This window comes from Aliibacillus thermotolerans, assembly GCF_027853235.1.
In the GTDB taxonomy this organism is placed as follows: Bacteria; Bacillota; Bacilli; order Bacillales; family Marinococcaceae; genus Aliibacillus; species Aliibacillus thermotolerans.
Genome location: NZ_WKJG01000023.1, coordinates 1 through 55,829 on the forward strand (window position 1 = coordinate 1; position 55,829 = coordinate 55,829).

Here is a 55,829-nt window from a genome sequence, read left to right on the forward strand (position 1 = left end):
CTCCGAAACGTCGGACATCTAGGGCAGGGACTGCCCGAAGTAACGCTCAAGGAGACGAAAGAGTGCTTTCGTCGAGGAGTTGAGAAGCTCCCACTTCAAGCGTTAGCTAAGTGGCGAGTAGTTCACATGATCATGCTTTCTCTTCCCCTACTTTTAACCAATTTTCAAACATTAGCTCATCTAGACTTTTAAATGTATATCCTTGTCGACGACATTCATCAATCACCCTTCCAAGTGCTTCTGCATTATCTTTAGACACAGAATGAAGGAGCAACACAGCCCCCGGATGAATCCGTTCCATAATCCGATTGTAAGCGTAATCTGCTCCTTTTTGCTTGTTCGTCTCCCAATCGTTATACGCAAAAGACCAAAAGACATTGACGTATCCTAATTCTTCTGTTTTTTGAAGAGAACGCTCATTAAAAGTCCCCCTCGGTGGCCGCAAATAATGCATATCCGTTTCCCCTGTTAATTGCGTGAACTTCTCTTTTACTTTTTCCAGTTCTTCTTTCAATTCTTCATCGGATATTTCAGGGAGACTCGGATGATTCCATGAATGATTGCCTACGATATGTCCTTCTTCCACCATTCTTTTCACTAACCCAGGTGCAGAGTTTAAATAATGGCCGGTGACAAAAAAAGCTGCTGGAACATCTTTTTCTTTTAATACATCTAAGACGTCTTTCGTATAACCATTTTCATATCCGTTATCGAAAGTTAAATAAAGTGTTTTATGAGAAGTGTCTCCGATATAAAATCCACTGTAGCGATCCAGCAAGTCTTTATATTCTTTTTCTGTGTCTGCCGGTTCATGATTGTTATTTGGTTTAAAACTCCAATGGTACACTTCCTTTGCGAATCCCACCTGTGTAGAAAATAATAAGCACATCGCTAAGCAGCCTGAAATGAGTGTTTTCATAATGTCCTCCAACTTTTTTCATTATTATTTCCCGCCTTCTCTTTCCTATGCATCCAACGTTCATCGTAACTAATCAGAGGAACAAGAAAATTTTTAACATTTAATAACTACGAAAGTCGGTTTATTTCATAGGGAAGAAGATTTATAATGTACACTCGGTGCTTTATTTTAAAGAAAGGAGGAAAAAGGATGGGAAACAATAAGTCTGGGTTTGTGCAACGTGCCTTAGATTTCATCGAAAGAGTAGGGAACAAACTTCCTCATCCGGTTACCTTATTTGCTATTCTCGCTGGTTTAGTTGTTATCGTTTCTGCTATTTTAGCCAATTTGGGGATTGAAGCCACAAATCCTGCAGACGATGAAGAAATCATCACTGTGAAAAATTTACTTTCAAGTGAAGGCATCGAGTACATGTTTACAAGCCTCGTGGATAACTTTATTAATTTTGCTCCGCTTGGCGTTGTATTGGCGACCATGATTGGAATCGGACTTGCCGAACGAAGTGGTTTTATTAGTGTCTTGCTTCGTGGATTTGTTCTATGGGTTCCAAAACGGTTTTTAACGGCAGGACTCGTATTTGCAGGGATTATGTCTAGCGTTGCCTCAGACGCTGGGTACGTCGTCTTGCCACCTCTTGGAGCGATGCTTTTTGCTGCATTAGGACGACATCCTCTTGCTGGACTTGCTGCTGCCTTTGCCGGTGTTTCCGCAGGGTTTAGTGCCAATTTATTGCTATCTGCGACAGATCCAATGTTAGGTGGACTCACAATCGAAGCCGCCACAACGATTGATCCAGTCTATGCAGAAACAATGAACCATGCAATGAACTATTATTTCATCATCGTCTCTACGTTTTTGTTAACGATCGTTGGAACTTTTGTCAGCGAAAAAATTGTAGAACCGAGACTTGGATCCTATGAAGGACAGACGACGGAAAAATTAGAAAAGTTATCACCATTAGAGAGAAAAGGAATTATTTGGTCATTTGTTTCTATTGTAATCACAAGTATATTGTTAGCGCTTTTAATCGTACCTGAGAACGCTCCGTTGCGGGGAGAAGACGGCGCAATTATTCAATCGCCATTTATGAGCTCCCTCGTCGTTGTTATTCTCATTCTTTTCTTTGTGCCAGGTTTAGTATACGGCATTGTCACAAAATCAATTAAAAATGATAAAGACGTTGCCAACCAGCTGTCTGACACGATGGCTTCCATGGGAATGTTTATCGTACTCGCATTTACAGCGGGACAATTCGTTGCTTTCTTCAATGAAACAAACATGGGACTACTTTTAGGTGTTTATGGAGCAGAGTTTTTAGAATCCATTCACTTGACTGGAATCCCGCTCATTATTGCATTTATTCTTTTAACCGCTTTTGTGAACCTGTTTATAGGAAGTGCATCAGCAAAATGGGCAATCATGGCTCCTATTTTCGTTCCGATGATGATGTTACAAGGTTATTCACCGGAATTAACCCAAATGGCGTATCGTGTTGCTGACTCCAGCACAAACATCATTACCCCACTAATGACATACTTTGCAATTATTATTGCATTCGCTCAAAAGTATGACAAAAAAATGGGGATTGGTTCACTGATTGCAGTGATGCTACCATATTCTATTATTTTCCTTGTTGTATGGTCTTTGTTACTCATCGTTTGGATGTGGCTCGGAATCGACCTTGGACCAGGATCACCAATTTTATATGACAAATAAAGAAAAAAGGAAAAACTGTCCAAAAAGTCATCCATAGTAACTTTTTGGACAGTTTTTTTGAAAAAAAGCTGAATAGATGTGGATCCAGCGCTTATAGCACCGTTTCATTACAAATCAACTTCTGGTAACAACCCATGGCCAAACCATGGCACTATTTTAACATCAAACTGTTATTGGAAACGATCCATGCCCGACGCATGATGCCTTTTCAGCATAAAAATGATTATGGAAGCAAGCTTCGTCGCATACTTCATTGTGAAAGCAAGCCATACATGGCTCATGGCACCACTTCAACGCCAAATAGCTATGGAAACACGCCCATGGTAACTCATAGCGCTACTTTAGCCTAACACTCCTTGTCAAATCGATGCCAAAATATCAAAAAGACATCGATTCGGTGTCATCACTTGTGTGAAACAACACTTTGAAGCAATGCATCTTTCTATTTGTTGGTTTTATCTCGTTATTTTATTAAATGATCAATCCGATTGATATAAGGAATGATTAATTGTCCATCTCGCCAACTTAGCTTAGTTACCCCGGTATTATCTAATTGAAACGGGCGACGTAATTCTCCCCATTTTTCTCCTGCTAACACATACATGAAAAAAATAGTGATAAAGCCTCCATGAGAAATAGCCGCAATGGTATCCCCTGATTTCAAGCTTTTGAATAATGCCATAAGTTGTCGGCACCGCTCTGTTAATTGTTCATCTGTTTCTGTCCCAGGAAGTCCTGAACGGAGTAAACTTCTTCGAACGAGGTGTGGGTATGCTTCATATATTTCTCGTCTCGTTTTCCCTTGAAGGGGCCCTAAGTAGATTTCCCTCAAAAGTGAAGTTATTTCCACTGAAACTTGTTGAAAGCGTTCTAACGCAAGAGCCGTTGACATCGCTCGAGATAAATCACTCGAGAAAATATAGTCCAATGGTTGCTCGGAAAATGCTTTTCCTAGAGATTCCGCTTGTTGCTCTCCTTTTTTCGTTAACGGATAATCTTTACATCCTTGTAAAACCCCTAATCGGTTCCCCTCTGATTCTCCATGTCTAATCAAATATACATCTATATCTTCCATTCATCTCTGTCCACCTTTATTCTTTCACCGTTTCTTTATTTTTTTGTCCATAATGAAATAAATCAATCTTTCGCCACTTCCCAAATCGGTAATAAGCGAAAGAAAATAAACTACTGATCACAAAGCTCACACCGATTCCGACCGCGATTCCATTTTCTCCTAACCATGTGGAAAAGCCCCAAGAGAGCGGAAAACGTAACACCCAGAAAGACAAGGTGTTTAACACGAGCACTTGCACCATCGCCCCTGACGCACGAACGATACCATTTAAAACAAAATTAATCCCTAAAAAAGGATAGAAAAAAGCAACAATTCGTAAATACGTAGCACCAAAGTTCACCGTAGCTGGATCTGAGACGAACATTCTTATAAGCAATTCAGATAAGAGAAATACAATAAGCGCAATCGTTAAAGTGACGGTTAAAATAAGAAAGAGACCACTTTTGGCAATATCAGTGACGCGGTGCCATTTGCCGGCACCAATGTTTTGTCCTGCCATACTAGTAATGGCGGAACCGAGAGTAGTTGCAGGTAGCATAATGAGACTGTCTAACCGCTGTGCTGCCCCGTACCCAGCGATTACATTTTCACCAAAAGAAGTCACGACTGTCATGATTGCCAGCATTCCCCCTGATATGACCATCATCGAAAAACCAGACGGAAGTCCGAGTCGAAAAATGCGGGTAAATTCTTCCCATGGAGGGGGTGTCGGTACAGTAAAAGGCAATCCTTTGGCGCGAATAGAATAGATGAGTCCAAATAAAAAAGCTGCTCCTTGAGAAACAACCGTTGCCACTGCAGCTCCTGCTACATCCATTTGAAACCCAGCAATAAATAATGGATCTAATATGATGTTCAACCCGACCGCAAGAGAAATAAAACGAAGGGGGGTTCGACTATCTCCCACCGCTCTTAAAACAGTCCCAATAAAGTTGTAACCAAACAAAAAGAGAATTCCGATGAAGTTAATTTTTAAATACGTCGCTGCCATGGGAAGAATACTTTCAGGCGTTCCCATCCAACGCAAAATGGTGTTGGACATGAAAAATCCAAGTATTCCTAACATAATCGCAAGTATCCCGAGGACAAATACAAAGGCATTTAAAGAAATACGTAATCCTTCGCTATCCTTTGCCCCCATTCGTTGCGAGAGCACCGTTAACGTAGCACCATTAATACCAATGATAAATGACAACACTGTAAAAATAATTGTAGAAGAAATAGATACAGCTCCAAGGGCTTGTGCACCTAATAAGTTCCCTACCCACAAACTATCTACAATTTGATATGAACTTTGCAGAAGGTTTCCTAAAAAGATAGGAGAAGAGAAAAGAATCATCTTTTTCATGATACTGCCTTCTGTGAAATCCATTTGTCTATCAGTCTTGCCCATCTAGTTAACTCTCCTCTTCTCTTCCGTACGTCATAAACGTAATTCAAAAGTTTCTATGATATCAATGCTATCTTTCACCGATTGTATCATGGAACAATTTTTTCTCGTGATGCGCATATTTTTTTCCATTTGTTCTTCGGTAACATTTTCTGCTTCCACGGTAAAATGCAAATGTATCTTTTGTACTTCGTTTGCCCCTACACCACTTCTTGTCACATTGGCTTTTATATGTATATCATTCACCTTTTGACGTCGTTTTTCCATGATTTTACGAAGGACTCCCCCGCTGCAAACCGCAATAGATGAAACTAATAATTGGTACGGACGAAAACCGTATGCTTCTTCACTCGAAATGTCCAACGTTCCGTACGTTGTAGTTGTAGAAAAACCATTCTCTTTCATATGAAATTCCATGTCAATCGCTCCTCTTTTATTTTCATCTATCGTTTTCATCATATCAAATATGTATAGGTAAAATCTTTCTTTTTGACTTCCTATGAACACAAAAAGATAAGAGGATGCCCTAGTAGGACATCCCATCATTTATCTTACTTCTTTATCGTATACCACATTTAATACTTCGTGTGAAGGTTTAGAAATCAAATTTTTCGGTATCGTATCCATTATTTTCGAGCCAAGATGTTTTTCAATATCGCGCAAATATTCTTTTGATCCAACTAAGTAAAGACCACTTAAATGGCGGTTCTTTATCTCTTTATCAATGAGGGGTGCAAGCTTTTTATACCAACGAATTCGATTTTCATCAAACCGTCGTTCTACTTCATCCACTTGCGTAGTGCCTGAAGCCGTCCTTTCTGGCGGAGCATTTCCTTTGTATTCTCGCCAATCCTCTGATTCCGCTTCCCAATTATATCGTTTTTCTTCTCGAATTTCCCCTAATGCTGCGTCAATAAAAAGCACTTCACTTTTTTGCATCAACACAATTCCAGTAGCCGGGTACGTCTTTTGAATCTGTTCTAACTGATCAGTAACAGGTTCTTTTTCCCAATGAAAAGAAGTCTCTACAGGAGCTTGGACAATTTTTTCCACAAGAACGTCTCCTGAAGCGGTCGCGATATAAATATAGCTTTTTTGAAAGTTTCTTTGTTGATCTGTAATCGCTTGATTCACTTGATCCGCTAAGGACTTAAACGCTTTCAATTCTTCTTTGCTTCCGCTTTTTTCAATGTATTCCTTCAACCGCTTTAACCCATTCTTCAATCTAATTTTCCATTCTTGTCCTTGTTGACCCCTATCTCCTGCATCTGTGTTCAAATAAATCGTTAAGATTCCTGTCTCATCATAGTGACTTTTTAATGCATTCACTTGTTCCATTAAAGACATGCTAGACTACCCCCTCTACATAATCTATACTTACTTTTCCTCACGGAGGAAAGTGATAAACGTTTTTAATTAACGCGAAGAGGAGTCACTAGAAATTCTTTTTACAGAAGTTCCCTCCAACGGAATCACATCACGATCTTCCTTCTTTAAATCTTTTAATTCTGCGGCTGTTTGTTTTGTCATCTCTTTAATAGAAAGAGTGGTATCTTTCAATTGACGAGTTTTTTCCGTGATGATTTGAAGATCATTATTGGCCGACTGCAATAACGCTGATATTTCATTGGAAGTATTTTTTAATTGCGCCATAATTTCTTCGCGATTATCTGCAACAAACTGTCCTGCTTCCTTTAGTGTACTACTTGCATCTTTCGTATATGAAATAATTTTCTCTCGCGTTTTTTTGTTTAAAAATAATGCCGCAACCGAAGCACCGCCAATCATCATACCAACAATTAATCCTGTACTATTTTTTGTTTCATTCGTCACGCGACAGCAGCTCCTTTCGTTTCTTTTTACTTTCATTATACAGTAAGTGTCATACCCTATCCTAGTCGATTTCATGCATGAACAAGATGGTTGCTCAAATTGTAAGAGAATTTTATTTTTCGAAAAATAGTAACAATTACAGATGCCATAGGTAGGAAGGTATATGGTATACTGTAAGTAACGGTGGAGAGAATATTCATCATAGAAAGAAAGGGATGAAAAATGAGAAAAATTTTACGCATGCGCTACACCATGGATGAATTAATTGACGAAAACAAAAAAGAACTATTAAATAATCCGCAAGCGATGAAGCGGATTGAAGAAAGACTAGATGAGAAAAAAGCAAATGAAGTGCACGTTCGTACGTTTAAAAAAGATGATACAAAAAAAATCGGATAACGATATCTCAATATGTAGAGTTGTTTTAGGCGTGGCCTCAAACAACTCTTTTTATTTTCGTTGAAGATATTTCAAAATGAGAGAATAGACAATGTTTCTTTGTGGAGGACGTTCATTCAGTAAATGATGCGTACCATCATCAATAAGTATGCGATCAGAATATGGAAATAAAACACCGTAACTTTTCAAATTATAGTCCACATCTACCGTATAATCTTCTGTTCCTTGAATAATTTGAATCGGTTTCTCTGTAGGAGTTTTATTCATTAATTGACTCTCCCAGTCAATGAGTGCTTGTACCCACTCAAAAGAAATTTCCTTTCCTTGAAGGGGATCTTGTTTTAAGGTTTGCATAAAAGAAGCTTCTTTTTTATTTGTTCGGAACCTTCGTGGGATTTCATCAATAAAAGGAGATAGAAACATGGTTGAGACTTTACTAACCCACCATTGATTAAATCGAAGAAGTGGAGCAATAAGGCTTACTTTATCTACTTGTTTCAATTTGTTTTCCAGTATTGCTTCGGCAATAATAGCACCGCCAGTACTATGACCAACCGCATGCAGTTGAGATATATTTCTTCTGGATACTTCATTCATGACCTGTCGTAATGCTTCTTGATATTCTGCAAAAGTTTGTACTTGAAAGCGTGGTCCACCGGAAAAACCATGGCCAGGCAAGTCAAAGGTAATGATTTGAAACCCTTTTTCAAAGAGAAATCTCATAAACGAAGCATTTGTTGCGGTATGGTCAAAAAAGCCATGCAGCAATAAGACCGTTCCACGCTGATTTTCCGGAGTAAATATTTGCGTGAACAATGACTCCTCTTTATACGGAAGCCACATCCATTCATAATTTCCTTCGCTCACCGGAAGTTTGTATACTTTCGCATATGCTTGTATGATATTTTCACTCATCTTTATCCACCAGCCGTCCAAAAAAGGACTGCCATATTTGACAGTCCTATCTTTCCTCGTTTTTATTGCAAGCGTGGGTCTTTGAGAAGTCGGTCCATTTCTTCCATATGGTTTGTTTCATCAGCGATTAAGTCTTCTAACTTCACTTGTAATTCAATCAGACCAAGCTCTTCCGCTTGCTTCACCCGCTTTTTATAGCGTTCAATCGTCTCTTTTTCTGCTTGGCGGGAATTCTCTAACATTTCTTTTACGTTATCGGTCTGTTTTACTTCTGCTGGAGTAATGGTTGGTTCTCCACCGAGTGTTTTAATTTTCTCTGCCAGGTATAACGCATGTCCTAATTCATCTGTTGTCTCTTCTTCAAAAAAAGGTTTTAATACTTGACGGTACATTCCTGTAACGACCGCTGCATAGTTTGTGTACATAATCACTGAAGCATATTCGTTTGCTAAGTCTTCATTTAAACCATCAATAAGCTCTTTCATTTTTGCATCCATTTCAACAGCCTCCTCCATTATTCAACTAGTTCGACATGTATGATTTTACCACACACTTAGGATAGTACCCTTGTAGAGAGAAAAATAAACTTGTTTTCCTTTTTTATTCAAATAATTTTTTGTACTCGCCATACCCTTCTTTTTCAAGATCTTCTTTTGGGATAAATTTTAGTGCTGCGGAATTAATGCAGTATCTTAACCCGGTTGGAGGTGGACCATCCGGAAAGACATGTCCCAAATGGGAATCCGCTTTTTCGCTCCGTATTTCAATTCTTGTCATTCCAAAACTTTCATCCAATTTCTCTATCAGTTTCGTTTCAGGGAGAGGCTTGGTGAAACTTGGCCAACCACAATTGGATTCAAATTTATCTTTTGAACTAAACAACGGCTCTCCCGACACGATATCCACATAAATACCGTCATCCTTTAAGTCCCAATATTCATTTTGAAAAGGGGGTTCAGTGCCATTTTTTTGTGTCACTTCAAATTGAATCGGTGTTAATCGTTTTTTTAAATCTTCTTTCTTTTTCATCATTCATCCCCCCAATGCCGTTTAATAAAATCAGCCCGCCCTGAACCTTGGCGATATAATAAGTAATGAGTGCGATTCTTTTTATGATAATCTTGGTGATATTCTTCTGCTGGATAAAACGGTTTTGCTGGTAGTATCTTAGTGACAATCGGACGATCGAAAGGACCTTCTTTTTCCAACTGTTCTTTCGAAGCAATTGCTTGTTGTTTTTGTTCCTCATTATGATAAAAAATTGCTGTCTGATACGATTCTCCGCGGTCATGAAATTGTCCGCCATCATCCGTCGGGTCAATTTGTCTCCAAAACGTATTTAATAACTCATCATACGTTACTTTTTCGGGATCATATTCAATTTGCACCGCTTCTACATGTCCAGTCGTGTTAGAACAAACTTCTTCGTATGTTGGATTTTCTTTATGACCTCCAGTGTAACCAGATGTTATTTTTTTCACTCCTTCATATTGCTCAAACGGACCTACCATGCACCAAAAGCAACCACCTGCAAAAGTAGCCAATGCTACATGTTCCGCCATCCATTCACCTCCGATATGCATCATATGTTTTATTGTACCAAATCAAAACCATCCGACCAACTTTGAAAGGTCGGATGGTCATCTTCTGTTTAAGCTAATTGTTTTAGCGCTTCCCTTTGAAAAGCCGGCAAATCATCTGGCGTGCGACTCGTAACGAGATGATGACATACAACCACTTCTTCGTCATGCACATTCGCTTTTGCATATTCTAAATCAACCATAATCGATTTATAACCGGTTACATGTCTTCCTTCTAATGCTTTCGCAGTAATGAGAAGTTGAGGTCCATGACAAATTGCAAATACCGGTTGATCACGGTCAATAAATGTTTTTGCAAACTGAACAAAACGATCATCAGCTCGTAATTGATCCGGAGAAAAACCTCCAGGAATAAACAAAGCATCAAATTGATCCGGTTGAACATCGTCAATGGCTGCATCTACTGTTACCTTTTTTCCATGTTTTCCTTCAATGACTTTTCCTTTTTCTTTTTCAATGACGATTAATTCGTGTCCTTCTTTCTCAAATGCCTCTTTCGGGCGATTAAATTCCGAGTCTTCAAACAAGTCGGTCATTAATACTGCTATTTTCTTTGCCATTTCTCTCATTCACTCCTTGTGGAAAGATATCACTCTCATTTTTCCACATCATCTCGCAAGCAAAACATATTATTTCCGGTTATAATCTGCTTTAATTTCTCCCCATTCTTTTGTATTCCATTTTAACAGTGGATTGTTCCATTCATTGGACTGTAACCATTTTTCTGCTCGATCAACGAGAGACCAAATTTCTTCCGTTTTCTCATTGCGCTGTAAAGTTGATTGCGCTTTTTTTCTTTGCACCCATTTAATGGCTGTATCGGAGTCGGAATAGACCGGAATGGAACTATGGCGTTCTTTTAAATAAGCAAGCGCATGAACAATCGCTAAAAATTCTCCTAAATTATTCGTTCCCATGTCTACCCCGGGGTGAGAAAACAATATTTTTCCTGTTTTCGTATCTACTCCTCTATACTCAACAAATCCTGGATTTCCATGAGATCCTGCATCTACCGAGACACTATTTTCAATATAAGAGGAAGTTCCCGTACGTTTCGGAGAAGAGGAAGTCGATGATTTTGAGAAAAAAGCTTCTTCCGCTTCCTGTTTAGAAGAATAAGAGCGAAAAGAAGCTCCCGAATACCCTTTGACTTGTTTTTCACAATCTGCCCAAGAGTCGAATACTCCCGTTTTTCTTCCTTTCCAAACGACATAATATTTTTTCTTTGCCATAACTTTTCCTTCTTTCCTACCATTTTCGACGTCGTTGCTTCAAATACACGACATTGCTTCCTTTTTGGACTCGATACGGTTGGATGTACATTCGAAAGAGGGGTGCCGCCACGGCATAGGTAATTAAAATAAACGGTAAAGGATAAACATATGCATACAAAGACATGGTCCACCAGCCTTTTTCGTTTAGCACATTCAAAATCATTCCATGGAAAATAATAGAACTCGTTCCGCACATCATAATCATCCAAATAATATTGACAAAATGAAAAACCCGTAAAGGCTCCTTATTATTCGCTTCCTTTTCTATCATCCACTGTAAAGTGAGTGCAGCTATCATCGTAATAAACGTCACAACAGCAGGTAACATTAGGATGAAAATAAACTCCTTTAAGCTCATTTCCTCCCCCTCCTGCCTTCATTATAGCTCAATTTCCTTTACGTGAAAATTGACTCCTTGCCTGAACATAGAAAAGAGGCTGTCTAATAAGTCCTGAAAAATAAATCGAGCGTTCCTTTCAACAATTATTTAGCGCTAAAACAGTGCCCTACATCGTGCATGGCTTGCTTTTACAATGGTGTTTGGATTGAAAGGGTGCCATGATCCATTCATAGCTTGTTTCCACAATTTATTTTTGAATGAAACGGTGCCATCAGCGATTCATGGCTTGCTTCCATTAGCTATTTTTATATGAAACGATAGCATGACCCATCTATGGGTTGCTTCCACAAGCAATACTTTGATGAAACGTCGGCATGACTATCCATGGCTTACTTCCATCAACAATTTGGTGTTGGAAACATGCCTATTCGGCCAAGAGGCGTTTCCAGAAGCAATTTTTGATGAAGCGATAACAAAAAAATGTCCAAAAAGTCACCAATCATGACTTTTTGGACAACTCCTTTCCTTCCATCCATATTTTATTGTTAAAAAGAGAAAACGTTATCTCGCATTCTCCATATCATCTTCTAATTCATCCTCAGTCGATGGATCTTCTGTTGTTGGATCTTCTTCTGTAGGCTCTTCATCCATCGCAGGATCTTCTTCCATTGCAGGATCCTCTTCTGTCGCCGGGTCGTTTTCTAATGCTGGATCATCTTGGATCCCTGAATCGTCAGCCGGCTCTTGCAACCCTGGATCTTCTTGCATTGGCTGCTCATCCATAGGTTCCTCTGCATCTCCACATGCGGCTAACACACTAATTGAAAGGATCCCTGATAAAGCTGCATACACTAATTTTTTACTCACTTTCATTCCTCCTAAAATGGTTTGGTTTTTATGTTTCATTTCACCTTATCCTTTCTAAAACCTTTTAAAACGAAAAAATGTGCTTTTACAAACTTTCACAAAACCATTTGAAAACTATGTAAGAAAAATAAAAAAGCTTCTTCATTTTTCTCATAAAATGAAAGAAGCTTTACTATTATGTTACAAAATCATTGCTGCAATTAAACCAAAAAGAAATAATGGAATATTATAGTGTAAAAATGTCGGTACGCATGTGTCCCAAATGTGATGATGTTTTCCATCTGCATTTAAACCCGATGTTGGGCCCAACGTGGAGTCACTTGCCGGTGATCCTGCATCTCCCATCGCAGCTGCAGTACCTACGATTGCAATAGTTGCTAAAGGAGAAAAGCCGATGCTCATACAAAATGGAACAAATAAGGCTGCTAAAATTGGCACTGTACCGAAAGATGTACCAATTCCCATCGTAACAATTAAACCGACTAGTAACATCACAGCCGCCGTTCCTACCGATGCTTCCGGAGCAATTGCTATCGCCCGGCTCACCATGTCATTTACCGCTCCCGTTTCCGTTAAGACCGTCGCAAAACCTGAGGCAATTAACATGACAAAGGCGATCATTCCCATTAATTGTACCCCTTCATTTACTACTCGATCACCATTTCGAAATGGTACAATTCGAAAGAAAAACATAAGAAAAATCCCGCTAAGCGCTCCGAGTATCAATGACTCTGTTATTAATTGAATGCCCAAGGCTACTACAATCGCAAACAGAGTAAAAACATGATGCCTTGTAAAAGTATTTCCTGAAGACTCTTTCTCTGTCTCAATCGTGACAAGAGAAGAGGTACTTTCAATGTGACGGGGCTTCCGATAAGAAATAAAGACCGCAATAAAAAGTCCCACAATCATTCCTAATCCGGGAATCAACATTCCTTTCCAAATATCTCCTACTTCTACACTCAAACCACTAGCTACCAGCTCTTGCGTAATGGTGTTATGAAAAATATAACCAAATCCGATCGGAAGCATGACATACGGGGCTTTGAGTCCAAAAGTTAACGCGGAAGCAACTGCTCTTCTATCAATTTTCATCTCATCAAAGAGCTTTAACAAAGGAGGAATTAATATAGGAATAAAAGCAATATGTACAGGTACTGCATTTTGAGAAAGACATGCAACAAACGCAATCGTCAAAATAAGAAACCCTCGTTTTCCTTTTAACACTTTCACAAGGGAGCTTACTAGTACATTTGTAATTCCCGAATAACCTATCATAATAGCAAACACACCGAGGAGAATATAGCTTAATGCCGTCTCCGCTTGTCCACCCATTCCAGAGATTAATAGTTCTAATGAATCAACGAGCGAAAGACCGGAAAGTACTCCACCGGTGAGACCAGCAATCAAGATAGCAAACACGACGTTAATTTTTAATAAACTAAGAACAATCATTACAAGAACAGAACATATTACAGCAACCATACGATAATCTCCTTTACTATTTTAGCCATGCACCAAACTAAAGTATAATTGCCTCCTCCTTGCATTGCAAGAAGAGATTTTGAATGGTATATGAGATAATGGAATGAGTGAAAATGTGCCTAAAGGAGGAAGATGTTATGAAATTCATTGACAACGAAGGAATCACGGATCCACGCATCAATTTAGCTATCGAAGAGTACGCACTAAACCATATGGACCTTGATAAAGAAAACACGTACTTATTGTTTTATGTAAATGAACCTTCCATTATCATTGGAAAAAACCAAAACACCATTGAAGAAATTAACGTAGACTATGTGGAAGAAAATAATATTCATGTCGTCCGACGTCTATCCGGAGGCGGTGCGGTTTACCATGACTTAGGGAATTTAAATTTTAGTTTTCTCACGAAAGATGACGGAAATAGCTTCCACAATTTCGAGAAATTTACGAAACCGATTATTGAAGCATTAAACGAACTCGGTGTGCCTGCTACCCTTTCAGGCAGAAATGATATCGAGGTCAAGGGGAAAAAAATATCAGGGAATGCTCAATTTTCTTCAAAAGGAAGAATGTTTAGCCATGGAACACTGATGCTTCATTCAGAAGTAGAACACGTTGTAAAAGCATTGAATGTGAAAGACGAAAAAATTAAGTCAAAAGGGATTAAATCAATAAAAAGTCGGGTAGCAAATATTAACGACTTTTTAAAAGAAAAATTAACGATGGATGAATTTAAACAATTAATTCTTCGCTATATTTTTAAAGAAACAACAGAAATACCGACGTATACCTTAACGAAAGAAGACTGGAAAAGCATCGAAAAAATCTCTAATCAACGATACCGGAATTGGGATTGGAATTACGGAAAATCACCAGCCTTTGATATTCAACGTTCAAAAAAGTTCCCTGCAGGACTTGTCGACATCCGCTTTAACGTGAAGAAAGGATACATTACGGATTGTAAAATTTATGGAGATTTCTTTGGTGTGAAAGAAATCAAAGAAGTCGAAGAAGTGCTTATCGGTACGAAGTATGAACGCTCTTCCTTGCAACAAGCCCTTGCATCACTAGATTTAGAAGAATATCTCGGCCCTATTCAACAAGAAGATATATTATCTCTTCTCTATTAAAAAAGCAGGAAGGAAGTGATTTTGTAACAATTACTCCTTCCGTTCCCTTCTCTATCGTATTTCAATTCGTTTACAGCCATGTTTCAAAAGCTTACTTTATCATTTCATACGTAGTCTTTTTACATAAAAGAAAGGACAGACAAGACACACACTCACATCTTTTTTCCTCTTTTATATCCAATACTTTCTAAGTGTTTTCCCGATTTAATCTTTGCACACAGGCCATAAGATGTAAATTTTGTTTTTTCCACCGCCCATCCTTCGTTTGTCACTTACTGCTTCTTAAGAGAACTTCTAAAATAAGAAAAAGTACAACTTCCTGGAGATAGGGTGAATAGAACATGTTTAACGTAGAAATTGGAATCGATCTTGGTACTGCGAATACGCTTTTTTATACGAAAGAAAAAGCGATTATTTTTAACGAACCGTCTGTTGTCGCAATAGATACAGAAAGCGGGAACGTACTAGCAGCGGGAATAGAAGCAAAAGAAATGATTGGAAAAACCCCTTATAAAGTGACTGCTGTACGCCCTTTAAAACAAGGAGTAATCGCTAACTACGATGCGACCAAAGACATGCTCCGTCACATGTTGAAAAAAATGAATATACGTAAACCGAAAGTAGTGGTTTCCACGCCATGTGGATCTACTTCCGTGGAAAAAAGAGCAGTGAAAGATGCATTGTTAAGTGCCGGCGCAAAAGAAGTGGCGATGATTGATGAACCCGTTGCCGCTTTAATTGGAGCTGGTCTTCCGGTCGATGAACCGAGAGCAAATGTCGTTGTCGATATTGGGGGAGGAACGACAGAAGTAGGAATTGTCTCTTACGGTGGGATTGTTGCTTCTGAGTCTATTCCACGTGGTGGAGACAATTTAGATGAAGAAATTATGCAATACGTCCGCAAAACGTATCATTTACTCATCGGAGAAAGAACGGCAGAAGCGATTAAAATGACGGTTGGCTCCGCAGATCCTAATCACCAACACGAAGCGATGGAAGTACGGGGACGAGATCTTGTCACTGGATTGCCAAAATCAATCTCCCTCCATGCGCACGAAATTCATGGTGCCATTTCTGAATCGTTAGCTCACATTCTTGAATCCATTCGATCTACTTTAGAACAATGCCCTCCGGAATTAAGTGGAGATATCGTCGATGAAGGAATTATTCTCACTGGGGGAGGTTCACAATTACACGGCATCGAAAAATGGTTAAGCGAGCAAATCTCCGTCCCAGTCCAGTGTGCATCCGAACCGTTAGAAGTAGTTGCCACAGGGACAGGAGAAGCTTTAACGTTCAGACCAATATTACAAAAAGTGTAACGTCAAACACTAAGTAATAATCTCTCTCTTGATCATTTTTAATCTATTACCTTTATCCATTGAAAATATGATACACTATAGCGTATATAGAAAATTCTCTCAACAAAGGAGGAACATGCTTGTTTGTTGTAAAAACCTACCCGGAATTTTCTTGGTCTTTATCACGCCACTATACGTTAACGGAGTGTAAAAGACGATACGCTTATCAATATTACGTCTCCCACAACGGGTGGCTGAAAGACGCTCCTCCCGAAGCAAGACATGCTTATCGCTTAAAAAATATAACGAATCTAGAAATGTTTTTCGGTTCCATCGTACATGAGACGATAAAAAAAGCGATTGACTATTATTTACAAACGAACAAACTGCCGGAAGAAATAACATTAAGAGAATACATACGAAAACGATTAAATAACGGCTTTCTTGATTCTACCAGACGAAAAGAACAATGGTTTAAACATCCGAATAAAACAACGATGTTCCACGAAATCTATTACAAAGAAACAAATCAACTACCAACAGAAAAAGTTGAAAAAATTACACATCGTCTTCAAGTAGCGATGCAACACTTTTTATCGAGCCAAACAGTACACGAATTAAAAACACAGTCCATTGATATCAAAGAAGCAGAAAAGTTTCGTGTGTTAAGAATCGGTCAGTTGAAAGTATATGTAGTTCTTGATTTACTTTATTATGATCGCAGTAAAAACCACTGGGTCATCGTAGATTGGAAAACAGGAAAGCGATCAGAAGAAGATTTGTATCAATTAGCTCTTTATGTGTTGTATTTAATGAATGCTTATTCCATCCCTCATCATCAAGATATTGTCATACGAAATGAATATTTGTTAGAAGGGGATGTGGCGGAACAGCAAATTGATGAAGTGACGTTAGAAAAAGTACAGGAACTCATTGGAACAAGTGTCGACTGGATGTACAGCTTGCTAGAAGATCCGTCTCAAAATCAACCACTACCTTTAGAAGAATTCCCTAAAACAGACAACAAAAATACTTGCCGTTTTTGTAACTTTTATGAACTTTGCTATTCATAAATGTTTAACGAATGTTTTTCTATCTTCATGCGTTCATTCCCGCAATTTTTTGCAACATTGATTCGTGTTGAATTCCATGCTTTACACCGATACCTCGACCTCTTTACTCCCCTTTTTGTAAGGGGAGTAAAAAAGTCTATTTAAAGCATATTCAGGAAATTTCTATATTGATTTCATTTGTTCGCGTAATTTGAATTTTTGTAACTTTCCGCTTGCATTTCGAGGGAGTTCATTCACAAATTCATATCGACGCGGCCGTTTATAATTCGCTAGACGATTGCTCTTTTTACAAAAATCGTCTAACTCTTCTTCTGTCACAGATGAATTTTTTAACACGACAAATGCGACGACTCTTTCTCCCCACTTTTCATCCGGTTCCCCAATCACCGCAACATCTAACACTTCCGGATGATCAAACAAAGTATCTTCTACTTCGCGGGAATAAATATTTTCTCCTCCACTTACAATCATATCTTTAATGCGATCATTCACCCATAAATAACCGTCTTCGTCTGTATACCCGACATCTCCGGTAAAATACCAACCATCCCGTAACACTTCTTTTGTTGCTTCTGGACGACGATAATAACTCGACATCATGCTCGGTCCTCGGACAATAACTTCTCCTTGTTCCCCTACAGGAACGACTTGCTCCGGATCCGTAGCATCTGGTTGAATAACACGAATCTCATGATTAATTAACGGCTTCCCGGCAGAGCCAGCTTTTTCTAACTGCTCATCATCAAATAATACGGTAATGGCAGGTCCCATTTCTGTCATTCCATAGGCTTGAAAAAGTTTGATATTTAATGTCTCGTAAACTTGTTTCACAAGGGCCGGAGCCATCGGTGCCCCACCATACAAACCTTTTTCTAAAGAAGGAAGTTCCATTTTCATTTTATTTTTTTCTTCCACTAGCATACTCCACATGGTAGGAGCTAAAAAGCAACTATTCACTCGTTCTGACTGTATCGTCTTCATCACAACTTCCGGATCAAAATGATGAACAATGATACTCGTTGCTCCTATATGGAGACGGGGGATAAAGACACAATGCATTTCAGCGCAATGAAACAAAGGAGCGGCAGATAATCCTCTATCTTGAGAAGTGAGCTGCTGTGCGCCAATCATAATTGTACTTTGGTCCACCATATCGCGATGAGAGTGAACGACCCCTTTTGGTTTCCCTGTTGTTCCACTCGTATACATTATTGCATAATCATCATTTTCCGTAAGAATCTCTTTCACTACCTCAGAAGATGTTGATTGAAGTTTTTGGTAGTAAGACACGACGCCATTTGGCAGCGGTTCATCAATATACCAAAACTGTGTCTGAGGAAAATGTTCGATGAGTGGTTGAACTTCTGATCGCACAGCTTTTTCAAAAACAACGATTTTTGGAGAAGCATCTGCTAAAATAAACTCAATTTCCTTTTCCGTTAAGCGAAAGTTGATCGGATTAAAAATTGCCCCCAGTTTGATGCATGCCACAAATGTCATAACAAATTCACTCGTATTATATAGTACGGTCGATACTCTATCTCCTTTTTGTACCCCTGCTTCTTTGAAAGCCTGTGCTAATTGATTTGCTTCTTTGTCCCATTCTTGAAATGTCCATCTTTTATTAAGTCGCATATCTACTAGCGCTTCTTTGTTTGGATACTTTTGGACGGACTGCCTGAAAACGTCTTGAAGTGTCGTCATTTTATCCCTCCTTCATATATTTAAAAAAATTAAGACTATTTGTTATATTCTTCTTTTTCCGTTTCACTCCTTTATCTAACTTCTTTTTTCTATAATTTCTGTAATTCTTATAAAAAGAAGGTTAAAATAAGACACAAGGAGTTTTTATGTTTGGAGAGGAAGATGCGATTGAAAAAAGAGACTGGATATCAAATTGGCAGGTTTTTCTTAGTCGTTATTTCCATTATCTTACTTGTTTGGATGTCATGGACACTCTTTCGACTCACCTATCCCTTTTGGTTAGCTGCTTTTTTCGTGTGGCTTTTCAAACCTTTTTCAACGGTTCTCACTAATAAATTGAAGTTTCCTCCAGGATTGGCAGCATTGACCTCCTTGCTCATAGGTCTTAGTCTATTAGGTGGCATACTAACTGGAATTACTTATCTCGTTGTCGGATGGGTCGAGCGCTTCGCAAGAAATGCACCAACTTGGATCGAAGACGCGTTCCGTACGATTCAAGACTTATTAAACGAAACGATCTGGCCGATTTGGCAAGAAATCAGTGGCGCTGCCCAAACAATCAGTGGCGATAGCGAATTTTCTTTAAGAAGCGGATTAGCGGAAGTCGGGGCACAAATTGGTTCCGCATTAGGACAATTTGCAGAGAGACTGGCAGACGGACTCACACAAGTAGCGCTCAGTGTCCCAACTATTTTGGTCGCTTTTTTATTTATTATTTTAACAATTTACTTTCTAGGAAAAGACTGGGAGCGTTGGAGTTATTACGTACGGGAAAAATTACCTCACAGTGTGCAAGAAAAAATGCGCTCATTTCACTTATCCATGCGTTATCGCGTATTTGGATATATTAAAGCACAATTTACACTGATGTTCATTACTGGTTTCATTGTATTGATCGGTTTATCCATTTTTCAAATAAAGGGTGCTTTTACACTTGCGATCATCGTAGGGATTGCAGAATTACTCCCATATTTAGGAACAGGAACTATTTTGATCCCTTGGGCAATATATTTACTACTCACAGGAGATATCGGACTAGGTATCGGAATTGCCGTTTTGTATACGATTACCATGATTGTAAGACAGACAATAGAGCCAAAAGTTCTTTCCTCTAGTATGAATTTAAATCCGCTTGCTGTGTTAATTTCTTTGTTTGTAGGATTACAAATGTTCGGAGCAGTCGGACTGTTTCTCGGACCTGCCATTCTTGTAATCATTGTAATATTAATAGACATTGGGGTCGGTGATGATATTATACATTTTATTAAGTATGGTTTTAAATCAGACTGATTTCTCGGGCTTTTAGAGAAGTTCAGTCTGTTTTTATGCCTTTAGTTATACACGCTCACTTATGTAAAATAACTGTCAAACTATGAAAAAAGAGCTACTTTTTCATACATATGAAAAACAGCTATCAATCCGCATCACAAAGGGAAAAATCACTTTTTCATTCAATTTTAAACTAGGAAATTTATGACTTTTCCTGTAAAAATCAATCAAAAATACGACGAAAATATCAAAAAAAATGGGAAATTTCGTAGGAATATTTCACTGATTACAAGGCCGTTTCATTTTATTTAAATAGTCCATTTTTCATTGATTTATCCTTCGACCTCTTGTTACGATGTGAATCGTTAAAGAGCCAATCATTTATTTTAAAAACAGGAGGTCTGTATGTTGAAACGACACGCATCTTTTTCTCTTAAAGAAGCAATTTTCACAGTCGTAGTTGCTAATTTCATTTTTTTCGCAAGTCCATTTGTTACAGCAGCTAGTGATCTCGGAGAAAAAGAGTTATCCATTGGAGCAGAAAACAGCCAAGTAGAAGAACTTCAAGAACTTCTGCATGACGAAGGTATTCTAGAGAAGGAATACATTACTGGAAGTTTCAGCGAGCAAACAAAAGAAGCTGTCAAAGCTTTTCAATCTAAACATCATATCGTTCCGGAAGACGGAATTGCAGGTCCATATACCATTGGTGCACTCACCATTCTTCACGAAGGAGACGAAGGAAAACCTGTTGAAACATTGCAAGAAGAGCTGCATGAACTCGGTTACTACACCCATAACATAGATGGAATCTTTGGAACACATACCCATGATGCTGTAGTAGCTTTTCAACAAAATGCAGAGATAAAGGTAGATGGTCTCGCGGGACCAGAAACATTTGGTGCATTACTCCAAGCTGATGAAGAATTAAATATAGCAAATACGTCTTCTGTCAAAAATAATGAAAAACAAGCGGTAAAATCTCAATCTACGACAGCGAAAGAAACTTCCAACACGAGTGTAGATGGACAAACGCTCAATGTAAGTGCCACAGCATACACAGCCAATTGTGCAGGATGTTCCGGTGTCACTGCAACAGGCGTTGATTTGAACGCGAATCCAAACGCCAAAGTCATTGCAGTAGACCCTAACGTCATTCCACTCGGATCTCAAGTACACATTGAAGGATATGGTACATTCACAGCTGCGGACACTGGTGGAGCGATCCAAGGAAACAAAATTGACATCTACATGCCAAATCATCAAGACGCAGTAAACTTTGGGCGTCGCAACTTGAAAGTTACCATCCTAAATTAACGAGAAAACGGAAGCCATAAAAGAATGATTCCAAGCACTAATTTTGGAACCATTTTTTGTAGGATTTCTTCCCTTCATCTATGATTGGGTTATTGTTTCTGGCGGTATATTTCTTTAAGCTTACCGCTAGAAGCGCATTTCTCTGTGCCTCTCACAGAAAAACACGATCCAAAAACCCGAACGCTGTTTATACATCTATTTTACCAGATTTCTCGTCTGAAAGCTTTGTATGTAGGCGGATGGTAAGCAGGACGGACGGTTCGACATAAGAGAAAGCTTCCTGGAACGTTGTAAAACGTCATGAGACCGTTCGGTGGCAGATTTATGCGATTTTTAGTCGCATGGACCTTTTATTTAACCATTCATTGAAACTTTCTCGTAAAAACAGGTCGTATGAAACATCATGCGGCCTGTTTTTTATCCTAATTTCTACCATTTTCGGCTTTCATACGACCCTTTGACGGATGTTTTACAAAATGAAACGTCGTATGAAACGTTCATGAGACGATTCATCTTCTTTTTTAAAGCATCATTCGTCGCATGAAAATAGAATCGCTCCAAATCTTCTATATTATGTCCAAAGTGTCGTATGAATTCGTTATGCGACACTTTTTTCATGTATGGGAGGAAACATTGGTCTCATCACTTAAAAAGAGAACCACTTGGTTGATTACTGGAGTTTTGTCCTTGCTATATTTATTTGTGATACAATCTTAAAAGGTACGCCGCTTACTTAAAGGAGAGAAGCAAGATGGACTTGAAATCGAAATTACGTTTCTTATCTCCTCAAACATACATAACAAAAATGATGGAGAAACGAAATATACAGGAAGACGTCATACAAAGAAATAGTCGCATGGAACGCAAAAAACAAATCAAAGAATCGAAACTCGATCAAGCGCTTTATCGCACTTCTATATATGCGTTTTTTTCTATCTGCATCATGCTCTCTCTTATTCCAATTGCATATTTTTTACCCTGGCAACAAATTGTTCAAAACTTGATGTATCTTCTTTTAGCTTCTTTATTCCTATCATTCACTCTCTCTTCCATTGTGATTAAAAAACGATCGAACTACATCAAACTGTCGTATATGTGGGGAGTCTGGATTTTTTCTTTATTGTTACTGCTGTTTTATTTGTTCATTTTTATCTATTTCCGTTTTTTATTACATTAAAAATAAAAAGCTGCCCACAACTGGGCAGTTCATTCAACTCTACACATTAACGATCTTTCGTCTGCGCCTGTTTTAGCATCGCTATTGCCATCACAATACTCGAAAAAATTAAACCAAATGCTAAACCTAACACTGCTACTAAATTTGCTAACACATGAATCCCTCCTATTCTTCATCGTAAAGCTTCCATTGACCTTTCAACAACATCTCTTTGTCTCTTAGGTTACGCTTTATCATTAGGAATGATTCATTGTTGTCATTTTTTCTTTATACCCTCTTCTCTCAATTTTTAAACATCTTATGTAAAATTTTTTATTGAACAACCTTCTATTACACACGAGAAATCGAACAAAAAGGAAACACTTAAGAGTGAAATGAAAGTTACTTGCACCGGATAAAAGCGCTTAAGATCTGTCATCGCGCATCGTGTCCAGAATGATTTCACCACATTGATGAACCTCTTCCCTTATATAAAAATCAAAATAAATTCCACAAGAAACCATTCCATTGAAACTCCAAACAACAATCTGATAGACTTATAGAAAAGCGAAAGCCATCACATTGGACTTCTAAACAAGCTAGAGAGAAGCTTACTGTTTCATTTGGCAACGATTAATTGCGGCGACAAGACCTGTAGAGTCTTATAGAAGTCCCCTTAATCCAAATGTCTGAATACGTAACCGGTTATGGATAAGTAAAGCGCCGAATAATTATGGAGGGTAAACATGAACACAAAAGCATTAGAGGATAAGTTGCGAGTATTAAAAATGGACTATGTCCGAATTCAAGGCGATGTTGAAAAGCTTGAATCTGTTGGAGGAAACTCAGGTCCTGCTGTCAAAGAAATGGAACGCATAGAAAAAGAAATTCAAGAAATAAAAACAAAACTACGGAGTAAATAGAAAAGCGGAAGCAACCGCTTAGGCGCGAAGACGATGGAAGAACGACGACAGAAGCTGCTCTTAGACTCTTGTCATCATCTTATAAAAACTTCGTCCCCAATGAGCAAAAGATTGATACGATTAGGATGAGCCCATTGAAATCAAATGCAATGTTATATGTACTGGTACTTATCTTAGCTTTATCATGGGGTTATTCATGGCCACTCATGAAAATTGGATTAGCATATATTGAACCATTTACGTTTACTTTTTTACGATTTATTTTTGGAGGAGTTACGCTAATATTATTTATATTGATTTTTCAAAAAGGAACGTCGCTACGATTTCCTGCATCTCAATGGAAACATCTCGTTATTTTTGGCATGGTACAGACTTTTGCTGTATTTGGCCTCATCACTTATGCAATGCTTTTTATCGATGCGGGGAAAACATCGATTGTTTTATATACGATGCCCATTTGGACAAGTATTTTAGCTGCAATTTTTTTAAAAGAAAACCTATCAAGGCAAAATATCATCGGGCTTATTTTTGGTGTGATTGGACTTGGTTTAATTATCGGAGAGGATATTTATTATGACAGTACTGCCAATGGAATGATTGGTATCATCCTTATCCTTATTGCATCTATCCTGTGGGCTTTTGCAAACATCTACTTTCGATTGTACTTAACGGAGCAGCCACAACTACCAATCACTGCGTATCAAATGCTTCTTGGTTCGATTGGCCTTGGAGTTTGTGCGTTTATTTTCGAAAGAGGTTCTTCCATTACATGGAATATAGCAAGTATTTATGCCATCTTATTTACTGGAGTGATTGCGTCAGCGCTATGTTTTTCTTTATGGTATTATTTGCTTCGTAATATCTCGACGATTACAGCTGCTATTTCCACGTTACTCGTTCCCGTATTTGCAGTATTATTCGGTTACTGGATGTTAGAAGAACCCCTTTCTATCTCCATGCTTATTGGCGGGGGATTCGTCGTGTTCGGTATTTTTATCAGCCAAGCTCACTTTAAAAAAATCCCTTTCTTCCGATGAGAACATCGTTAATTTTGTTGTTTGGTTATTTTCCAACGATAAAATTCTACGATTTCTTTCATGACTTCTTTCGGAACACCAATTTGAATTGCCTCTTCCATCAGATGTAACCATTCTTTATCAAGTAAGCATTCTGCACTTTTTTCTTTTTTTAGAAAGGCATCAACGGGGACTTGTAAGACATTTGCTATTTTTTCTAAAAACTGAATGGATGGGTTCGTTTGAATATTGCGCTCTAAGGCACTTAAGTAAGACTTGGCTACCCCCGCTCGCTCAGCTAATTCTGTCAATGATAAGCCTTTTTCTTTGCGGATTGTTTGCACACGTTCACCGATCATTCCATACTCCCCTCTTTTCCAATTCCTGATTATACCATATCGCTTATGAAGAAATGGAGCTGTCCAAAAAGTCATGATTGGTGACTTTTTGGACATTTTTTTGTTATAGCTTCATCAAAAATTGCTTCTCTAAACGCCTCTTGGCCGAATAGGCATGTTTCCAACACCAAATGGTTGATGGAAGCATGCCATCGTTTCATTAAAGTATTGCTTGTGGAAGCAACCTATAGATGGGTCATGCTATCGTTTCATATAAAAATAGCGAATGGAAGTAAGTCATGAATGGCTCATAACACTGCTTCAATCAAAAATGTTTGATGAAAGCAAGCCATGGATCGCTCATGCCGCCGTTTCATTCAAAAATAGTTTGTGGAAACAAGCTTTGAACGGATCATGGCACCCTTTCAATCCAAACACCATTGTAAAAGCAATCCAGGCACGGTTTCAGCGCTAAATGATTGTTGAAAGGAACGCTCGATTTATTTTTCAGGACTTATTAGACAGACTCTTGTTATTTTCTCGTTGATATTGTAATCGTTCATGAATTTTTTTCATCTCTTTTACAGGCGGAGCAAGACTGACAATCGTATCCCCTGGCTCTGCTTTCAAATTCATACCTTCCATGGAAAAAAAGTCAAAGTTTCCGGATTCTTTTACAAGCGCAAGTAAGTACGTATCATTTTCTCTTTCCTTCATGTATTGTGAAAAACTATATTTCTTCGTTAATTTTGTTTTTCTGAAAACGTACCCTTCGCTAATTTTTTCTTCTAATTTTTCAAGTGTAATCCCTTCTCCAAATAACACTTTTCCACCTGCACGCTTCACAAGATCATTCGGATGAGCTTTTTCATCTACATGCCAGCTTAATTGATAAACGTTATCGCGTCCCATTTCCGGAACAAAAGTCGTACAGACAAGCGAATTGTAAGAATCTCTATCCGTCGTCGTGATTAATTTATCATAGGGGGTCATATCTAATGTGTATTCTGTCTGTTCGGACAAAATTTCTCCTTTAAAATAAGGAACGCCACTATTTTTTGCTTGAAACCAATATTCGATGGATGGATCTGCGATGAGCACTTCGATATTCAAGTCTTTTAATACTTTGGCAAATCGGTTACTGAAACGATTGCCTCCCACTATAATCACTCCTGGCTTTCCTTGGAGAGATAACCCTAGTTTTTTTGAAATTGGGCCAATAGTGAAACCGTGAACACATACCGTCGCAAATACAAGGGCAAATGTAAGAGGAGTAATTAGCGCAGCATCGACATATCCTGCTTCTTCTAATACATTCGCAAAATAACCGGCAACAGTTAAAGCAACAATCCCTCGCGGAGCGATCCAACCGACTAGGGCTTTTTCTTGATACGTTAAATCCGTGTTCATCGTGGATAACCAAATCGAAAGAGGCCGCACGACAAATAACATGAGAATCACATAAAAAATAATGTTTGGATTAAATATTTGCAGTAATGTCACTCGGTCTAAAGACGCGGTAATCATAATGAAAATACCTGAAAGAAGTAGGACAGAAATGTTTTCTTTAAAATGTCTCATATCGCTAAGAGAAGCAATATGAAGATTTGCAAGAGTCATTCCCATCGCAGTTACAGCTAAAAGCCCGGTCTCATGCATCACTTCATCTGCTAATGTAAAGCATGCGACCACCGCTGCAAATACAATCGGAGACTTTAAAAATTCAGGTACATATCCATTATCAAACATATATCCGATTCCGCGACCAAATAGCCAACCAATTGCTATTGCAAATAGGGAAGCAACAAAGAATAAAAGCAAAGCTTCTATCGTGACGGAAGGGTTCGTTAAAAATTGAATGATTTCAAATGCGAAAACAGCAAGGAGCGCCCCTAATGGATCGACGACAATTCCTTCCCACTTTAAAATCGCTGCTGGCCGTGGTTTTAACTTCGCTTGTCGTAACAAAGGAAGAATAACCGTTGGCCCTGTCACGATGAACAATCCACCAATTACAAATGCTGCTGCCCATGACAAACCAGCAACATAATAAGCAGTGAATGACCCGAAAATCCAAGCAAGAAATGCGCCTAATGTAATAATGCGAAATACTGGCTTCGCTAATCCTCTAATTTCTCGAAATTCTAGATTCAAGCTCCCTTCGAATAAAATAATCGCAACCGCCATAGATATAATTGGTTGAAATAAATCACCAAAATCTTCTTCGGGAACCATCACGCCAAATATCGGTCCTATCAACAAGCCCGCTACTGACATGACCACAATGGCAGGCATTCGAAACCGCCAAGCAATCCATTGCGATCCGATGCCTAATATACCAATTAGCGCCAGATGAAATAAAATGGAATCAAACATATGCGATTCCCCTCTCCATACTCATTCGAAAATCTCGTTTTTTTCATTTTTATCGAGATCCCATCATATTATGCTAAAAAAACACAATACACTATCTTTATTCGAAAAAGCAATATTTTACGCGCATTTTTTACAAAAAAATAAAACTGTCTCCAGAGACACTCCTCCATGAGACAGTTTGTTTGCTCATTGTTCGGAAGAATCTTGCTTTAGTTCGCGCAAAATTCCTTTTCTAAATTCATAAAGAATTGTAAGGGAAAATAATCCTAGCATGATAATTAATAAATAATCAGGAATCGGTGCTATGTACGTGCCAAAACTGACTACAATTTGAGTCATTAACAAAATAAACCACATACCGGTTAATACTTTCAACGCATTTTTCCACACCATTATCACCTAACAATATATTCTTATACTGACCCTATTATAACCTTATCTTTCTTGCTTCTACAATCGAAAATATGACAATTTATACGTGTCTTGAAGGAAATGTAACAGGAATTGATCGGTTGAAAAGAAGTTGATCCTCAAAAACCATTGTATCATACGCTAGTATACGAACGTTACGTTTAGATGCTGCAAGGAGAGCGTCAGAAAATGACTGATCCATCTCGTGATTTGGCATAAACGTGTGACAGTTTGCCATTTGAAGAAGAAAAATAATCGTGGCTGTGTAGCCTTTTTCTGTTGCCTTCATTAATTCCACCAAATGTTTCGTTCCCCTGATTGTCGGAGCATCAGGAAACATCGCCACTCCTTTTTTCTCTAAAGTGACCCCTTTTACTTCTATAAATCCTTTCTCCGTTCCTTTTTCATAATACAAATCAAACCGAGATGAAGAAAAATTCACTTCTTTTTTTACTGTATCTACCGAACCAATTTCAGAGATCTTTTCTTCTACCAGTGCTTCATGTACTACTTTATTAGGAGCAAGAGAATCAATGTTTACTAACAACTCATCCTTGTATGCTGCAATTAATGAGTACTTTGTTTTTCTTTTCGTTTGTTTTCCTTCTTCCAACAACACAACAGCATTTGGTTGTAATAATTCTTTTAATCTTCCTGTATTTTTCACATGAACTCTCTCTATCTTCCCATCGATGATTACTTCTGCCACAAAACGATTCACTCGTTGAACAAATTGTCCTCGTTTAATCCTTTCATATTTCATTTCCTTCACGTCTTCTTTCCTTTTTAAATCATCTCTCTACCTCTTTCATCCTATCGCTGTCCAAACAAAAATGCAAAAAAATGTTTATGAATACTCACAACTGGTAATGATTGTAAAACAAGGAGGGTCATTTATGTCCAAATCAACATTTTTCTCTTCGTTGTTCTTCTTTCTTATTCTTCTTATCGCTGGTTGTACGAATCCCCCAACGGATAGCGGAGGGGAGACGGATCGAGAAGAGTCGCAAGAAGAAGAGACTGAAGCTGCATTTTCTCATACGTCCAATAACGAAGTCGCTTATGCTTCCATGATCAATGTCCATGAAGAAGTGATTGGTCATGTTCGTTTCTATGAAAATGAAAACGATGTATTTCTGGAAGCAGATTTTAAAGAAGGGATCCCTGCAGGGTTTCACGGTTTTCATATTCATGAAAATGGCATATGTGAAGCGAATGCGAGCGAAGGTCCTTTCTCTACAGCGGGAGGACATTACAATCCAGATGAAACTTTTCATGGAAATCACGTAGGCGATATGATTTCTTTATATGGAACAGAAGAAGAATCCGCCTATTTATTTACAAAAGTCGATCGATTTACTCCCGATCAACTGATTGAAGAGGAAGTTGCCATCATCGTTCATAGTGATCCAGATAATTTTGCAAATATTCCAGAACGTTATCAATCGGAAGAGAGTGACTCCCCTGGCCCTGATAAAGACACACTTCAAACCGGGGATGCTGGTCATCGAATTTCATGTGGCGTCGTCGAACCAATCTCGCAAGAACAAAAAAGTTAATAAAAATTCAAACAGAAGCTCCAACCGCTTCATTGATAAGCTGTTGGAGTTTTTCGTATACAAATTGAAAGGAGTTATTCTTCTATGAGTAAAGATAACTCTGTCCAACGTTCTATCGCTTGTTCTAGTTCCTCTGATACTTGCTGTTGTTTCTCTGTCCATTCCTTCACCTGTTCATAATCACTTCCAGCCTGTATAATCTGTTGTTCAATCTCTTCCAATTTTTGTTCCAATGCCGTAATACGATCTTCTATACCTTCCCATTCTTTTTGCTCTTTGTAGGATAATTTTTTTCGGGAACGCCGTTTTGTTGGTGTCGGCTTTTTTTCCGCTTTCTTGTTGTTGCTGACCTGCTCTCTTTCTTCTGCTTTTGTTTCTATATAATCAGAATAATTTCCTTGAAACGTTTGAATCGAACGACGAGGTTCAAATACGAGTAATTTTTGTACAACTCGGTCTAAAAAATAACGATCATGAGAAACGGTAATGACCGCACCAGGAAAATCTTCTAAATACTTTTCTAATACAGAGAGCGTCTCAGTGTCTAAATCATTGGTTGGTTCATCCAAGAGGAGGACATTCGGCTCTTTCATTAGTATACTTAACAAATAAAGTCTTCTTTTCTCTCCGCCGGATAAACGATAAATATAATTCCATTGAGACGGCCGTTCAAATAAAAACCGTTCCAACATTTGCTCTGCTGTCACAACGTTTCCATCTACTGTTCTTACGACTTCTGCAATCTCTCGAATATATTCAATCACTCGTTTATTCTCATCTAATTCTTCATTTTCCTGTGAATAATAACCGATTCGTACAGTTTCTCCTATCTCTATTTCCCCATTATCTGGTGTCACATTTCCTGAAAAAAGTTGGAGAAGCGTCGTTTTCCCGCTTCCGTTCGGACCGATCATTCCAAGCCGTTCCTTAGGAGAAACGATATAACTAAAGGAAGGAATCACAACTTCCCCATGATACGATTTCGTCACATTTTTCATTTCGATTACTTTTTTACCAAGACGAACAGATCCTATGGAAAACTCAATATCTTCTTTTTTCATTGATGATTTTGTTTGTTGCAGTCGTTCTACCCTCTCTACTCGGGCTTTTTGTTTTGTTCCTCGGGCCCGAGGAGACCGACGTAGCCACTCTAGTTCTGTACGCAGAATATTCTTCCGTTTCGCTTCTGCTCGTTCTGCTAACATTTCCCGTTCCGCTTTTTTCTCAAGGAAAAGTTCATAATTCCCTTCATAAACATAAAGATTGCCATGAGCCAGTTCATAAATCCGATTCGTCACACGGTTTAAAAAATAGCGATCGTGCGTCACTAGAATGACTGCTCCTTGATAATCCGCTAAATAACTTTCCAACCATTCAATGGAAGCACTATCTAAATGGTTTGTTGGCTCATCCATGATTAATAAATCCGCAGGCTGAATGAGAGCCCTCGCAATAGCGACACGCTTTTTCTGACCGCCGGATAACTCTTTCACTTGTTTTGAGAAATCAACAATTCCAAGCCGAGTGAGTACTTGCTTCGCGATTGTGTTTGCTTCCCATGCATCTTCTTGATCCATTCTTTCTTGCGCCTGTATCAATTCCTTTTGTAGTGCTTCGTCTTCTGGATCATTCTCTAAGCGCTGAACCGCTCGTTCATACTCCCGCATCGCTTTCATTTTGGGCGAATCGCCAGCATAAATTTGATCTAATAATGATTTCTCTTCCACAAGGCTCGGCTCTTGTGGTAAAAATTCCATACGAAAATCATTCGCATGAATGATTTCTCCTTTTTCGACATTTTCTACTCCTGCAAGCGTCTTCAACAAAGTTGATTTTCCAGTACCATTCACCCCAATGACACCAATTTTATCTCTTCGATTGATAACAAATGAAATGTCGTCAAAAAGGACTTTTTCTCCATAGGTTTTATATAACCCTTCCACACGTAAAATACTCATTCCACTTCACCTTCCGATTACAAATCCAACCTCCTTTTTATCATATCACAACACAATCTTGCTGACTTCAACAGTCATGAAACAAATCATAGCATGTGTAAGAGTGGACACGGAGCTGTCCAAAAAGTCATGATTGGTGACTTTTTGGACATTTTTTTGTTACCGCTTCATTAAAAATTGCTTCTGGAAACGCCTCTTGGCCGAATAGGCATGTTTCCAACACCAAATTGTTGATGGAAGTAAGTCATGGATAGTCATGCCATCGTTCCATATAAAAATAGCTAATGGAAACAGGCCATGAATGGCTCATAACACCGTTTCATTCAAAAATAGTTTGTGGAAACAAGCTATGAACGGATCATGGCACCGTTTCAGCGCTAAATGATTGTTGAAAGGAACTCTCGATTTATTTTTCAGGACTTATTAGACAGCCACAAAAAGGATGAGAACAATTTTTCATCACGTAGATGAAAAAATTGTCGTATGAACTCGTCATACGACAATTTTTTCGTACAATCTCATCATGAGTAGTCTTAAGGAGGTCAAAAATGGAATTAAATAGGTGATTTGAAGTGCTTTTACAACTCATGCGACCAATTACACTTTAAAAAAGAGGATGAAGCGTCCCATGAACGTTTCATACGACGCTTCATTATGTAAAACATCCGTCAAAGGGTCGTATGAAAGCCAAAATGGAAAAAATTAGAAAAAACAAGCCGTACGACGAGTTATTACGTACACGATGCAATGAAGTGTCGCATAAAAGGTCCATACGACTAAAAATCGCATAAAAATCCCACCGAACGGTCTCATGACGTTTTACACCGTTGCAAGAAGCTTTCTCTTGCACCAATCGTCCAGATACCATCCTGGCTCCTCTCGTTTTTTCAGAAAATGGAACCATTCTTTTTTGACCTTGTTATTTTTTCTTTCTTTTTCCTCTTACGCGAGATTCTGTTGTAAAACGATGTTGGCTGCTTCGTCCTCTTCGTTCTTGTTTTCTACGACTCTTTTTCGGGCGTAAAGAGGCTTCTTCTGTTAATGTAACCTTTACTTGTTCCGGTTCTTTGGTCGTTACTTTTAAAGACGCAGAAACTAAGGTCACCGGATCATAAGATTCTAATAATGTTTTTGCGATCTGTTCCAAGTCTTTCAAGTTGCCTTTTTCAGCGGTTTTGATCAGCTGATCTACCGCTTGCTGATATCTTCCTTGCATCGCTTCTTGAGAAGTCGGGATATCGTTTCTCGTCAATTTTTTCTTCGTTGTCTCTTCAATAAAACGTAAATGACTCATTTCTTTCGGAGTAACAAAGCTATAAGCCACTCCTTCTTTACCTGCTCGACCTGTTCTTCCGATGCGGTGAACGTAACTTTCTGAGTCTTGAGGCAAATCGAAATTGTACACGTGTGTTACACCACTAACGTCCAGTCCTCTTGCCGCCACATCCGTTGCGACGAGAATATCAATTGTGTTGCTTTTAAATTTACGTAACACTTTGTCCCGCTGCGCTTGGCGTAAGTCTCCATGAATCCCTTCTGCCAAATATCCTCGCTGCGTTAACGCTTCCGACAATTCATCCACTCTTCGCTTCGTTCGACCAAAAACAATCGCCAATTCCGGTGGAGTGATATCTAATAAATGACAGAGTGTATCAAACTTCTGTTTCTCAGGCACTTCAATATATCTCTGATCAATATTGGCAACGGTTAGCCCTTTACTTTTTATTTGTACTTTTTCGGGGTTTTTCATAAATTGATGAACGACCGATTGTAGTCGTTTCGGAATCGTAGCAGAAAATAATAACGTTTGCCTTTCTTCCGGCACCTCTGCAAGAATTGTTTCAATATCTTCGACAAAACCCATACTTAACATTTCATCCGCTTCATCGAGAACGACTATTTTCATATACTGTGGACGAATCGTTCTTCGCCGCATGTGATCCATCAATCTCCCCGGCGTTGCAACAATGATTTGTGGGCGGCGTTTTAACGCTTTCATTTGACGTGTCATTTCCTGACCACCATACACCGCAAGAGCTTGCACTCCGATAAAACGACCGAGACGGTTTAACTCCTCCGCTACTTGAATCGCAAGTTCTCTCGTTGGAGCAAGCACTAACCCTTGCGGATACTTTTCATCTTGACTCATTTGTTCAATCAACGGAATACCAAATGCCGCCGTTTTTCCTGTCCCTGTTTGTGCTTGTCCAATAATATCCCGACCATTTTTTACTTTCGGAATCACTTCTGCTTGAATCGGAGTTGCTTCTTCAAACCCCATCTCCTGTACTGCTCGTAAAATAGCTTCATGAACGTGTAAATCTGAAAACAAAGTCACTCTACATAATCTCCTTTATCTTTATGAATTAGTTTTATGATTCCCTTTTTTTCATACAAAAAACTGCATCCCATCAAGTTTGGAATGCAGTCTGTTATTTCAGCTATACATTCTTTTACAACACGGTAGCGAAACAATCATACCACAGATTTCATAGAACAGCTATTTTTTTAGTTTTTCATACCGGCACTTTCCTTTTCATAAGGCCACTTTGGCAACATGCGATTGAGTGGCTTATCTTCGCGATATCCTAATACATATTCTGCTTGCATGATCGTATGAATTTCTCTCGTTCCTTCATAAATTACAGGTGCTTTAGAGTTTCTCAAATAACGCTCCACTGGATATTCATTAGAGTATCCATATGCTCCGTGAATTTGAACCGCGTCATTCGCTGCTTCATTTGCATGGTCACAGGCGACCCATTTGGCAAGGGAAGTTTCTCTCGTGTTGCGTTTTCCTTCATTTTTCAACCAACCGGCACGATAAACGAGTAAACGAGAAGATTGAAGACCTGCCTCCATTTTCGCAATCATTTGTTGTACTAGCTGGTGTTTTCCGATTTCTTTTCCAAACGTTTTTCGTTCATGACAATAATTTACGCTTGCTTCTAGGCACGCCATGATTTGTCCACATGCACCGGCTGCCACGGTAAAGCGACCATTATCAAGGGCAGACATCGCAATTTTAAACCCTTCACCTTCTTCTCCTAACAAGTTTTCTTTCGGTACTTTTAAGTTATCAAAAAATAGCTCTCCCGTATTTCCAGCCCGAATCCCTAATTTCCCTTTAATCGCGCGAGACGAAAATCCCGGCATATCTCTTTCTACGATGAAAGCAGAGATGCCTTTATGTTTTTTACTTTTATCCGTGTACGCAAAAACGATAAAATGGTCCGCAATGTCACAAAGAGAAATCCACGTTTTTGAGCCATTCAAAATATAGTAATCCCCTTCTTTCGTCGCGGTTGTTTGTATCGCTGCGACATCTGAACCAGCATTCGGTTCGGTTAAACCAAACGCTCCAATTTTTTCCCCTTTTGCTTGCGGCTTTAAATACTTTTCTTTTTGAAATTCATTTCCCCATTGCAAAAGCGTCAAACTGTTTAGTCCCGTATGCACCGATACAGCGGTACGAAATGCCGTATCTCCTCGCTCTAATTCTTCACATACAATTGCAAGCGTATTGTAGTCCATTCCACTTCCGCCGTATTCTTCTGGAATACATACTCCCATTAAATCCAGTTCAGCTAAACGATTCATGATACTCGTTTCAAAATGTTGATTCGCATCCCACTCCCTAATATGTGGCATAATTTCCTTATCCACAAAATTACGAACTACCTTTCTCACCATTTCTTGTTCTTCTGTCAATGCAAAATTCATCATCTTTCATGTCTCCTTTAATATTTAAATAATTTGTTGTTCACGAAAATTGTCAATTTCTTCTTGTTCAAAACCTAATTCCTGTAATATTTCATTTGTGTGCTCACCTATAAGGGGAGGATGACGTTTTATTTTCACAGGCGTCCGAGAAAGTTTTAACGGACTTCCTACGAGGTGAACCGATGAGGAAGTGGGATGATCAATTTTCTGCACCATCTCTCTCTCGATAACTTGTTCTTCAGAGAATAATTCCGAAAGATTGTTAATGGGACCTGCTGGCACACCAATTTCATTGAGTGATCGAAGCCACTCTTTGGATGTTTTTTTCTTCATTTCTTCACTAATGATTGAAATTAATTCCTGACGATGCTGAATCCTCATTGGATTCGTTGCAAACTTCTTATCAAGAGAAATATCAGGAATATTTAAGAGTTCACACAGCTTTCGAAATTGTCGGTCATTTCCAACTGCCACTACCATCTCCCCATCTTTTGTAGGGAATGTTTGGTATGGAACGATATTCGGATGCTCATTCCCCATCCTTTTCGGAATTTTGCCTGATACCAAGTAGTTGCTCGCAACATTAACTAATGCACTTATTTGTGAATCAAATAAAGAAATGTCTACACTTTGACCTTCGCCGGAAATATGTCTTTCATTCAGCGCAGCAAGTATGCCAATCGCAGCATACAATCCAGATAAAACATCTGAAATCGGAACACCTACTTTAATCGGTCCGCTCTTTTCACTCCCTGTAATACTCATAAGCCCCGCCATCGCTTGAATAATAAAATCATAGCCCGGGAGATCTTTATAAGGGCCAGTGCGACCAAATCCTGTGATGGAACAATAAATGATACGAGGGTTCATAACTTTTAATTGCTCATAACCAAGCCCCCACCTTTCCATCGTTCCATTTCTAAAATTTTCAATTACTACATCTGATTGCTTTACTAACTTTTTTAATACTTCTTTTCCTGCTTCCGTTTTTAAATTTAATGTCATCCCTCGCTTATTTCGATTCGCAGTTAAGTAATAAGCACTCTCACCCCCCTTCGTATTTGGTGGCCCCCAATTTCTTGTGTCATCGCTCCCACCAGGAGCTTCTACTTTAATAATTTCCGCACCTAAATCTCCGAGAATCATCGTGCAGTACGGACCAGCTAATACTCTAGAGAGATCAAGGATACGAATTCCTTGCAATGCTCCTGACACATTCTCACCCTCTTTCTTGTTGTCAGTAAAATATTTAAAAAAGCCAGTTATATTACGTCCACACGACAGTAATATAACTGGCTTTTTATCTACTTTCTTGCTCCATGGAAAATAGAGTCACAGTAAATAATGCAGTTATAATGAAAATTTTTTATTTTACTTTAGAAATGTAAACTCACGATGATTGAAATGGCGTGTTTCAAAGGTGAGTCCGAAGGAATTATAACAAATATTTACGAAAATATCAACATTTTTTGATTATTCCGCAAAATATAAATGAATGTCTTAATTTCATGAAAAAGTGGAGGTAATCGCTACCGTTTTATATTCTGTAAAAAATTCAACTGCAGCTTGACCTTGCTCTCTTGATCCCGAGCTGGATTGTTTCATTCCACCAAATGGGGCCTGTGGTTCAGCGCCACCTGTTTCACCATTTACTTGCACCATTCCCGCTTCACTATTTTGGATAAAATGAAACGTTTTTTCTAAATTACTCGTAAATAGGGAAGCGCTTAATCCATAAATAGTATCATTTGCTTGAGCTAATGCTTCCTCATAATTTTCCACTTGAATAACACTTAAAACAGGACCAAAAATTTCTTCTTGCGCAATCACCATATCATTTGTTACATTTGTAAAAATTGTCGGTTCAATATAATACCCTTGATCGTAATTTTTCCCATTTAACGCATTTCCTCCGTAGATAATTTCTGCTCCTTCTTTTTTTCCAATTTCAATGTAATGTAATATGTTATCATATTGGGATTTGGATACAACTGGACCCATCGTAACATCTGAATCCATTCCGTTTCCAACTTGAATATTTTTTACGTATCCTAGTAGTTTTTCTAGAAAAGGCTGATAGATAGATTTTTCTACGAATACTCGACTCGTCGCTGTACATCGTTGCCCCGTTTGCTTCATCGCTCCTTCGATTGTTAATTTCGCTGCCATATTAATATCGGCATCTTCTAAAACAATCGCTGGATTTTTTCCTCCTAATTCTAACTGGTATTTTTTATTTTGACTTACTACTTTTGTTGCAATTGTTTGCCCAACTTGATTTGAACCTGTAAATGTTATGGCGTGAACATCAGGGTGTTCCACGATTCGATTCCCTACCACAGAACCTGTTCCGTTCACAAGATTTAACACACCAGCTGGTACATTAGCTTTGGAAAACATTTCAGCTATCTTTACGGCAGAAGCAGTAGCGTGTTTCGCCGGTTTCCAGACGACCGTGTTTCCATAGATGAGAGCAGGAGCTATTTTCCAGATTGGGATAGCAATAGGAAAATTCCACGGGGAAATGACACCTATCACCCCTACCGGTACTCTAATTGCATATAAATGATTGTTCGAAGCAGCAGATGGTAACATTTCTCCTATTTTACGCATTCCTTCTTGAGCGTAATAACGTAATATAGCAACTCCGCGTAAAACTTCACCTCTTGTTTCCTCTAACCTTTTTCCCATCTCTTTTGTGGCAAGTTTTGCTATTTCATCGACATGTTCTTCGAATTGGTTTGCTACTTCATGAAGATATTTTCCTCGTTCAACGGGAGACAGTTTTTTCCATAGTTCACTAGCTGATTTTGCATAGGTTACTGCCTCATCAACATCGTCGACAGTAGAGGATACTGTCGTAGCAACACACTCATTAATATTGGCAGGATTTTTTACTTCATTTATTTCTCCTGACCGTGCCTTTTTCCATTTTCCATTAATAAAGTTTTTCAAATGCATATTTATTTCTCCCATCCCTATTCTATTTAGCTGCAAGCGCAAGAAAGGCTTCATTTAATATTTTAAAACCTTGTTCTAATTTATCTTTTTCTATCGTCACAGGCGGAAGGAAACGGAGGACATTACCGTACATACCTGCACTTAATGCAAACAAGCCATTTTCCCAACAATAACGCACGATTTCTGCAGTTAACTTATCGGCTGGGTTTTTCGTTATCGGATCCGTAACTAGTTCCATTGCACACATTGGTCCAAGACCACGCACATCACCAATCACTTCAAATTTTGACTTCATTTCATGAAATTTCTTCTGAATCTGTTCTCCAAGCTGTTCGCTTTTTTTTACTAAATTCTCTTCTTCAATCACGTCTAATACAGCTAAGCCAGCAACACATGCGAGTGGACTTCCTCCAAATGTCCCACCTAATTGGCCCACTTCTGGAGCATTCATCACCTCCGCTCTTCCAGTGACCGCACTGAGTGGCATACCTGCAGCTAACGATTTCGACATTGTTATAATGTCAGGTTCTATCTCAAAATGTTCCATTGCAAACATTTTCCCAGTGCGACAAAACCCAGTTTGTATTTCATCAGCAATAAAGAGAACATTATTTTCCTCGCATATTTTCTTTATTCCTTGCACAAACGTTTTAGAAGGAACAATAAATCCACCTTCTCCTTGTACAGGCTCCATAATGACTGCAGCAATCTCATCTGCAGCTGCTTCCGAAATAAAAAATTCCTGAAATTTACTTAATAATACTTCGTCTATCTTATTTATGTCTGTCGTATAATCTGAACGATAGTAGTACGGAAATGGTAACTTATACGTATCATTTGCAAAAGGACCAAATCCATGTTTATAAGGTTTTAGTTTACCTGTTAATGACATCGTCAATAAGGTTCTACCGTGATAGCCACGTTCAAAAGAGATGACACCAGATTTACCTGTATATTTACGAGCAATCTTTACAGCGTTCTCCACTGCTTCTGCACCGCTATTTGCAAACATCGTCTTTTTAGGAAAGTTTCCTGGTGTTTTTTTATTTAAGCGTTCTGCCAACTCAACATAACTTTCATATGGAGCAACGTGAAAACTTGTGTGGATAAATTCTGAAGCTTGCTTTTGAATCGCTTGCACGACTTTTGGGTGATTATGACCGATATTTTGAATTCCAATCCCACCCGCAAAGTCAATATATTCATTTCCGTCTACGTCTACAACCGTTGATCCTTTCGCTTCTTTAACATATATTTCTGTCACATGATACGGACCTCTTGGTACTGCTTCCTCACGTCGTTCATGTAACAATTTCGATTTAACTCCAGGGATCTGTGTTTTTATACGTTCTTTCATTGACATATTTTCATCCTCCTATTTGATTATTGAAAATATTTATTATAATTACGCTGCATCTAATTCCTTATAGGATATATCTTTATACTTTCTATATCGACTAAACATAAAGTAAAATCCAATTACCCACCAACCAAGCAATATAATCCACTCATGCCATCCCAATCCCGCTGGCATTCCTGGCAAGTATTGAATGATGAAGAAAATGCTTAAACAAAAAGCTATCCAAGCAATCGTATTTGATTTTCCAGCTCGAAAAGGACGCGGCATATCTGGTTCTTTCTTGCGTAGAAGAATGAATGAAACAGTCACCATAAAATAAGCAATAACAATTGTTAATCCACCTGCATCTACTAACCAACCGAGCATGGGAGCACCAAAAAAAGGACTGATTGTCGATAAAATACCAATGAATAAAATAGCGTTTGAAGGAGTTTGGTATTTCGAATGAATTTTTCCAAACCAACTTGGTAACATATTCGCTTTTGCCATCGCAAATAATACTCGACTTCCTCCAATAATAAAGGCGTTCCAGCTCGTCATAATTCCCCCAATTCCACCAATTACTAAAACTGTTCCGAATATCTCAGAACCAAAGACACTAGCCATCGCTGCTGCAGTGGTAAGTTCAGCAGTTTCTTTTGCCGCTTGGTCCAACCCAAAACCGACTGCATAAATCACCCCAATATAAAACATGACAGCCACGATAACAGAAACAATTAACACCTTACCAATTGTTTTTTGCTTTATGTTCAATTCTTCTGCTGCTTGTGGAATAACATCAAAACCGACAAACATAAATGGAGTGGCAATTACTACCGCTAGTAACCCAGCCGCTCCTCCAGTCCAAAGTGGATCCGCATTGGCAAAACTACCGTTAAATCCAGTACCAACGACGAGCATAATGCCAACAAGAATAATTAACATCGTTAAAATCATTTGTACAGAAGCAGCAAATTTTATCCCAATATAGTTCACAACCGTTACAAATATAGAAGCTAGTGCACCAACCGCAACCCAAGACAAATAAACTTCATATTCAGTCACTGTATAGATATACCCAACTTTGTAGTCTGGAAAGATATATTCTAATACGTTTGGTAACGCAACTGCCTCAAATGCAACGACCGAAATGTATCCAAGAGCAATTGCCCATGCCGTTACGAACGCACTTTTAGAGCCGATCCCCCTCAAAGCGTAAACAAGTTCTCCTCCAGCTTTCGGCATAGCAGCTGCGAGTTCTGAATAGGTGAGTCCAACAAAAATAACAAGTATCCCTCCAATGAGAAAAGCAAGCATTGCTCCGAAGACTCCAGCATCTAGGACCCAACCTCCAGATAATACAACCCATCCCCAACCAATCATCGCTCCAAATGCAAGCATTAATGTATCTGTTTTGCTTAGCACTTTTTTTAATTTTTGAGAATGCATTATTGTCCCCCTCTAATCATTGTGTTCGTATCATTCCTCCACTCCTCGATGTAAATTTTTTCTATTTAATCCCAGAAGATAAGAGACCTTTTTTTCATTGATTCTCTAAACTGCGCTGTCGATTTAAGCAGAACTCGATTCGTTTTATAATCCATAATCACTCCATACCGACGAATAACATCTAATTTGTCAATCTCTCCATTTTTTAACATTTTTTCTACTTTTATTGGATCTTCTTCCAGCCATGCTTTTCGATGTTTTCTTATATAATCTCTCTCATTTTTTGTCGCTTCAAAATCAATTCGAAACAAATCTATTTCTTTATCAATTTCTATAATCACAACTCCGTAGTCTTTTCGTGCTCTCTCAATTGAAACATATTCGTCAATCACATCTTCTAATACTCTTTGTGGATCTCTTTCAAGAGGATCTCCTAAACCTCCACCTCCAGCTGATGGTCTCGTAAAGCTATCTCCCGATTTTACTTTTACGTTGGAGAAAAAAGAACCTAAAAATTGTTCGTTTTCTGTATCAGGATTTAACCAATTGCCATGTGGGATCGAAGGGAGCCCCCCTTTAATTCCCCAAGTCACTGACCTAGAACGATCACAACAGACAGACATGACAGTGTCGGCAACTTCTGTTAAAGTGCCTCCTTTTTGCACGCCACATCCACCTCTAAATTTTCCTGGTCCTCCAGAATCCGTGATAATTTCATGATTCGTTGTAATCACAGGAGTTAATCGTTCTTGCCCTTCACATGGCTGTACGCTTAAACCCATTCCAAATACAGGAGACATTGTGTTTGCCCCATCACGATCGCTTCTTCCTCCATGTCCCCCTGCCATCCAGTCGTACCACATAAAAAAGTTTTCTTCTTTTGTTCGTTTATCCCATCCGCCAATGAGCAAATATTCTAAATTAAAAGAACAAGCAAGCGCCCGTTCTGGCATCACATACGACCACAATTCAAAACAAGCATTCATAATCTTTTCGTACGAACCAGAACAAAATCCAGCAACAGGAGCAGGATATTTTGCGTGAACAACTGAATCTTCTGGTAAATCCGCAGTGATGACGCGATAAAATCCAGAGTTTAAAGGGGTATCCGGAAAGAATGTTTTCGTTCCTGCATATAAACCAGATAACGAAGCTCCTAAAGTAGAATTTAAGAAACAACTAATAGTTGGGTGTGTTCCGTTTAAATCATAATAAATATGGTCATCATCAATCGTCATTTTCACATGAATCGGTATTAATCCGTCTCCTAATTCAGGATCCATATCTATATAGTCCGTCGTTTCCCACGTTCCATTTGGTAGCTCCTTTAATCGAGCTCGAGTTAATCGTTCTACATAATTTTGAGACTCTTTAAATGCAGTTAATACAGTGTCGATACCATATTTTTCAACTAGTCGTAATAGTTCATTTTCCGCAACTTTTGTCGCTTCCGATTGAGATCGTAAATCCCCTAATCGTTCTTTAGGAACACGCATATTGGAAACTAATAAGTTCGCAACGTCCTCTAAATATTCACCTCTACTCCACATTCTTACAGGAGGAATCCGCATACCTTCACCAAATATATCTTTTGCACCTACATCAAACGAGCCTGGAACAGACCCTCCAATGTCAGACCAATGACCATTCGCTTGCATAAAGGCAATTAAATGTCCATCATAAAAAACAGGTCGCACTACTCGCACATCGTTAAAATGTGTTCCACCATGATAAGGGTCATTAACTAAAAATACATCTCCCTCATGAATATCATCTTTAAAATCTTCAATCACTGCTTTTGCCGTTAAATGAAGTGTTCCTACATGTACAGCAATGTCTTGTGTTCCCTGCATCACAGTATCTCCATTTGCATCGCAAAGTGCACAGCTAAAATCACGGTTATAGATGACAAATGAATAACATGTTCGTAATATTTGTTCAGACATTTGATCCACTAAATTAATGAATCCATTTTTTAACACTTCAAATGTCACCGGATCTAACTTTGTCTCTTTTACTTCTTCTATCACATGGCCACCTCATTTCTTAATTGATATAATAATATTTTTATATTCATCAACTTTTGCAATAAATTCAGGAGGTATAACTACTGTTGAGTCCAATTGTTCAATCATTGCCGGCCCTTTGATTTGCACCCCAACAGGAATGAGTGTTCGTCGGTAAATCGGAGTTTCTGTAAATCCTCCAGTTTCCTTAAAAAACACGTTTCGATACCCTTTTAATGCATCTTCTATTGCCCCACGCGGTTTTTCTTTTTTAAGTTCTGGTTTTCGAACAACACCAACCGCTTCTATGCTTAAGCCATAAATCTCCACTTCTACATTTGGATCAGAGAATGCATATGCTCGTTCATGTTCTTTGTGAAAATGGTTAACTGCTTCATCTAAAAAAATTGGTTTTCCTATTGTTATATCTAGCGAACGCCATTGACCAGCATAACGCATTTCTATATGACGAATAAGATGCATATTTTCGTGTTCTATACCTTCTTTTTCAAGTAACTTCATCGCTTCTTTTTCCATTGTTAAAAATTCTTTTTCAATATCATCCACACTTATGTCACGGATTTTTGTTACATACGTTTTTGTAATATCATGTCGGAAATCAACAAGCAAGCAACCTAACGCTCCACCGACTCCAGGATGAGTTGGGATAATAACATGAGGTATATCCATTTCCTTTGCTAAATAAGCACTATGAAGCGCACCTGCTCCCCCAAAAGCAACAAGTACAAAATCTCGCGGATCATAGCCTCTTCTTACTGATATAAGACGTAGGGCATCGCACATATTAGAGTGAGCTACCTCAAGTATTGCATGAGCCGCTTCATATTCGGTATATCCAAATTGTTCACAGATCGGCTGTAACGCTTGTAATGCTTTTTCTTTCTTTAATATCATCTGACCATCTAACAATGTACTATCGAGTCTTCCTAAAATGAGATTAGCATCAGTGTTTGTCGGTTTAGTTCCACCGGCGTCATAGCATGCTGGTCCAGGTTCTGCTCCAGCACTGTGTGGTCCATTTCGTAACGAACCCCCTTCATCAATCCATGAAATACTTCCACCACCAGCACCAATGGTTAAAACCTCAATACTTGGAAAACCAATTGGGTAGCCATATTCGACGTACCAGTCTTTCGTTACTCGTAATTCTCCTTCATACATAAGAGAAATATCAGTGCTAGTGCCACCCATATCTAAACCAATCGCATTTTTAAAACCGCATAATTCCGCGATATATTTACTCGCAATCGCTCCAGCCGCTATCCCAGAGCTTGCAAGTCGCGAAGCATAATGAGGAACCGTTTTAGATGTCATCACTCCTCCACCAGAATGAAGAACTAAAATATCTTTATCGTATCCAATTTCCTTCATACGAGATTCTAAATTAGAAATATAATTTCCTACCGTTGGTCCTAAAACTGCATTTATAATTGTTGTACTTAACCGTTCATGCTCAAATATTTCAGGTAAAATTTCACTAGATGCACAAATATATACATCTGGTAATTCTTGTTGTAAAATCTTTTTTACTTTTTGTTCATTTTTTCCATTGACATAAGCATTCATAAACCCGATGGCAATTGCTTCTACTTTTCTTTTTTTTAGTACTCTTGCCAGTTCTTTTACTTCAGATTCATTCACTTCCTTTAACACACGACCTGCGTAATCGATTCGTTCAGATACTTCAAATCGATCTCGACGTTTTATATATGGATCAGTAACGTCATTGTATGCATCCCAAAGGTCTTGTTTCGTGCCACGACGAATTTCAGGAATATCACGAAATCCTTTTGTAGTAATTAACGCTGTTTTTGGCAACTTCCTTTCTATTAAAGCATTCGTTCCTACCGTCGTTCCGTGGGAAAACACTTTTATATTTTCACTATGAATATTTGCTTTTGTAATACCATTCATAATGCCTTGCTCAGGTTGTGACGGCGTAGAAGGTGTTTTTGTTACGAGTGTTTCGCCACTAACTTCATCAAAAAGTAAGACATCAGTAAATGTTCCACCTACATCAATTGCGAGTCTTACATTTTTCATTACTTATCCTCCCTTCTCAATTGTATGAAAATAATTCTTTTAAATGCTTCACCACCTTTACTTTATTCTCCTTTTGGGAAATAAAAAACCAAAAAAGAGAGCGCTTTCAAATTAATAAATAAAAAAAACCAGTCATATCAAATATACTTTGATATAACTGGCTCTCATCTAAGCGCTGCTTCACTACTAAGCGAAGTCAGTTAGACTTGACAGTTAGAAGTATGTGATTAAATTGTGACAACAATACTTGTTCACTGGTCATGTAAGGGGATACCTTACTAGGAGTGAACCATTTTAACAACAAGATACAAAAATTCATGAACACTGTCAACAGTTTTTTCCGAAAATTTAAATATATTGAATTTAAAATTATTTATATCTAATTTCTTCGTATTGCAAATGAAGATCTTTTAGCGCAGCAATTAACGCATTTGTCGCTTTTCCCCGATAATATTTTTGGATTTTCTCCACTGGTTTTTCTATTCCATCTTTTAAACTGACTCCTTTCAACAATCTCCCGATAAAATCTCTCCCGTGTTCTGTGGCAAGAGTACACGATGCTTCCACAATGACACCATATGTCATTTCTACTTCTGCAGTGATCGTCAGTGTATCAAAAACGCTTTTCGCTGCCATTCCTTGTGGAAGCCTTGCATGTCCTGCAATAAATACTGTTTCTACTGGTACCATTTTACTTCCCCCTTAAAAAAATTTCTGTCATTAGTATTTTGATATCATTCATCATATCGTATTGACAATGAATTGATAAACTATTTTTTATTTTTTCAAAAAATATTAGAGCGCATTGCTTGCATATTGTTTAAAATAATCATAAAATAAAAAAATATATATAAAGGGAGCTTTACACGATGTAAGAATTTAAATAAAAAGGAGGTATCCACCATGGAATCCCAAAACAACACTTCTTTGCCATCCCACGATTTATTAATACAGGTCATCGGTATGTTAGAAGATGGCGTGCTCATTATGAACGAAGATCTGTCTATTCATTATGTGAACGAAGGTTTTCTCCATATGACAGGCTATTCACCAAAAGAAATGGAAAAAAATGTTTTCCGTCTTTTGGAAGGTGCCGATACCTCCACTGAATCTCTTCATTTGATCGAACGAGCCATCACTCAAAAATCATCGGAAGAAGTGGATTGGGTCAGCTACCGAAAAAACGGCACAAAGTTTCTAAACCGAACCCGTATCAAAACAGTTTATATTGAAGAAGAGAAAAAGCATTATACCATTGTCATCATGGAAGATATTACGAATGCGAAAGTATCTGCCGAAAAAATAAAATTTTACGAAAACAAAGTGACAGCATTCTCAACTCCTATATTACCTATCACGGATCATCTATTGTTACTTCCAATTATTGGAAGCCTTGATGAAGAAAGATTGCAAAACATTTTTGATGACGTGACAGAAACCGTCTACTCCACACCGATTCATACATTGATTCTTGATTTGTCGGGATTGGAGGAAGTTACAGACAACACGTTACAAGGATTATTTACGCTCCATCATATTTTAGAATTAGTGGAGTCTGAACTGGTCATTACCGGAATTACACCAGAGTGGGAAGAAAAAGCAAATACCTTAGATATTGATCACAGTCGTTTCCGCATTTTTGACACGATTAAAGACGCGATTTCCAGTCTTGAATATATTTAAAATTTTTTTCTGGAACGACTTGCATCTACCTCTCATTCATGGTAAGATAAAGTTGCTATTTTGTCACCTATGGTCATGAATAGGGTTTTAAACCTTTTTCTTGATCGTAGTGTTTAGCAAGATAAGTAATTATTACGTGCGACAAACGCACACAGGAGGATCACATGGAACAAGGAACAGTTAAATGGTTTAATGCAGAAAAAGGTTTTGGTTTTATCGAGCGTGAAGGTGCAGATGATGTGTTCGTTCATTTCTCTGCGATTCAAGAAGAAGGTTTTAAAACACTGGAAGAAGGTCAACAAGTGACTTTCGAAATCGTTGAAGGTGACCGTGGACCACAAGCTGCGAACGTAACAAAACAGTAAATGAGACACAAATAAAAAAACCAAAAAGAACTCTCCGGTATTCAGGAGAGTTCTTTTTTCGTGTCGTGTCATCAGTATTCGTATTCCTTTAAAGCGTGTAAAAATATTTCTCCGTACGAGGATAATTTTTGTTTTCCGATTCCTTTGATTTGCAACATTTCCGTTTCATTCGTTGGCATATAACGGCATAACTCTAACAATGTCTGATCCGAAAACACCATATAAGGAGCGATTTGTTTTTCTTTCGCAATCTCCATTCTTATTTTCCGCAACTTTTCAAAGAGCGGGTTTTCTTTCGTAGCTTCTTGCACTTTTTTTCTTTCTTTTTTCATTACTTTCTCTTCCCCGCGCAACACAGCGACGGCTCGTTCTGTTAATTTTAACACCGGATACGTCCCATCCGCGAGATCAAGATAACGATGCGCAAGTAAAAAGTCGATAAAAGCGTTCACTTCTTTTTGCGACTTATCTTTCATTAATCCGTAAGTGGACAGTTCTTCTAAATGAAATTGTCGTATTTTTTGATTAGAAGAGCCGGTAAGAACTTGTGCCACCATCGTTTTTCCGTAACGTTCTCGCATTCGTTTGACACAAGACAACACCATTTGCGCTTCTGTCGTGACATCAGTCAACGTGCGATCGTCCTTACAGTGAAGACAATGACCGCAAGGAACATCCCTTGGATCTCCAAAATAAGCTAAAATATAATTTTGTAAACAATCTTCTGTATGGCAATAATTAACCATTTGTTTTAATTTTTGATACTCTGCTTCTTTTTTCTCCCGATTCAACTCCGATTGTTCGATTAAAAAATGATGCACATGGATATCCTTTGGTGAAAATAATAAAATACATTCACTCTTTGCTCCGTCTCGACCAGCTCTTCCTGCTTCTTGATAATAAGATTCAATGTTTCGTGGCATTTGGGCATGCAACACGTAGCGTACATTCGATTTATTAATCCCCATGCCAAAAGCGTTAGTCGCCACCATCACGTCCACTTCATCGTACACAAACTGCTCTTGAGAAACCGAGCGTTCTTCTCGTTCCATCCCACCATGGTATTTTGCTGCTGATATCCCATTTGATATGAGCTTGTGGTGAATTCGCTCCACTTCTTTTCTCGTAATGGCATAAATAATCCCAGCTTGATTCGGATGTTTTTTCACATAATCAAGCAAGAAGTCATCTCTGTCCTCCCCTTTAACGACAGAGAATTGTAAGTTCTCTCGTTGAAAACCAGTATGTACGATATTTTCTTCATGTATGGATAAAGCACGGCTAATGTCTGTCGCAACTTGGGGCGTGGCAGTAGCTGTTAATGCTAACACCGACACATCCCCTTCAATTGCGTCAATAAACGCAGGTATTTTGCGATAGCTCGGTCGAAAGTCATGCCCCCACTGAGAGAAACAATGGGCTTCATCTATGGCTACGAGAGAAATTGGCAAGCCCTCGATAAATTGAATAAAAGCTTCATTTTCTAGCCTCTCTGGTGCTAAATATAAAAGTCGATATTTCCCCTCACGTAAACCTTGAATTCGTTCTCGCATTTCTTCTCTTGACACTACACTATTTATATAAGTGGCTTCAATTCCTGCTTCTTTCCCTTCATCTACTTGGTCTTTCATCAGGGAAATTAACGGAGAAACAACAACAGTGATTCCATCCAATATCAGTGAAGGAATTTGATAACATAACGATTTTCCACCACCTGTCGGCATGATTGCTAACGTTCGTTTTCTTTGTAACACTTTCTCAATTACTTGTTGTTGGCCCGGACGAAAATCGTCATATCCGAATAACTCTTGTAAATATGTTTTTGCCCGCTCCACCACCATTTTTTCCTCCTCCTTCCCATTTCCTCCCCTTATTATACGCTTTGCCAGTCCAAACAAAAAGACTTGACGCAACTTGACAACATTCTTCCTTTTATTATCTTTTGCTAAAATAGATGAAGAACATAAGTTGAGGTGATACAAGTGGAAAAATTCAGTCAATGGTTAAAAGAATCCAATCATACGGTTATCTTTACTGGAGCTGGTATGTCCACAGAAAGCGGCCTGCCGGATTTTCGCTCCAAGACAGGTTTGTGGAAACAAAAAGACCCTACAAAACTAGCAAGTACAACGGCACTCACTCATTACCGCGAAGATTTCTACGCTTTTTATAAAACAAGAATTGAAGCGCTCCAACAAGTAGAACCCCACGCTGGACATAAAGAGCTTGCTCATTGGGAAAAGAAAGGACTTCTGCAAAGCATCATCACTCAAAATGTCGATGGTCTGCATCAAAAAGCGGGAAGCAAAAATGTGGCGGAATTGCACGGAAATCTCACTTCTTTACGATGTCATGACTGTGGACGACAAGAAAGTATGGACTTGTATTTACAGGATAAAACAACTTGTCAAACATGCGGCGGCTTTTTGCGACCAAATGTCGTGCTATTTGGTGAAATGCTCCCAGAAGAAGCTATAATCACCGCGGAAACAGAAACGAATCAAGCGGAACTTTTCATCGTTCTCGGATCAAGCCTTACCGTCACTCCTGCTGCTACTTTTCCTCAAATCGCAAAGCAAAATGGCGCAACTCTTGTCATCATTAACCAAGAAAAAACACCGTTAGATACAATAGCTGACCTTGTTATTCACGACAAAAAAATTGGTGAAGCACTCACGGAAACGGCTCAATACTTATAGAGGTAATTGCGCACAATAAATTTTTTACACTTTTTTTATCATTTGCTATTGTATTTTTATTCATAAAAGGTTATTATTATAATCAAGTCGTTGGAAAAATAGGAGAGAGTGCTATGAACAAGAAAAATATTATCATTATCGGTGCAGCAGGAAGAGATTTTCATAACTTTAACGTATATTATCGTGACAATGAAGCATATAATGTTGTTGCGTTTACTGCAGCACAAATTCCAGACATAGATGGACGAAAATACCCAAGTGAATTGGCAGGGGAATTGTATCCAGACGGTATCCCAATTTATTCCCAAGAGGAACTACCGGAACTCATTAAAGCGTTAGAAGTTGATGAATGTGTGTTTTCCTATAGTGATGTCAGTTACGAAGAAGTGATGAGCGTCAGTGCCATCGTCAACGCCGCGGGAGCTAACTTCACCTTGCTCGGGCCAAACAGCACGATGTTAAAAAGTAAAAAACCAGTCATTTCTGTTTGTGCGGTACGAACTGGAACCGGCAAAAGTCAAACGTCAAGAAAAATTATTGAAACGCTCTTAGAACATCATTTAAAAGTCGTAGCCATCAGACATCCGATGCCTTATGGAGATTTGAACGCACAACGGGTGCAACGCTTTGCAACCGTAGAAGATTTGAAGAAACATCACTGTACCATTGAAGAAATGGAAGAGTATGAACCACATGTAGCAAGAGGAAACATTGTTTATGCTGGTGTTGACTATGCCGATATTTTAGAAGCTGCAGAAAATGATCCTGATGGTTGCGATGTCATTTTATGGGACGGAGGAAATAATGACTTCTCTTTCATCGAACCGGATTTAGCTATCACTGTCTTAGACCCACATCGTCCAGGACACGAATTGAACTATTACCCGGGAGAAGTATGTTTACGTACCACTGATGTGGCGATTATTAATAAAGTGGATAGTGCGAAAAAAGAAGCGATCGAAATTGTTGAAAATAATATTAAAGCCGCGAATCCAAATAGTAAAATTATTAAAGCAGAGTCTACCATTAAAGTCGACAAACCAGAAATTGTTGCTGGAAAACGCGTGCTCATCGTAGAAGATGGACCGACACTCACCCATGGAGAAATGGCTTTAGGAGCCGGTACCGTTGCAGCAGAACGTTTAGGGGTGAAAGAGATCGTTGACCCACGTCCATCTGCAGTCGGTACACTTACCGAAACCTTTAATAAATACAAACACCTCGGTAAGGTTCTTCCAGCCATGGGGTACGGGGAACAACAATTAAAAGACTTAGAAGAAACAATTAACAATACGGATTGTGATGCTGTGATCATCGGGACACCGATTGATTTAACTCGCGTCATTTCCATTAATAAACCGTCAACACGGGTCCACTATGATTTAGAAGAAGTAGACGGACCAAACTTAGAAGAAATTTTAAAAGAATTTATCCAAAAGCCTAATTTAGTATAATCTTATCTATAAAAGTCGCGTGGATGTTAACGCGACTTTTTTTATCTTCCCCATCGATGGTCGTGATAACAAAATGAAAAAAATGGAAGGTATTTTATTACATTTGAAGATTATAATCATACTTGGGGAGGCGCATTGTTTTTTATTCAAACAATTCTGAAATAACCTACACATTTAGAATGTTATTTGTTATAATTACAAAGTAAGAATTATTTTTATATATAGTGTATGAGGAGGGGAATTGGTAATGGAAACGAAAGACAATGCGAATTTTGAAGGGTGCCCTTTTCACGGAAGTACGACGAGTAAAAAAACGAGTGGTTCAGCCATCCGGGACTGGTGGCCAAATGCGTTAAATTTAAACATATTAAGACAACACGATACGAAGTCAAATCCAATGGACGAAGCGTTTCATTACCAAAAAGAGTTTGAAAAATTGGATTATTACGCATTAAAGGAAGATTTGAAAGAGTTAATGACAGATAGCCAAGATTGGTGGCCTGCAGATTACGGTCATTATGGCCCAATGTTTATTCGCATGTCTTGGCATGCCGCCGGTACTTATCGCATGGGCGATGGTCGCGGTGGCGGCGGAACTGGAAACCAACGTTTTGCACCGCTAAATAGCTGGCCGGATAACGTTCTTACTGATAGAGCTCGTCGCTTACTATGGCCGATTAAGAAAAAGTACGGGAACAAAATTTCTTGGGCTGACTTAATTCTCCTCGCCGGAAATGTTGCCATTGAAGCCATGGGCGGCAAAACAATCGGGTTTGGCGCAGGACGAACGGACATTTGGCATCCCGAAGAAGACATCTACTGGGGCGGTGAATCAGAATGGCTTGACAATAAGCGTTACGAAGGTGAACGCGAACTGGAAAATCCCCTAGCCGCTACTCAAATGGGACTCATCTATGTAAATCCTGAAGGGCCGGATGGAAAACCCGATCCCATTGCGGCAGCCCACGATATTCGCGAAACTTTTTCACGTATGGGAATGACTGATGAAGAGACAGTTGCTCTTATTGCCGGTGGTCATACATTTGGTAAAACCCACGGTGCAGGAGACCCTAAGCATGTCGGTCCTGAACCAGAAGCAGCCCCCCTCGAAGCACAAGGAATCGGATGGCAAAGCACGTACGGTACTGGAAAAGGTCGTGACGCCATCGGAGGTGGAATTGAAGGTGCTTGGACTTCCAACCCAATAAAGTGGGATAACAATTTCTTAGAGCAGTTATTTGAATATGAATGGTGGCTTACAAAAAGTCCTGCTGGTGCGTGGCAGTGGCTTGCTGTAGACCAAGATGAGAAAGACATGGCGCCAGATCCTGAAGATCCGACAAAAAAGGTACCGACGATGATGATGACGACAGATTTGGCATTACGTTTTGACCCAGAATACGAAAAGATTGCCCGCCATTTTTATGAAAATCCGGAAGAATTACGTGAAGCTTTTGCTCGAGCATGGTTTAAACTATTACACCGTGACATGGGACCAAAATCAAGATATTTAGGTCCGGAAGTACCAGAAGAAGATTTTATTTGGCAAGATCCAATTCCAACTGTAGATTACGAATTATCAGATTCAGAAATTGGACAATTAAAAGAAAAAATCCTCAGCTCTGGTCTTACCATTAGCGAACTCGTCTCTACCGCATGGTCAGCAGCAAGCACGTACCGTTGTTCGGACCATCGCGGAGGTGCTAATGGTGGGCGCATTCGACTTACCCCACAAAAAGATTGGGAAGTGAATCAACCAGAACAACTACAACGTGTCCTGCAAGTATATGAAGAAATTCAAAATGATCTCGAGAAAAAAGTAAGTATTGCTGATCTCATTGTATTAGGTGGTAGCGCGGCGGTAGAACAAGCTGCTAGAAAAGCTGGTTTTGACATCACTGTTCCTTTCGCCCCGGGAAGAGGCGATGCAACGCAGGAGCAAACAGATATAGAGAACTTTGAAGTATTAGAACCTGTCGCTGATGGTTTCATTAACTATCAAAAGAAAGAGTACAGTGTCACTTCAGAAGAACTGCTTGTCGACAGAGCACAACTTCTCAACCTCACAGCACCAGAAATGACAGTTCTTGTTGGCGGTATGCGTGTTCTCGGAACAAACTGGGGTGGTACAGAACACGGTGTATTCACTGAACGAGTTGGCACGCTCACTAACGACTTCTTCGTCAATCTTCTTGACATGGGGATTGAATGGAAGCCTCTTGAAGGTGGCATATACGAAGGACGGGACCGGAAGACGGGAGAAGTTGTTCGTACAGCAACAAGAGTTGACCTCGTTTTCGGTGCGAACTCCATTTTACGCGCCATTGCAGAAGTATATGCACAAGACGATAATCAAGAAAAATTCGTCCGAGACTTTATCGCCGCATGGGTGAAAGTGATGAATGCAGATCGCTTCGACCTTACCGCACGAGATGTTGAAAAAAGCATGAAGGCGTAATATCACAGCCCCCTCCTTTTCACTATATTGTGAAGAGTTGGGGGCTGCTTTTGTGTCAGCAGATTGTCAACGAATGAATCACCTTCGAATCAAAGGAAGTATAAACAAGGAGAACCTCCTCCAATTTGCTAGTACTCTTCCCTTTCAAGAAATAATGTATCCATCTGCAATTGAAAAAGATTATTTGATATGATAAAAAAATAAATCCTTATTTTTTATCAACGAAATGATGAAAACGTTTTAAAAAGGTGGGTTTTTATGGAAATTAAAGTTCCTAGAGAAATGTATTCTATAGAGGAAACTAATAATGATAGAAAAATTATTACTTCTTCTTCTGTCTTTGGAATTCTATTTGACCAATTAAAGAAAAATATTGGAGAAAATAGAGTGAAAAGTTTTTTGTTTCATTTTGGTTGGGAAATGGGTGTAAAAGACGGTAAAAAAGCGCTTAAGAAAAATTTACCTATTGAAGCAATGATTAAGTACGGACCTAGACTCCATATTAAAAATGGTCACATCTCAGGAATCAATCACCAATGTAGGGTCCAGTTAAACAGAGATAAAAAAGTCATTTCCGTTTTAGGCCAAGGTGTTTGGCTCGATAGTTACGAAGCGAGAGAATACCGCAAAATGCAAGGTCTTTCGAATACACCAGTGTGTCATACACTCACTGGTTACGCAAGTGGTTATATGTCCACCATTTTAAAGAAAACACTTTTAGCGAAAGAATTAACTTGTGTAGGTTGCGGTGACAAAGAGTGTAGTTGGGTAATCAAGACGATAGAACAATGGGAAAATGATAAAGAAGAAGATCTCAATCTTTTCAAAAGACAAACGATTATTAATGAATTAAGTTATACGTACGATCAACTCCTGGAACAGCGAAAATTCCTTGAAGAGTTAGCCGATTTTCAAAAACAATTAACTGAAAAAATAGCTAGTGGCAGTGATTTGAAAAAGCTTGCAGATAAAGCTTTTGAGATTATTAATATCCCTATTATCATTGAAAACACTGAGTCTGAAAAAATAACATATACTGGATTAACAGAAGAACAGTATGAAGTATTGACAAATGATATGGAACAATCAATGAAAGAAGGTACTTTACGTCAGAAAAATTACAAAGGGAGATTCAAGGGAAAAACGATTACAACCGAAATACAAAAACGACTTGTTACCCCCATTATTGTCCAAAAAAGAGTGATTGGATATTGTTACTTTGTCTATGATGTCTATGATCGTAGTGTTGAAAAAAGCTTTGAAAAAGATTTTATATTATTAGATCGATTTAGTAACGCCGTTTCGCTTGTATTACTGAATGAAAAAACAGAGTTTGAATCTTTTGAACGGATGAAAGGCAACTTTCTAGAAAAAATTATCGACGGCAGCTTACCTAAAAATGAAATTATTAAACGTGGTAATTTTATAGGGATAGATTTAACAAAGCCATTTTATATCATGATGATTGATTATAAATACAATGAAAATTCTATCGAAGAAGAATTTAAATTGTATGAACAAATTTACGAATATACAACCCGTTATTTTAACAAGAAGAATCTGAACGTACTAGTAGGTCACGATGACAGTAAATTAATCGCTTATATCACTGCAGACAATTTTGATAATCAACATATACACAAATTAATGACCGACTTCTATACTTATCTGAAAAGTCAATTACAAAAAATTCAAATATTTATTGGAATCAGTGATGTAGGGAAAGATATTCAAAATATTAATAAGTATGTGGAAGAAGCTCACACTTCCCTAGGTTTAGGCAATAATGATAATGTTACTTTTTTCAATGATTTAGGCATTTTAGGGATATTAATTAGTTCAAAAAATAAAAAAGCAATAAGGTTGTTAGCGGAGAAGGAATTAAGTCCTATCTTTAACAGTAAAAATGCCGACGAATTACTAAAAACGCTTTATTATTATTTACGAAACGGCAGGAAATTAGAGCAAACAACCATTGATCTTTCCTTATCCATAGGAGGACTACGACATAGAATTCGGAAAATAGAGGAATTACTTAAAAAAGACCTTCGAGATGCCGATGTTTGCCATGAACTATTACTTGTTATTCAATCATTAATTGCACTGGGAGAATGGAACGTCAAATAATACCCCATTTTTCAATCATTATTAAAGGGGCTGTCCAAAAAGTCAGTAGAAACTGACTTTTTGGAGTCCCTTTTCTATTTCTCATTTTGAAAAATGTGCACAAAAAAATCGCCCTTTATTGTAAAATGAAGTTACCACACAACATTTACAAAA

At 38.5% G+C, this 55,829-nt stretch carries 49 protein-coding genes; 18 read left to right on the forward strand and 31 right to left on the reverse strand.

Features of this window, described 5'->3' with window-relative positions:
* Nucleotides 1-130: 130 nt before the first annotated feature.
* Nucleotides 131-919, reverse strand: a complete 789-nt coding sequence (gene pdaA / locus GJS40_RS01760) for a delta-lactam-biosynthetic de-N-acetylase (RefSeq protein WP_377901746.1) — start codon at nt 917-919, stop codon at nt 131-133.
* Nucleotides 920-1,108: 189 nt separating this feature from the next.
* Here pdaA and GJS40_RS01765 point away from each other — a divergent pair, with 189 nt between their 5' ends.
* Nucleotides 1,109-2,635 carry an AbgT family transporter gene (locus tag GJS40_RS01765; RefSeq protein WP_270895655.1) on the forward strand — a complete coding sequence of 509 codons (1,527 nt, stop codon included), beginning with the start codon at nt 1,109-1,111 and terminating at the stop codon, nt 2,633-2,635.
* Nucleotides 2,636-3,098: 463 nt separating this feature from the next.
* Here GJS40_RS01765 and GJS40_RS01770 read toward each other — a convergent pair whose 3' ends face one another.
* From GJS40_RS01770 to GJS40_RS01790, 5 genes are all read right to left on the reverse strand, one after another.
* Complete coding sequence (locus GJS40_RS01770; protein WP_270895656.1) at nt 3,099-3,710, reverse strand: histidine phosphatase family protein; 612 nt, start codon at nt 3,708-3,710, stop codon at nt 3,099-3,101.
* 16 nt (nt 3,711-3,726) lie between these two features.
* Nucleotides 3,727-5,103, reverse strand: a complete 1,377-nt coding sequence (locus GJS40_RS01775) for an MATE family efflux transporter (RefSeq protein WP_270895658.1) — start codon at nt 5,101-5,103, stop codon at nt 3,727-3,729.
* A gap of 30 nt (nt 5,104-5,133) precedes the next feature.
* The gene (locus GJS40_RS01780) at nt 5,134-5,517 is read right to left on the reverse strand and encodes an OsmC family protein (protein WP_270895660.1); all 384 of its coding nucleotides are present in this window, start codon (nt 5,515-5,517) and stop codon (nt 5,134-5,136) included.
* A gap of 129 nt (nt 5,518-5,646) precedes the next feature.
* Nucleotides 5,647-6,447, reverse strand: coding sequence for a VLRF1 family aeRF1-type release factor (locus GJS40_RS01785; RefSeq protein WP_270895662.1), 801 nt, complete (start codon nt 6,445-6,447; stop codon nt 5,647-5,649).
* Between the two features lie 69 nt (nt 6,448-6,516).
* On the reverse strand, nt 6,517-6,933 hold the full coding sequence (locus GJS40_RS01790; protein WP_270895664.1) for a YtxH domain-containing protein: 417 nt from the start codon (nt 6,931-6,933) through the stop codon (nt 6,517-6,519).
* A 222-nt stretch (nt 6,934-7,155) separates the two neighbouring features.
* Here GJS40_RS01790 and GJS40_RS01795 point away from each other — a divergent pair, with 222 nt between their 5' ends.
* The gene (locus tag GJS40_RS01795) at nt 7,156-7,332 is read left to right on the forward strand and encodes an FbpB family small basic protein (protein WP_270895666.1); all 177 of its coding nucleotides are present in this window, start codon (nt 7,156-7,158) and stop codon (nt 7,330-7,332) included.
* A 51-nt stretch (nt 7,333-7,383) separates the two neighbouring features.
* Here GJS40_RS01795 and GJS40_RS01800 read toward each other — a convergent pair whose 3' ends face one another.
* The 9 genes from GJS40_RS01800 to GJS40_RS01840 form a co-directional block, all read right to left on the reverse strand.
* Nucleotides 7,384-8,247 (reverse strand): alpha/beta hydrolase, encoded by an 864-nt coding sequence (locus GJS40_RS01800; protein ID WP_270895667.1) that lies wholly within the window; start codon nt 8,245-8,247, stop codon nt 7,384-7,386.
* Nucleotides 8,248-8,309: 62 nt separating this feature from the next.
* Nucleotides 8,310-8,744: a ferritin-like domain-containing protein gene (locus GJS40_RS01805; RefSeq protein WP_270895668.1), complete on the reverse strand. Its 435-nt coding sequence runs from the start codon at nt 8,742-8,744 to the stop codon at nt 8,310-8,312.
* A gap of 103 nt (nt 8,745-8,847) precedes the next feature.
* A complete protein-coding gene (gene msrB, locus GJS40_RS01810) occupies nt 8,848-9,279 on the reverse strand; it encodes a peptide-methionine (R)-S-oxide reductase MsrB (protein WP_270895670.1) in 432 nt (143 codons plus the stop codon).
* Entirely contained in the window at nt 9,276-9,809 is a 534-nt protein-coding gene (gene msrA, locus GJS40_RS01815; RefSeq protein ID WP_270895672.1) for a peptide-methionine (S)-S-oxide reductase MsrA, read from the reverse strand. The genes msrB and msrA overlap by 4 nt, the downstream gene beginning before the upstream one ends.
* Nucleotides 9,810-9,898: 89 nt before the next feature.
* Complete coding sequence (locus GJS40_RS01820; protein WP_270895674.1) at nt 9,899-10,408, reverse strand: type 1 glutamine amidotransferase domain-containing protein; 510 nt, start codon at nt 10,406-10,408, stop codon at nt 9,899-9,901.
* A gap of 69 nt (nt 10,409-10,477) precedes the next feature.
* Nucleotides 10,478-11,080: a ribonuclease H gene (rnhA, locus tag GJS40_RS01825; RefSeq protein WP_270895676.1), complete on the reverse strand. Its 603-nt coding sequence runs from the start codon at nt 11,078-11,080 to the stop codon at nt 10,478-10,480.
* A gap of 16 nt (nt 11,081-11,096) precedes the next feature.
* Nucleotides 11,097-11,480: a hypothetical protein gene (locus GJS40_RS01830; protein ID WP_270895677.1), complete on the reverse strand. Its 384-nt coding sequence runs from the start codon at nt 11,478-11,480 to the stop codon at nt 11,097-11,099.
* A 543-nt stretch (nt 11,481-12,023) separates the two neighbouring features.
* Nucleotides 12,024-12,329, reverse strand: a complete 306-nt coding sequence (locus tag GJS40_RS01835) for a DNA primase (protein WP_270895678.1) — start codon at nt 12,327-12,329, stop codon at nt 12,024-12,026.
* 180 nt (nt 12,330-12,509) lie between these two features.
* Nucleotides 12,510-13,814, reverse strand: a complete 1,305-nt coding sequence (locus GJS40_RS01840; protein ID WP_270895680.1) for a Na+/H+ antiporter family protein — start codon at nt 13,812-13,814, stop codon at nt 12,510-12,512.
* Nucleotides 13,815-13,951: 137 nt separating this feature from the next.
* Here GJS40_RS01840 and GJS40_RS01845 point away from each other — a divergent pair, with 137 nt between their 5' ends.
* The 3 genes from GJS40_RS01845 to GJS40_RS01855 all read left to right on the forward strand — a co-directional run bounded on the left by GJS40_RS01845 (nt 13,952) and on the right by GJS40_RS01855 (nt 17,321).
* Nucleotides 13,952-14,947, forward strand: coding sequence for a lipoate--protein ligase (locus GJS40_RS01845; RefSeq protein ID WP_270895682.1), 996 nt, complete (start codon nt 13,952-13,954; stop codon nt 14,945-14,947).
* 341 nt (nt 14,948-15,288) lie between these two features.
* Nucleotides 15,289-16,269 carry a rod shape-determining protein gene (gene mreB, locus GJS40_RS01850; protein ID WP_270895684.1) on the forward strand — a complete coding sequence of 327 codons (981 nt, stop codon included), beginning with the start codon at nt 15,289-15,291 and terminating at the stop codon, nt 16,267-16,269.
* A 119-nt stretch (nt 16,270-16,388) separates the two neighbouring features.
* Complete coding sequence (locus GJS40_RS01855) at nt 16,389-17,321, forward strand: PD-(D/E)XK nuclease family protein (RefSeq protein ID WP_270895686.1); 933 nt, start codon at nt 16,389-16,391, stop codon at nt 17,319-17,321.
* 162 nt (nt 17,322-17,483) lie between these two features.
* Here GJS40_RS01855 and GJS40_RS01860 read toward each other — a convergent pair whose 3' ends face one another.
* Nucleotides 17,484-19,025 (reverse strand): fatty acid--CoA ligase, encoded by a 1,542-nt coding sequence (locus GJS40_RS01860; RefSeq protein WP_270895687.1) that lies wholly within the window; start codon nt 19,023-19,025, stop codon nt 17,484-17,486.
* Between the two features lie 168 nt (nt 19,026-19,193).
* Here GJS40_RS01860 and ytvI point away from each other — a divergent pair, with 168 nt between their 5' ends.
* From ytvI to GJS40_RS01885, 5 genes are all read left to right on the forward strand, one after another.
* The gene (gene ytvI, locus GJS40_RS01865) at nt 19,194-20,315 is read left to right on the forward strand and encodes a sporulation integral membrane protein YtvI (protein WP_270895689.1); all 1,122 of its coding nucleotides are present in this window, start codon (nt 19,194-19,196) and stop codon (nt 20,313-20,315) included.
* A 387-nt stretch (nt 20,316-20,702) separates the two neighbouring features.
* On the forward strand, nt 20,703-21,611 hold the full coding sequence (locus tag GJS40_RS01870; protein WP_270895690.1) for a peptidoglycan-binding protein: 909 nt from the start codon (nt 20,703-20,705) through the stop codon (nt 21,609-21,611).
* A gap of 751 nt (nt 21,612-22,362) precedes the next feature.
* Complete coding sequence (locus GJS40_RS01875) at nt 22,363-22,788, forward strand: hypothetical protein (RefSeq protein WP_270895691.1); 426 nt, start codon at nt 22,363-22,365, stop codon at nt 22,786-22,788.
* A 725-nt stretch (nt 22,789-23,513) separates the two neighbouring features.
* Nucleotides 23,514-23,690: an SE1832 family protein gene (locus GJS40_RS01880; protein WP_270895693.1), complete on the forward strand. Its 177-nt coding sequence runs from the start codon at nt 23,514-23,516 to the stop codon at nt 23,688-23,690.
* Nucleotides 23,691-23,824: 134 nt separating this feature from the next.
* Entirely contained in the window at nt 23,825-24,727 is a 903-nt protein-coding gene (locus GJS40_RS01885) for a DMT family transporter (protein WP_270895695.1), read from the forward strand.
* Between the two features lie 8 nt (nt 24,728-24,735).
* Here the strand turns inward: GJS40_RS01885 and GJS40_RS01890 are convergent, their stop codons facing one another.
* Nucleotides 24,736-25,065 (reverse strand): helix-turn-helix domain-containing protein, encoded by a 330-nt coding sequence (locus GJS40_RS01890; protein WP_270895696.1) that lies wholly within the window; start codon nt 25,063-25,065, stop codon nt 24,736-24,738.
* Between the two features lie 265 nt (nt 25,066-25,330).
* Here GJS40_RS01890 and GJS40_RS01895 point away from each other — a divergent pair, with 265 nt between their 5' ends.
* On the forward strand, nt 25,331-25,519 hold the full coding sequence (locus GJS40_RS01895) for a hypothetical protein (RefSeq protein WP_270895697.1): 189 nt from the start codon (nt 25,331-25,333) through the stop codon (nt 25,517-25,519).
* A gap of 32 nt (nt 25,520-25,551) precedes the next feature.
* Here the strand turns inward: GJS40_RS01895 and GJS40_RS01900 are convergent, their stop codons facing one another.
* The 3 genes from GJS40_RS01900 to sfsA form a co-directional block, all read right to left on the reverse strand.
* On the reverse strand, nt 25,552-27,420 hold the full coding sequence (locus GJS40_RS01900) for a cation:proton antiporter (RefSeq protein ID WP_270895699.1): 1,869 nt from the start codon (nt 27,418-27,420) through the stop codon (nt 25,552-25,554).
* 186 nt (nt 27,421-27,606) lie between these two features.
* Nucleotides 27,607-27,813: a hypothetical protein gene (locus GJS40_RS01905; protein ID WP_270895700.1), complete on the reverse strand. Its 207-nt coding sequence runs from the start codon at nt 27,811-27,813 to the stop codon at nt 27,607-27,609.
* Between the two features lie 79 nt (nt 27,814-27,892).
* Nucleotides 27,893-28,594 carry a DNA/RNA nuclease SfsA gene (gene sfsA, locus GJS40_RS01910; RefSeq protein WP_270895729.1) on the reverse strand — a complete coding sequence of 234 codons (702 nt, stop codon included), beginning with the start codon at nt 28,592-28,594 and terminating at the stop codon, nt 27,893-27,895.
* A 133-nt stretch (nt 28,595-28,727) separates the two neighbouring features.
* Between sfsA and GJS40_RS01915 the strand changes: the two genes are divergently transcribed.
* A complete protein-coding gene (locus GJS40_RS01915) occupies nt 28,728-29,390 on the forward strand; it encodes a superoxide dismutase family protein (protein ID WP_270895701.1) in 663 nt (220 codons plus the stop codon).
* A gap of 74 nt (nt 29,391-29,464) precedes the next feature.
* On the opposite strand, the gene GJS40_RS01920 is transcribed toward GJS40_RS01915, so the two are convergent.
* The 10 genes from GJS40_RS01920 to GJS40_RS01965 all read right to left on the reverse strand — a co-directional run bounded on the left by GJS40_RS01920 (nt 29,465) and on the right by GJS40_RS01965 (nt 45,580).
* Nucleotides 29,465-31,348 (reverse strand): ATP-binding cassette domain-containing protein, encoded by a 1,884-nt coding sequence (locus tag GJS40_RS01920; protein WP_270895703.1) that lies wholly within the window; start codon nt 31,346-31,348, stop codon nt 29,465-29,467.
* Between the two features lie 919 nt (nt 31,349-32,267).
* The gene (locus GJS40_RS01925) at nt 32,268-33,686 is read right to left on the reverse strand and encodes a DEAD/DEAH box helicase (RefSeq protein WP_270895705.1); all 1,419 of its coding nucleotides are present in this window, start codon (nt 33,684-33,686) and stop codon (nt 32,268-32,270) included.
* A gap of 170 nt (nt 33,687-33,856) precedes the next feature.
* On the reverse strand, nt 33,857-35,071 hold the full coding sequence (locus GJS40_RS01930) for an acyl-CoA dehydrogenase family protein (RefSeq protein ID WP_377901758.1): 1,215 nt from the start codon (nt 35,069-35,071) through the stop codon (nt 33,857-33,859).
* A gap of 24 nt (nt 35,072-35,095) precedes the next feature.
* A complete protein-coding gene (locus GJS40_RS01935) occupies nt 35,096-36,286 on the reverse strand; it encodes a CaiB/BaiF CoA transferase family protein (RefSeq protein WP_270895708.1) in 1,191 nt (396 codons plus the stop codon).
* 291 nt (nt 36,287-36,577) lie between these two features.
* On the reverse strand, nt 36,578-38,032 hold the full coding sequence (locus tag GJS40_RS01940; RefSeq protein ID WP_270895710.1) for an aldehyde dehydrogenase family protein: 1,455 nt from the start codon (nt 38,030-38,032) through the stop codon (nt 36,578-36,580).
* Nucleotides 38,033-38,054: 22 nt separating this feature from the next.
* Nucleotides 38,055-39,389, reverse strand: a complete 1,335-nt coding sequence (gene gabT / locus GJS40_RS01945) for a 4-aminobutyrate--2-oxoglutarate transaminase (RefSeq protein ID WP_377901756.1) — start codon at nt 39,387-39,389, stop codon at nt 38,055-38,057.
* Nucleotides 39,390-39,437: 48 nt separating this feature from the next.
* On the reverse strand, nt 39,438-40,820 hold the full coding sequence (locus tag GJS40_RS01950) for an APC family permease (RefSeq protein WP_270895713.1): 1,383 nt from the start codon (nt 40,818-40,820) through the stop codon (nt 39,438-39,440).
* A gap of 65 nt (nt 40,821-40,885) precedes the next feature.
* Complete coding sequence (locus tag GJS40_RS01955; protein ID WP_270895714.1) at nt 40,886-42,850, reverse strand: hydantoinase B/oxoprolinase family protein; 1,965 nt, start codon at nt 42,848-42,850, stop codon at nt 40,886-40,888.
* Nucleotides 42,851-42,859: 9 nt separating this feature from the next.
* Entirely contained in the window at nt 42,860-44,890 is a 2,031-nt protein-coding gene (locus GJS40_RS01960) for a hydantoinase/oxoprolinase family protein (RefSeq protein WP_270895715.1), read from the reverse strand.
* A 369-nt stretch (nt 44,891-45,259) separates the two neighbouring features.
* Nucleotides 45,260-45,580: a DUF3870 domain-containing protein gene (locus GJS40_RS01965; protein WP_270895717.1), complete on the reverse strand. Its 321-nt coding sequence runs from the start codon at nt 45,578-45,580 to the stop codon at nt 45,260-45,262.
* Between the two features lie 213 nt (nt 45,581-45,793).
* On the opposite strand from GJS40_RS01965, the gene GJS40_RS01970 reads away from it, so the two are divergent.
* Entirely contained in the window at nt 45,794-46,573 is a 780-nt protein-coding gene (locus GJS40_RS01970) for a PAS domain-containing protein (protein ID WP_270895718.1), read from the forward strand.
* 164 nt (nt 46,574-46,737) lie between these two features.
* On the forward strand, nt 46,738-46,938 hold the full coding sequence (locus tag GJS40_RS01975; protein ID WP_270895719.1) for a cold-shock protein: 201 nt from the start codon (nt 46,738-46,740) through the stop codon (nt 46,936-46,938).
* 71 nt (nt 46,939-47,009) lie between these two features.
* Here GJS40_RS01975 and recQ read toward each other — a convergent pair whose 3' ends face one another.
* Nucleotides 47,010-48,779: a DNA helicase RecQ gene (gene recQ / locus GJS40_RS01980; protein WP_270895721.1), complete on the reverse strand. Its 1,770-nt coding sequence runs from the start codon at nt 48,777-48,779 to the stop codon at nt 47,010-47,012.
* 141 nt (nt 48,780-48,920) lie between these two features.
* Between recQ and GJS40_RS01985 the strand changes: the two genes are divergently transcribed.
* From GJS40_RS01985 to GJS40_RS02000, 4 genes are all read left to right on the forward strand, one after another.
* Nucleotides 48,921-49,637, forward strand: coding sequence for an NAD-dependent protein deacylase (locus tag GJS40_RS01985; RefSeq protein WP_270895722.1), 717 nt, complete (start codon nt 48,921-48,923; stop codon nt 49,635-49,637).
* 113 nt (nt 49,638-49,750) lie between these two features.
* Nucleotides 49,751-51,091: a cyclic 2,3-diphosphoglycerate synthase gene (locus GJS40_RS01990; protein ID WP_270895723.1), complete on the forward strand. Its 1,341-nt coding sequence runs from the start codon at nt 49,751-49,753 to the stop codon at nt 51,089-51,091.
* 247 nt (nt 51,092-51,338) lie between these two features.
* Entirely contained in the window at nt 51,339-53,549 is a 2,211-nt protein-coding gene (gene katG / locus GJS40_RS01995) for a catalase/peroxidase HPI (RefSeq protein WP_270895724.1), read from the forward strand.
* 258 nt (nt 53,550-53,807) lie between these two features.
* Nucleotides 53,808-55,676 (forward strand): helix-turn-helix domain-containing protein, encoded by a 1,869-nt coding sequence (locus GJS40_RS02000; protein WP_270895726.1) that lies wholly within the window; start codon nt 53,808-53,810, stop codon nt 55,674-55,676.
* Nucleotides 55,677-55,829 lie beyond the last annotated feature (153 nt).

Bases quoted from the DNA above. Each gene is read 5' to 3' on its own strand.
- pdaA (WP_377901746.1), bottom strand. From the start codon at position 919: ATGAAAACACTCATTTCAGGCTGCTTAGCGATGTGCTTATTATTTTCT.
- GJS40_RS01765 (WP_270895655.1), top strand. From the start codon at position 1,109: ATGGGAAACAATAAGTCTGGGTTTGTGCAACGTGCCTTAGATTTCATC.
- GJS40_RS01770 (WP_270895656.1), bottom strand. From the start codon at position 3,710: ATGGAAGATATAGATGTATATTTGATTAGACATGGAGAATCAGAGGGG.
- GJS40_RS01775 (WP_270895658.1), bottom strand. From the start codon at position 5,103: ATGGGCAAGACTGATAGACAAATGGATTTCACAGAAGGCAGTATCATG.
- GJS40_RS01780 (WP_270895660.1), bottom strand. From the start codon at position 5,517: ATGGAATTTCATATGAAAGAGAATGGTTTTTCTACAACTACAACGTAC.
- GJS40_RS01785 (WP_270895662.1), bottom strand. From the start codon at position 6,447: ATGTCTTTAATGGAACAAGTGAATGCATTAAAAAGTCACTATGATGAG.
- GJS40_RS01795 (WP_270895666.1), top strand. From the start codon at position 7,156: ATGAGAAAAATTTTACGCATGCGCTACACCATGGATGAATTAATTGAC.
- GJS40_RS01800 (WP_270895667.1), bottom strand. From the start codon at position 8,247: ATGAGTGAAAATATCATACAAGCATATGCGAAAGTATACAAACTTCCG.
- GJS40_RS01805 (WP_270895668.1), bottom strand. From the start codon at position 8,744: ATGGATGCAAAAATGAAAGAGCTTATTGATGGTTTAAATGAAGACTTA.
- msrB (WP_270895670.1), bottom strand. From the start codon at position 9,279: ATGATGAAAAAGAAAGAAGATTTAAAAAAACGATTAACACCGATTCAA.
- msrA (WP_270895672.1), bottom strand. From the start codon at position 9,809: ATGGCGGAACATGTAGCATTGGCTACTTTTGCAGGTGGTTGCTTTTGG.
- GJS40_RS01820 (WP_270895674.1), bottom strand. From the start codon at position 10,408: ATGGCAAAGAAAATAGCAGTATTAATGACCGACTTGTTTGAAGACTCG.
- rnhA (WP_270895676.1), bottom strand. From the start codon at position 11,080: ATGGCAAAGAAAAAATATTATGTCGTTTGGAAAGGAAGAAAAACGGGA.
- GJS40_RS01830 (WP_270895677.1), bottom strand. From the start codon at position 11,480: ATGAGCTTAAAGGAGTTTATTTTCATCCTAATGTTACCTGCTGTTGTG.
- GJS40_RS01840 (WP_270895680.1), bottom strand. From the start codon at position 13,814: ATGGTTGCTGTAATATGTTCTGTTCTTGTAATGATTGTTCTTAGTTTA.
- GJS40_RS01845 (WP_270895682.1), top strand. From the start codon at position 13,952: ATGAAATTCATTGACAACGAAGGAATCACGGATCCACGCATCAATTTA.
- mreB (WP_270895684.1), top strand. From the start codon at position 15,289: ATGTTTAACGTAGAAATTGGAATCGATCTTGGTACTGCGAATACGCTT.
- GJS40_RS01860 (WP_270895687.1), bottom strand. From the start codon at position 19,025: ATGACGACACTTCAAGACGTTTTCAGGCAGTCCGTCCAAAAGTATCCA.
- GJS40_RS01875 (WP_270895691.1), top strand. From the start codon at position 22,363: ATGGACTTGAAATCGAAATTACGTTTCTTATCTCCTCAAACATACATA.
- GJS40_RS01880 (WP_270895693.1), top strand. From the start codon at position 23,514: ATGAACACAAAAGCATTAGAGGATAAGTTGCGAGTATTAAAAATGGAC.
- GJS40_RS01890 (WP_270895696.1), bottom strand. From the start codon at position 25,065: ATGATCGGTGAACGTGTGCAAACAATCCGCAAAGAAAAAGGCTTATCA.
- GJS40_RS01895 (WP_270895697.1), top strand. From the start codon at position 25,331: ATGGAAGTAAGTCATGAATGGCTCATAACACTGCTTCAATCAAAAATG.
- GJS40_RS01900 (WP_270895699.1), bottom strand. From the start codon at position 27,420: ATGTTTGATTCCATTTTATTTCATCTGGCGCTAATTGGTATATTAGGC.
- GJS40_RS01905 (WP_270895700.1), bottom strand. From the start codon at position 27,813: ATGGTGTGGAAAAATGCGTTGAAAGTATTAACCGGTATGTGGTTTATT.
- sfsA (WP_270895729.1), bottom strand. From the start codon at position 28,594: ATGAAATATGAAAGGATTAAACGAGGACAATTTGTTCAACGAGTGAAT.
- GJS40_RS01915 (WP_270895701.1), top strand. From the start codon at position 28,728: ATGTCCAAATCAACATTTTTCTCTTCGTTGTTCTTCTTTCTTATTCTT.
- GJS40_RS01920 (WP_270895703.1), bottom strand. From the start codon at position 31,348: ATGAGTATTTTACGTGTGGAAGGGTTATATAAAACCTATGGAGAAAAA.
- GJS40_RS01930 (WP_377901758.1), bottom strand. From the start codon at position 35,071: ATGAATTTTGCATTGACAGAAGAACAAGAAATGGTGAGAAAGGTAGTT.
- GJS40_RS01940 (WP_270895710.1), bottom strand. From the start codon at position 38,032: ATGCATTTGAAAAACTTTATTAATGGAAAATGGAAAAAGGCACGGTCA.
- gabT (WP_377901756.1), bottom strand. From the start codon at position 39,389: ATGAAAGAACGTATAAAAACACAGATCCCTGGAGTTAAATCGAAATTG.
- GJS40_RS01950 (WP_270895713.1), bottom strand. From the start codon at position 40,820: ATGCATTCTCAAAAATTAAAAAAAGTGCTAAGCAAAACAGATACATTA.
- GJS40_RS01960 (WP_270895715.1), bottom strand. From the start codon at position 44,890: ATGAAAAATGTAAGACTCGCAATTGATGTAGGTGGAACATTTACTGAT.
- GJS40_RS01965 (WP_270895717.1), bottom strand. From the start codon at position 45,580: ATGGTACCAGTAGAAACAGTATTTATTGCAGGACATGCAAGGCTTCCA.
- GJS40_RS01970 (WP_270895718.1), top strand. From the start codon at position 45,794: ATGGAATCCCAAAACAACACTTCTTTGCCATCCCACGATTTATTAATA.
- GJS40_RS01975 (WP_270895719.1), top strand. From the start codon at position 46,738: ATGGAACAAGGAACAGTTAAATGGTTTAATGCAGAAAAAGGTTTTGGT.
- recQ (WP_270895721.1), bottom strand. From the start codon at position 48,779: ATGGTGGTGGAGCGGGCAAAAACATATTTACAAGAGTTATTCGGATAT.
- GJS40_RS01990 (WP_270895723.1), top strand. From the start codon at position 49,751: ATGAACAAGAAAAATATTATCATTATCGGTGCAGCAGGAAGAGATTTT.
- katG (WP_270895724.1), top strand. From the start codon at position 51,339: ATGGAAACGAAAGACAATGCGAATTTTGAAGGGTGCCCTTTTCACGGA.
- GJS40_RS02000 (WP_270895726.1), top strand. From the start codon at position 53,808: ATGGAAATTAAAGTTCCTAGAGAAATGTATTCTATAGAGGAAACTAAT.